Raw genomic sequence first — 56005 nt, 5'->3', positions numbered from 1 at the left:
GATCCCGCCCTCGGTCGTGTTGGTCATCTATGCGCAACTGACCGAGGCGAACATCGCCAAGCTGTTCCTGGCTGCCTTCGTGCCGGGGCTGCTGGCGGCGGCCAGCTATATGGCGGTGATCGCGCTTTATGTGCGCCGCCATCCCCACGCGGCGGGGATCGTGGCGCGGGTCGGCTGGGGCGAGCGGCTGCGGCGCCTGGCCTTGGTCTGGCCGGTGCTGGCGGTGTTTCTGGCGGTGGTCGGCGGCATCTATGGCGGCCTGTTCACCCCGACCGAGGGCGCCGCTATCGGCGCCGCCGGCACCGGCCTGATCGCCGCGCTGAGCGGCGGCCTGCGCGGCGGCGCGCTGCCCCGCGCGCTGCTGGCGACGGCGCAATCGACGGCGATGGTGTTCTTCATCGTGCTGGGCGCGGGGTTGCTGAACGGCTTTCTTGCACTGGCGCAGGTGCCGCAAGCCCTGTCGCAGGCGGTCGTCGATCTGGGCCTGAGCCCCTGGATGGTGATGGTGGCGATCCTCGTGCTTTACCTGATCCTTGGCTGCGTGATGGACAGCCTGTCGATGATCCTTTTGACAGTGCCGATCTTCTGGCCGGTGGTGCAGGGCCTCGATTTCGGCCTGACGCCGGACCAACTGGCGATCTGGTTCGGCATCCTCGTGCTGATCGCGGTCGAGGTCGGGCTGATCACCCCGCCGGTGGGGATGAACCTGTTCGTCATCAACGCGATGGACCGCGCCACCCCGGCCCCCGCCGTGTTCCGCGCCGTCACCTGGTTCGTCGCCGCCGACATCCTGCGCATCGCCCTACTGCTGGCCGTCCCCGCCATCACGCTGTTTGCGATCTGAGCCGAAACCGGGCAGCATGGGGCCAGACGTCACCATAGCAAAGGGGGCACGCACCATGGCCAGCATCACCCGCGATTTTGAAGGTCAGACCGTCATCACCACGTTTGAAATGTCGCCCGGCACCGCCGCCGACCTGCTTGAGGCGCTGCAAGACGCCTGGGAACAGGTCATCAGCAAGCAACCCGGTTTCATCGCCGGGGCGCTGCATATGAACGATGCCCAGACCCGGATCGCCAGCTATTCGCAATGGCGTGACCGGCGCGATTATCAGGCGATGCTGCGCACCCCCGAGATGCGCGAAAGGAACCGCCACATCCACGCGCTTGCCAAGTCGTTCGAGCCGGTCATGTATGAGGTCGCGGCGACCTATTAGGCCCGCCCTGGCGTTTCGCAGGCGCAGCATTTCCCCCGTGCATTCCGGCGCGGGCCATGCGAACCTGCGACAAACGGGGCCACAAGGAAAAGCTGCCATGGCCGGACGGATTATCACCATTGCCCAGCAAAAGGGCGGGTCGGGCAAGACCACCCTGGCCGTCAATCTGGCCATCGCACTGCGCCGGGCCGGGCATTCGGTCGCGCTGCTGGACACCGATCCGCAGGGCAGCCTGGGGCGGTGGTTCATGACCCGCCGCCAGGCGCGAGGCGACGATGCGGCCTTGGGCTTTTCCACCTCATCAGCCTGGGGCGTGGAATATGAATGCGAAAAGCTGGCGCGCGACGCCGATGTGGTGATCGTCGACACCCCGCCCAAGGCCGACAGCGACCTGCGACCGGCGCTGCGGGCCGCCGATCTGGTGCTGGTGCCGGTTGCCAGCAGCCATGTCGATCTGTGGGCGACAGAGGGCGTGCTGGATCTGGCCCGGCGCGAAGGCCGCGCCTGTCTGATCGTCCTGAACCGCACGCGTCCCGGCACCCGGCTGGGCGCCGAGGTCGAACAGGCCGCCGCCGGTCTGGGTGTCGATCTGGCCGAGGGCCGCCTGGGAAACCGCGTCGCCTATGCCGAGACCTTGGGCCAGGGCGATGGCGTGGCCGAGGCCGGGCGCAGCCCCGCCGCCCATGAGATCGCCACCCTGGCCGCCGAAATCGCAGCCCGGCTGGACCTCGACCCCGCCAAGGCTTGACCTGTGCCGCTGCCCGGCTAGGGTGCCGCCACAACCCAAAGACCCCAAGAGGTATGTCATGACACAGCCGCAACGGCTTCATCTGGTGTTCGGTGGCGAGCTGGTCTCGACCGCTTCGACCGAGTTCCGCGACCCTTCGGCGATCCATGTCGTCGGCGTCTATCCCGATTACGCCAGTGCCCATCGCGCCTGGAAGGCCGAGGCGCAGCGCACCGTCGACAGCGCCCAGACCCGCTATTTCATTGCCCATATCCATCGCCTGATGGACGAAAACCGCGAGGCCAGCCCGACTGCCGAACTGGGGGTCTGACTGGCCAACCGGCGGAAACAGGCCGAAAAGGGGCGGGGCGCGGTCGATAACAAAATTGTGTCGACCCATGCAACCAATGCCGGTCAGCGGCGTTGATGGGGTATCAAAAGACATTCCACCTGCCAATGGAGAGACCCATGAAAGCCCCCGCCCTGATCGCCCTGGTGACCGCCCCCTTCCTGCTGGCCGCCTGTGAGACCGTGACCACCACCACCGTCGCCGCGCCCGACGGCAGCGTCGTGGCCACCGCGCCCGCCGCCGATGGCTCGACCGTTGTCGCCGTTCAGCCGGGTGCGACCAATGTCGCCGACACCTGCAACGCCGCGCGCTATCAGGATCTGGTCGGCCAGAAATCGCCCGCCGTCAGCGTTCCCGCCGGCACCGAGTTCCGCCACTACCGCACCGGTCAGGCCACGACCCAGGATTTCAACGGCAGCCGCGTGAACTTTGAATACGACCGCTCGGGCAAGCTGGTCAGCGTGACCTGCGGCTGATCCAAAGGCCTTGCCACCACGGAACAGGGCGCCCCTTGGGGCGCCCTTTTTCGTGGCCTAGCGCTTGCGCCGCTTGTTGCCGCCGCGTTGCCCCGCGCGCCCGGCGGTCGATCGCCCCGAGGATTTCACCGCCGCCTCTGCCGCTTCATCGATCGCGGATTGCCGGGCCAGCGGGTCATCCGCCACGGCCAGCTCGACCGCCTCCAGCCGCTTGACCTCATCGCGCAGGCGGGCGGCTTCCTCGAACTCAAGGTTCTCGGCGGCCTTGCGCATCTGCACCCGCAACGCGTCCAGATGCGCGGCCAGGTTCGACCCCACCATCGGCTTGTCGACCTTGGTGGTGATGCGCGACTGATCGGTATCGCCCTGCCAGAGGCCGGCCAGCACGTCATCGACATTCTTGCGCACCGTCTGGGGCGTGATGCCATGCGCCTCGTTATAGGCGATCTGCTTGGCGCGGCGGCGTTCGGTTTCGGCAAGCGCGCGTTCCATGCTGCCGGTGATGCGGTCGGCATACATGATGACCCGGCCATCGGCATTGCGCGCGGCCCGGCCAATGGTCTGGATAAGGCTTGTTTCCGACCGCAGGAAGCCCTCCTTGTCGGCGTCGAGGATCGCCACCAGCCCGCATTCGGGAATGTCCAACCCCTCGCGCAAGAGGTTGATGCCGATCAGCACATCAAACGCCCCCAGTCGCAAATCGCGCAGGATTTCAATGCGTTCGATCGTGTCGATGTCGCTGTGCATGTATCGCACGCGGATGCCCTGTTCGTGCAGATATTCGGTCAGATCCTCGGCCATGCGCTTGGTCAGCGTGGTGACCAGCGTGCGCAACCCCGCGGCAGCGACCCGACGGACCTCATCCAGCAGGTCATCGACCTGCATCTCGACGGCTCGGATCTCGACCTTGGGGTCCAAGAGGCCGGTGGGGCGGATCACCTGTTCGGTAAAGACGCCGCCGGTCTGGTCCAGTTCCCAATCCGCGGGGGTGGCGCTGACGAACACCGATTGCGGGCGCATCGCGTCCCATTCCTCGAACTTCAGCGGGCGGTTGTCCATGCAGGAGGGCAGGCGGAACCCATGTTCGGCCAGGGTGAACTTGCGCCGAAAGTCGCCGCGATACATGCCGCCGATCTGCGGCACGCTGACATGGGATTCATCCGCGAAAACAATGGCATTGTCGGGGATGAACTCGAACAGGGTGGGCGGCGGCTCGCCCGGCGCGCGGCCGGTCAGATAGCGGGAATAGTTCTCGATCCCGTTGCAAACGCCGGTCGCCTCAAGCATTTCCAGGTCGAAATTGGTGCGCTGTTCCAGCCGCTGCGCCTCCAGCAGTTTGCCTTCGTCGTTCAACTGCTTCAGCCGCGCGGCCAGTTCGGCGCGAATGCCCTTGGTCGCCTGTTGCAGCGTCGGGCGCGGGGTGACGTAGTGGCTGTTGGCATAGATGCGGATCTGCTTGAAGCTGTCGGTCTTGGCGCCGGTCAGCGGGTCGAACTCATCAATCGATTCAAGCTCTTCGCCGAAAAAGGAAAAGCGCCAGGCGCGATCCTCAAGGTGGGCGGGCCACAGTTCCACCACATCGCCGCGCACCCGGAACGCGCCGCGCTGAAAGGCAGTGTCCAGGCGCTTGTATTGCTGGGCGACCAATTCGCCCAGGAACTTGCGCTGATCGACGATCTGGCCAACCGCCATGTCCTGCGTCATGGCGCTGTAGGTCTCGACCGAGCCGATGCCGTAGATGCAACTGACCGAGGCGACGATGATCACATCATCGCGTTCCAGCAACGCCCGGGTGGCCGAGTGGCGCATCCGGTCGATGGCCTCGTTGATCTGGGATTCCTTCTCGATATAGGTGTCGGTGCGGGCGACATAGGCTTCGGGCTGGTAATAGTCGTAATAGCTGACGAAATATTCCACCGCATTGTCGGGAAAGAAGCCCTTGAACTCGCCATACAATTGCGCGGCCAAGGTCTTGTTCGGGGCCAGGATGATGGCCGGGCGCTGCGTCGCCTCGATCACCTTGGCCATGGTAAAGGTCTTGCCGGTGCCGGTCGCGCCCAGCAGCACCTGATCACGCTCACCCGCCTGCACACCTGCGGTCAGTTCGGCAATCGCCGTGGGCTGGTCGCCCGCCGCCGTAAAGGGCGTGTGCATGACGAACCGCCGCCCGCCCTCAAGCTTTTCGCGCTTGGGCAGGTGATACAGCGGCATCGGGGCATTGGTGTTGTTATGGGCCATCGTTTCACCTTTGTTCCGCGATAATGTGGACCCCGCGACCCCCTTGCACAAGGGGCCTGTTCCGACGATAACGGGGCCGTTCACGAAAGGGGTTCGTCATGCGCGCACGTCTGTATCAACCCGCCCGCAACGCCATGCAGTCCGGCACCGCCAAGACCGGGGCCTGGATGCTTGAGTTCGAACCTGCCGCGCCGCGCGCCATTGACCCGCTGATGGGCTGGACATCATCATCCGACATGAACGCCCAGATCCGCCTGCGTTTCGACAGCCGCAAGGCCGCCGAGGATTACGCCCGCGAAAAAGGGATCGAGCTGACGGTGGTCGCGCCCGCGCAAAAGCGCAAGCCGATCATCCGCCCCCGCGGCTATGGCGAGAATTTCGCCACCGAACGCCGCGCCCCCTGGACGCACTGAGGCCGGCTGAAAGGCTGCCCAAAGAATTGGCACTGTCGGTGACAAAAGTTGCCGTGTGGGCGTGTCTGGCGTGCCGGTGCCTGACCGCGCGCGCCTGCGGGAAAGACTGCGGGACCGACTGTGGCCAGCCCCCGAAAGGATCGCCATGACCGCCATCATCACCCGCGAAAGTCCGCTGACCGACGATCTGGCGCTGCTGTTTCAGCGCCATCACGACCATTGCCACGCCGATACGCCGCCCGAATCCATTCACATGATGGACCGCGCCGATCTGGCCGTGCCGGAAATCGCGTTCTTCGTCGCGCGTGATGATGAGGGTCAGCCGCTGGCGATGGGCGCTGTCAAGGTGATCGAGCCGGGCCATGGCGAGCTGAAGTCGATGCATGTGCTGGCCGAGGCGCGCGGCCTTGGCCTGGCCCGGCAGATGCTGGATCACCTGATCGCCCAGGGCCGCGCCATGGGCCTGACGCGCCTCAGCCTTGAGACCGGCGCGCAGGCCAGCTTCACCCCGGCGCGCGCGCTTTATGCGGCGGCCGGCTTTGCCGAATGCGGGCCGTTTCTGGGCTATCGGGCAGACCCGATGAGCGTGTTCATGACGCTGGATTTCACCATGCCGTCAAACGGTGTGAACTAAGTCATTAAGTTACAACCACAATCTTCACGTCTTTGCGATTTAAGTAAGGTTAAAGCTTGTAAGAATCGCTCGCCCATGGCATAAGCCCGACCTTTCTTGGGTCTGAATTGACCTTTTGCTCAGACAGCGATGGGGCTCGCCCCGTCTGAAAGGATTGTTATGGCGACGGAAGATTTCAACTGGGTCGGTGCGGGTGGTGTGACCGCAACGGGGCAAACCCTATCGACCAATGTGCCCTCATCTGGGCTAAGCTATACGCAAAATACCGGTAACTACACGGTGACGACCAAGATCGTCGACACCGCAGGCGGCACCGACATGACGACGCTCGCCACCGATAACAACCCCTATCAACCAGAGAATTACGGCGGCTATTTCAACGCGGGGCAAGGGTTCAGCACAACCAGTGCGCTGAAGATGAGTTCGGCCAGTGGCACCGGATCGGTCGGCACGCTTGAGACAAGCTTTGACGGAAAGACCGGCTTCACCGACACCGTCGAGAACGTGAAGTTTGCCATCAGCAACCTGGACCGTGGCCTGTTTCGCGATTCCGTCAGGATCACAGCCTATAATGGCACACAGGCCGTGCCGGTCACGCTGACGATCCTTGATGGGGGCAGGTCCACCATAACCAACGGTGTCACCCTCTCGAACGGCAGCGCCACCGCCACCACCCAGGGCCAATCGCTGACGGGCACCTCGGTGACGGCGACGGCCAATAACATTTCTAACAACATCGCCACCAACAATAACGATCATCAGATCCTGGTGTCGATCGCCGGGCCGATCACTGGCTTCAAGGTCGAGTTCATTCGTGATTCATCCACCAGTGGCAACACCGGAACGTCGTATATCTATATGTCCGACATCGTGTTCGGCACCGTTGCCGAACCGGCCCCCTGCTTCGCCCGTGGCACGATGATCCTGACCGATCGTGGCCCCGTCGCGATCGAGGATCTGGTCGAGGGCGACATGGTGATGACCCGCGACAATGGCGCGCAACCGATCCGCTGGATCGGCACCAGCAGCATCAACCTGACCCGCCGCCCGCATCTGGCGCCGATCCGCATCCGCGCCGGAGCCTTGGGCGCGGGGCAGCCGACCGCCGACCTGCTGGTCAGCCCGCAGCACCGCATCCTGGTGCAATCGGCCATTGCGCAGCGGCTGTTCGGCGCGCCCGAGGTACTGGTCGCGGCCAAGCAGTTGCTGCAAGTCGACGGTATCGACATTGCCACCGACCTGGCCGAAGTCGACTATTTCCACATGCTTTTCGACGCGCATGAGGTGGTCACGTCGAACGGGGCGGCCTCGGAAAGCCTGTTCACCGGGCCAGAGGCGCTGAAGGCGGTGGGTGCCGCCGCGCGGGCGGAAATCCTTGCGATCTTCCCCGAACTGGCCCGCCGCGACTATCAGCCGGTGGGCGCGCGCATCCTGGCCTCGGGGCGGATGGGCCGCAAGCTGGCGGTGCGCCACGCGCAAAACGGCAAGCCGCTGGTTCAGTGACCACGGCCACAGGGCACGGATCGGGGCGCCTTCGGGTGCCCCTTTCTTCTTGGCGCAAATATCCTCGCCGAAGGCATCCATCCGCACCACAGGCGTTGCGCTGCGGCCTTGCACACCGCCGCCCGCTGTCGCATGAACGCGCCACGGCCCCTTAGCTCAGCTGGATAGAGCACTCGCCTTCTAAGCGAATGGTCACAGGTTCGAATCCTGTAGGGGCCGCCATCTTTGGCCGGTTGGGCGTCAGGCCTTCTTGGCAATCTGTCCCGATCCTGCGCCTTCGTGCCTGCCGTTCATCATGGGCCGACAGGTCGTAAAGCCGCGATTGCTGCCTTTTTAATGTTCATGTATTGTTCCTGTGGGAATGCATGAGGGAAGGGGCTGGATGATACAAGGTAGTTGCTGTTGTGGTGCCGTGAAGTTCGAATTGCTGGCTGCGCCAGCCATGATGGGAACATGCCATTGTTCCCGCTGCAGGAAGGCCGGGGCCAGCACGATCGTCTTTGTCAAGCGCGATGACCTGAGATGGCTCTGTGGCAAGGAAAATGTGGCGACGTACAAGCCGGGCGCCCCTTATAAATATGAGCGTTGCTTCTGTCGGATCTGCGGTTCGTCATTGGGTGAAATCCTGTCCGAAGAGGACAGCTTCCCGATTGCAGCGAATGCGCTGGATGCGGGCCTTGGCCTGAAAAACCAGTTTCATGAGTTTACGTCTGAAAAGCCCGGCTGGTATGAGATTTGCGATGAGGCCCCGCAGTCGGAAGGCGGCCCCGCTTCATGAAACGCTGACCGCCTGTCCGCAGGCTTCTGGCACAGCCAAGGGACCAGCCTTGTCTGTCGATCAGCACCGCCGTTAGGATCAGTCAAGCAAAAAGGCCGGGGATTTCCCCGGCCTTTTGTCGACAATGCCGCTTGGCAGTCAGCCTTATTCCTGCGAGCCCATGAAGGACAGCAGGAATTGGAACATGTTCAGGAAGTTCAGATACAGCGACAGCGCGCCCATGATGGCACCCTTCGCCAGGAACTCGCTGTCGGAATTGGCCAGGTCCAGATAGGTCTGCTTGATGCGCTGCGTGTCAAAGGCGGTCAGACCGGCAAAGATCAGCACGCCGATGGCCGAGATGGCAAAGTGCATCGCGCCCGACTTCAGGAAGATGTTCACGATCGAGGCGACGATCAGGCCGATCAGGCCCATCATCAGGAAGGTGCCCATGCCCGACAGGTCGCGCTTGGTGGTGTAGCCATAGATCGACAGGCCGGCAAAGGCGATGGCCGTCACCAGGAAGGTCTGCACGATCGAGAACGGCGTATAGACGGCAAAGATCCAGCTGATCGACACGCCCATCAGCGCGGCGAACAGGAAGAAGATGCCCTGCGCGGCCTGCGCCGACAGCCGGTTGATCGCCGCGCCGAAGGCAAAGACGATCAACAGCGGGGCGAACATGATGACCCATTTCAGCGGCGACAGATACAGGGTCTTGCCGAACTCGGTCAGGTAACGCCCGGCGCCGATCTGCCACGGCGTCGGATCCGCCGACAGCGCGAGGTTCGACATCAGCCAGGCCAAGCCCGCGGTGATCAGCATCCCCACGCTCATCAGCGCATAGACGCGGTTCATGTAGACGCGCAGCCCCTGGTCGATGGCGGCGCTGTGGGCGCCGGCATGGCTGCGGTTCAATGTGTTGTAATCGGCCATCAATGCCTCCGTTGATCGTCGGGGCCATGTGCCCCGGTCCCTTGGACGGGGATTGACGCCCCCTTGGGGTCGAATATCGGCGCGGGGGCCGGAGGATTCAAGGAAAAGCGACCTCAAATTGTCGTATTTTCTGCATCGCAGCGTGGGTTTGGCGCGGCTTAGGCGTCCATGTCGATGACGATCTTGCCTGTGCCGCGCCCGGCCCGCAGCGTCTCCAGCGCCTGCGGCAGGTCGTCAAAGCCGAAACGCGTGCCGATATGGGGGCGCAATTGGCCCGCCGCCGCCCAGTCCAGCACGGTGGTCAGACTGGCGCGCAGCAGAGCGGGGTCGAGCGAGCGGTAGCCGCCCCAGTAAAGGCCGTGAATAGTCAGGTTCTTCACAAGCGCATGGTTCAGCTTCAGATCGGGCGGCGCACCGGCGGCAAAGCCGATCAGCAGGAACTGCCCGCCGGGGCGCAGCGCGCCAAAGGCCGCAGCGCCCGGCGCGCCGCCGACCGCATCATAGACCACATCGACACCGCCCAGATCGCGCAGGCGCTGGCGCAGGTCGGGGTCGGTGCTGTCGATCGCCTCATGCGCGCCGGCCGCGCGTGCAATGGCCAGCTTGTCCGTGCCGCGCGCGCAGGCGATGACGCGGGCACCCAGCCGCGCGCCGATCTCGACCGCGGTCAGGCCGACGCCGCCCGCCGCACCCAGCACCGCCAGCACCTGACCGGCTCGCAGGCCCGCGCGATGCGCCAGGGCCAGGTGGCTGGTGCCATGGGCGATGGGCAGCGCGGCACCGGTGGCGAAATCCAGCGCTTCGGGCAGCGGCCAGCAGGCGTCTGCGTCAAACACTCCGGCCTCGGCAAGGGCGCCTTGCCCGGCAAAGACCGCCACCCGGTCGCCCACCGACAGGCTGGTCACGCCGGGCCCGGTGGCGGTGACAAGGCCCGCCGCCTCCATCCCTGGCACATAGGGGCGGGGCGGGGTGTCCTGATACTGGCCGCGCAGCATCAGAAGATCGGCAAAATTCAACGCCGCCGCCCGGATCGCAACGCCGACCTGGCCCGGACCGGGTTGCGGGCGGGGCAGGGTGACGGGCTGCGGCGCTTCGGCACCGTCCTGAACCTGCCAGGCGCGCATCATCGGGGCGGGGTCGGTCATGTCATACCTCAATCGTTGGCGCATGTTAGCGCAGCCATTCGGCCTTGCCCATGGCCGGAACGCCGTCATCCGCCGATGGCAGGGCGCGGGTGATTCGTCTCTCCTCGATCAACTTTGGCGGGAAAACCTCCCTCCCGGGATAGAACGCGGGTGAACAGCGCCGTTCAAAACAACCAAAGCCCTGAACCGACCTGTCTTTTTGGGCAGGTTCACCGGTGTCGCATGACATTCCTGATGTAAGTTTCAACCCATAGGCTAACTTTGTGTCATTCACCATGATGGGGGTTGAAGGTGACACATCCCGTTGATGTCCATGTCGGCAAGCGTATTCGCCACCGCCGCTGGATGATTGGAATGACGCAACAGCAATTGGCTGATCTGGTCGGTATCAAGTTTCAACAGATCCAGAAATACGAGACCGGGATGAACCGGGTCTCTGCCTCGCGGCTGTGGGATATTGCCCAGGCGACCGAGGTGCCGGTGCAGTTCTTCTTTGACGGTCTGGACGGGGCGCAAGCCGCGCCGCAGCCGGTCGAAGGCGATCTGGCCGCCGACAAAGAGGCCCTGCAACTGATCCGATCCTATTACGCCATCCCCGAGGCACAGCGCCGCCGCCTGTTCGACCTGGCGCGCGTGCTGTCGGACGTGGCCTGAAGGGTAACGGTTTTCGACATGCATTTGACACAATCCCGGCGCGCCGCCGGGGTTTTGTCATTTCTGGCCCCGCAGTACCGGGCCGCTGTTGACGCAGCACCGGCGGCGGTTTAGCGCGGTCTGGCGGGATCGCTCGATCCCGTGCCACGTCCTGCCCAGGTGCCCGCCATGTCGTCCAATGCCCCCGATGCGGCCCTGCTGGCCGATCTGATCGCCACCGCCCATGCCTGCGCGGATGCCGCGCGCCCCGAAACGCTGCGCTTCTTTCGCCAGCCGGGCCTTGCGGCGGACAACAAGGACACTGCCCGCTTTGACCCGGTGACCGAGGGCGACCGCGCGGCCGAGCGCGCCATGCGCGCCGTGCTGGCCGCGCGCCGCCCCGATGATGCGATCCTGGGCGAGGAATACGGCACCACCCCCGGCACGACCGGCCTGACATGGGTGCTGGACCCGATCGACGGCACCCGCAGCTATCTGTCGGGCAGCCCGGTCTGGGGGGTGCTGATCGCCGCCTGTCAGGGCGACCGGCCTTTGGTCGGCGTGATCGACCAGCCCCATATCGGTGAACGCTTCATCGGCGCGCCGGGCCTGGCCGAGGTTCACGGCCCGCGCGGGCGCACGCCGCTTGCCAGCCGCGCCACCGACCGGCTGGATCAGGCGATCCTGTTCACCACCTTCCCCGAGATCGGCACCGAGGCCGAGGCCCGTGCCTTTCGCCGGGTCGCGGGGCAGGTGCGGCTGGTGCGCTATGGGATGGATTGCTATGCCTATGCGCTGCTGGCGGCGGGCCAGATCGATCTGGTGATCGAGGCCGGGCTGCACCGCTATGACGTGGCCGCGCCGATTGCGGTGATCGAGGCTGCGGGCGGCATCGTCACCGACTGGCGCGGCGGGCGCGCCGATCTGGGCGGGCAGGTGCTGGCCGCCGCCAATCCCGCGATCCATGCCGCCGCACTGGCGGCGCTGAACGCGGCGGGCTAAGCCGGACGAAAGACCAAGGGGGTTCCGATGCGCGAAGACCAGATCGCAGCCGACCAGGTGGATGACGATGATGATGACGAATATGGTGTCGACCCCGAACTGATCGCCGAGCTGAAGCCTGCCGTCGAGGCGCGCGACGCGGCCCGGATCGAGGCGCTGCTGGACCCGCTGCACCCCGCCGACATTGCCGACGTGCTGGAACAGCTTGCCCCCGGCGTCCGTCGCGAACTGCTGGCCCTGTGGTCGGGCGAAATCGACGGCGAGATACTGACCGAGATCGACGAATCGATCCGCGAGGAAGTCATCGAGGCGCTGCCCCCCGAGGTTCTGGCCGAGGCCGTGCGCGAGCTGGACAGCGATGATGTCGTCGACCTGATCGAGGATCTGGAGGAGGACCAGCAAGAGGCGATCCTGGGCGCGCTGGAGGAATCCGACCGCGCCGCCGTCGAACAGTCGCTGTCCTATCCCGAATATTCCGCCGGCCGCCTGATGCAGCGCGAGGTGGTGACCGCCCCCGAACACTGGACCGTGGGCGAGGCCATCGACCACCTGCGCCGCGCCGAGGAACTGCCCGACCAGTTCTATCACGTCATCCTGGTCGACCCGCGTCATCGCCCGGTCGGCTATGTGACGCTGGGCCGGCTGCTGTCGGCACCGCGCGCGACCGCCCTGCGCGCCATCACCGAGGACAGTTTCCGCACCATCCCGATCGACCAGGAGGAATCCGATGTCGCCTATGCCTTCAACCAGTATCACCTGATTTCCGCGCCGGTGGTGGATGACAACGACCGTCTGGTCGGCGTCATCACCATCGACGACGCGATGTCGGTGCTGGATGACGAACACGAGGAAGACATCCTGCGTCTGGCCGGTGTGGGCGAGGAATCCAGCATTGCCGACAGCGTGATTGACACCGCCCGCCAGCGGGTGCCGTGGCTGGGCATCAACATCCTGACCGCGCTGATGGCGGCATCCGTCATCGCGCTGTTCGAGGATTCGATCGCCAAGGTGGTGGCGCTGGCGGTGCTGATGCCGATTGTCGCTTCGATGGGCGGCAATGCGGGCACCCAGACGCTGACCGTGGTGGTGCGCGGTCTGGCGACGAAAAGCCTGACCTCGGCCAACACCTTGCGCATCATCCGACGCGAGATGACGGTGGGGCTGCTGAACGGCGGGCTGTTTGCGGTCATGCTGGGGCTGGTGACATGGCTGTGGTTCGGGGATGTCGAGCTGTCGCTGGTGATCGGCGCGGCGATGGTGGTGAACCTGTTTGTCGCGGCGCTTGGCGGCATTCTGGTGCCATTGACGCTGGACAAGCTGGGGGCCGACCCGGCGCTGGCCTCGCCCATCTTCGTCACGACGCTGACCGATGTGATCGGCTTCTTCGCCTTTCTGGGGCTGGCGACGGTGTTCCTGCTGTGAAGGACGCGCTTCGCAAGGCGATGGCGGCGCGCCGCGCGGCGGTCGTGGATGGCGATGCACAGGCCCGCGCGCAGGCGCATCTGAACGGCGTGCTGGCGGCCCACCACGGCGCGGTGCTGGCCGGTTACATGCCGATGCGGTCGGAAATCGACCCCTTGCCCGCCATGGCCGCGTATCACGCGGCGGGCGGCACGGTGGGCGTGCCGGTGATCCTGGCCCGCGCCACGCCGCTGGTCTTTCATCGCTGGACGCCCGATGCGGCGATGATCCCCGGCACCTTCGGCGCGCAGGTGCCGCAGGCGGGCGTGCCGGTTCAGCCTCAGGTGCTGATCGTGCCGCTTTTGGCCTTTGACGCGCGCGGTTTCCGGCTGGGCTATGGTGGCGGCTTTTACGACCGCACGCTGGCGGGTCTGCGGGCGCGCGGCCCGGTCACCGCCATCGGCTTTGCCTGGGGCGCGCAACAGGTCGACCAAGTGCCGACTGAGCCGACCGACGAGGTGCTGGACCTGATCGTGACCGAGGCCGGGATCATCCGTCCCAACCCATGACCTGACCGGGGTGTGGCCAAGCGCGCCCTGCCGCGCTAGGCTGGCCGCGACTGCCTGCGGGCATGACCCAACACTGGAAAGACGGACCTGACCATGACCTCACCCATTGCCCTTCGTTTTGCCGATACCGATCTGGACGCGCTGGCCGGCCTGCCGGGGCGGGTTGCGCTGCTGATCGACGCCGCCGCGAAAAAGCCGCTGAAGGCCCCGGCGGCGCGGCTTCTGGACAAGGCGACGGGCGGCGCGATCAGCCGGGCCGCGGCGGGCAAGGCCTGGGACAAGCTGGCGGCGGGCGACGCGCTGTCGCTGGCCTTTCCGGCGGGGATGGCCGCCGATGCGCTGTCGCTGGTCAAGTTGCCCGCCGACGCGCCGCAGGCCACGCTGCGAAAGGCCGGTGCCGGTCTGGGCCGCGCCATCCCCGAGGACGGGCTGACGGTGCTGGCGGGCGATCATCCCGGTGCTGCGGAACTGGCCTTTGGTCTGGCGCTGCGCGCCTATGACTTCCGCGATCACAAGACCGGCGAGAACCCGGCCGCCGGCCCGGTCACGCTGATGGCCGACAAGCCCGAGGCCCTGGCCTCGGCCGCTGCCGATCACGCGGCGCTGGCGGAAGGCATCTTTTTCACCCGCGATCTGGTGAACGAACCGGCCAACGTGCTGACCACCGACGACTTCGCCGCGCGTCTGGCCGCCATGCAGGAACTGGGCCTTGAGGTCGAGATACTTGAGGAAGCCGATCTGGAACGGCTGGGGATGCGCGCGCTGCTGGGCGTGGGGCAGGGGTCGGAAAGCCCCTCCAAGGTTGTCGTGATGCAGTGGAACGGCGGCAAGAAAAAGGATGCGCCGCTGGCCCTGATCGGCAAGGGCGTTGTGTTCGACACGGGCGGTATCTCGATCAAGCCCGCTGCGGGCATGGAGGAGATGACCATGGACATGGGCGGCGCCGCCGTGGTCGCGGGCGTCATGCGCACGCTGGCGCTGCGCAAGGCCCGCGCCAATGTCGTCGGTCTGGTGGGCCTGGTCGAGAACATGCCCGACGGCCGCGCACAGCGCCCCGGCGACATCGTGCGATCGATGAAGGGCGACACGATCGAGATCATCAACACCGATGCCGAGGGGCGTTTGGTGCTGGCTGATGTGCTGTGGTATGCGCAGGACCGCTTCCAGCCTGCCGCGATGATCGACCTGGCGACGCTGACCGGCGCGATCATCATCGCGCTTGGTCACGACAATGCCGGCGTGTTCTCGAACGACGACGGCCTGGCCGATCAGATCCTGTCCGCCGCCGCGACCGAGGACGAAGGCGCCTGGCGGCTGCCGATGGGTCCGTCCTATGACGACCAGTTGAAATCGCGGCTGGCCGACATGAAAAACACCGGCACCCGCGCCGGTGGCTCGATCACCGCGGCGCAGTTCCTGAAGCGGTTCGTCAAGGACGGCACGCCCTGGGCACATATCGACATCGCCGGTGTGGCGATGCCGCCTGCGGAAACCACGCTGGCCCCCAAGGGCGCGACCGGCTGGGGGGTGATGACGCTGAACCGGCTGATCGAGGATGGCTATGCCGATGCCGCTGGCAAAGGTCAGGCGCGCAAGGGCAAGGCGAAGGGCAAGGTCAACCCGAATGCCAAAGGCGGCAAGGGCAAGGCCGCCCGCGCCGTGCGCGCCGACGACGCGCCGGTGAAGGGCTATCCGACCGATCTGCATGACGCCGGTGACGGCAGCACCGCGCCGCGTGGCCACAAGCTGTAAGCGCCGATGGCCGATGCGCTGTTCTACCACCTGACCGGCTCGACGCTGGAGGGGCTGCTGCCGGTGCTGATCGGCAAATGCCGCGCGGCGGGCTGGCGGGTGGTGGTGCGGGGCCGCGATGCCGAACGCATGGATTGGCTGGATCAGAAGCTGTGGCTGACCGGCGATGACGGGGATTTCCCCGCGCATGGCCTGTCAGGCGGGCCGCATGATGCCGATCAGCCGGTGCTGCTGACCTGTGACGACGCCGTGCCGAATGGCGCGCAGGCGCTGATCGCGGTTGACGGGGCCACGGTCGCGCCCGCCGAACTGGCCGGGCTGGCGCGCGCGCTGATCCTGTTCGACGGCGGCGATCAGGCCGCCGTCCAGCACGCCCGCGATCAGTGGAAAACCCTGGTCGCGGCGGGCATTGCCGCGCAATACTGGGCCGAGGATGCTGGTCGCTGGTCCAAACGCGCCGAAAGCGGTGCGGCTGAACAGGCTTGACTCTGCCGCGCCGATCCTTGATATGACGCGGACCCGGCGGGCCATGCGGCTTTCGCCGGTCCATTGTTTTGAAATCGTCCCCCACGGGACGCGCTGTCCGAGGCGGGGAAACCCACCAACACCGCAAGGGGCCACAGGGCGCGGCAACGAAAAAGGAACGACCCATGTTCGCGGTCCTCAAGACGGGCGGCAAGCAATACAAGGTGCAGGCGGGTGACGTGCTGCGCGTTGAAAAGCTGTCGGCCATTGCTGGCGAAAAAGTCCAGTTCAACGACATTCTGTTTGTCGGCGGCGACAAGCCGGTGTTCGGCGCGCCCTTCGTGGCCGGTGCCGGCGTGCAGGCCGAAGTCATCGACACGATCAAGGCCGACAAGGTCATCACCTACCACAAGCGCCGCCGCAAGCATTCGTCGCAGCGCACCCGTGGTCACCGTCAGACCCTGACCCTGATCCGCATCACCGACGTGCTGGGCACCGGTGCCGACAAGTCGGGCGTGAAAGCCGCCGTTGGCGCGCGCACCCGTGTCGAGGCCGAACCGGCCGCCGAAGCCAAGCCGAAGCGCGCCCGCAAGGCCGCTGAAACGGCTGAATCGAAGGAGTAATCCCCCATGGCACACAAGAAAGCAGGCGGTAGCTCTCGCAACGGTCGCGATTCCGCGGGCCGTCGTCTGGGCGTCAAGCTGTTCGGTGGGCAGGATGCCGCGCCGGGCAACATCATCGTGCGTCAGCGCGGCACCCAGTGGTGGCCGGGCGAAGGCGTCGGCATGGGTCGTGACCATACGATCTTTGCCGTGACCGAAGGCAAGGTCACCTTCCGAAAGGGCCTCAAGGGCCGCACCTTCATTTCGGTGCTACCCGCCGCACCCGCCGCCGAATAACTGTATCTTCACAGTTCACGGATAAGGGGATCGGCGGAAACGCCGGTCCCCTTCGCCATTTCCGTCACGGGAATCGGGGACCGGCAGCAAGGCCGCGGCGCGTCGGAGGATCGCGCCAAAGGCCAGAACAATGACGCCGAACGCCCGTCCCGTGACGCCGCGTTTCAAGGGAGGAACGCCCATGATGGAAGACCTGATCGACGCCCCGGCGGCCGCGCGCCAGCCGATCATCGCCGCCGACCGCTTTGTGCTGCGCCCGCTGCGCGCCTCGGACGCCGGGATGATCGCCTTTTACGCCGCCGATCCGCGCATCGCCAAAGGCACCCGCGCCATTCCCCATCCGCTGCCCCCCGGCGCGACCGAGGCTTTCGTGCAGCGCGCGCTGTCGGCGGATCGTGACGAAGACGTCTGGGTGATCGACGGATCGGCGCATGATCTGGATGAGGTGATGGGCCTTGTTTCGCTGACCCGGCTGGCGGATGGCCAGTCCGAGGTCGGCTTTTGGGTCGGCCCGGCTTTCTGGAACACCGGCATCGCCAGCCAGGCGGTCGCGGCGCTGGTCGCGGCCAATCCGCATCGCGCCAAAAGCCTGTGTGCCGAGGTGTTTCAGGACAATCCCGGTTCGGCGCGGGTCTTGACCAATGCGGGATTTACCTATCTGGGTGATGCAGAAAGCTGGTCGGTGGCCCGCGACGCGCGGGTGCCGACCTGGACCTATCTGCGCAAGAACTAGGACAGGATCGGCATGGGGCGCACCAATCTTCAGACCGAACGGCTGAGCCTGCGCCCCGTCGCCCCCGAGGATGAGGCCGCGGTGCTGGCAGCCTTGGCCGACATCCAGGTGGTGCGGTGGCTGGCCGTCGTGCCCTTTCCCTATCGACCCGAACATTTCCGCGACTGGCAGCCGACCGCGCGTCCGGGTGAGACCTGGGCGGTCGACACGCCCGGCGGGCTGATCGGCGTGGTCGGACTAAGCCTGATCGAGGACGAGGCCGAGGGGAAGGCGGTCGATGCCGCGGCCATTCCTGCAATGGCTGACAGCATAGCAGAGGGGGACGCGCCAGGCGAAAGCGCGGTTGTCCAGCCCTCCGCCGAGGGGGGGCGCGTCGAGCGTCTGCCTGCCGACAGTCCGGCCGGCGCCAGTCTGGTCGGCGACAGTCTGGCCGCAACGCCCGTGCCCGCAACGCCTGTGTCCGCCGACAGCCTGCCCGGCGATGCCGCCTTGACCGGCCCCGCGCGCGCCAGTGATCCGCAGGTGAACCACACCGCGCCGCCGCCCCTGGCCGTGGCCCTTGGGTTGCTGCCCGCCGAGGCCCCGACCTTTAAGGATGCCGACGCGCCCGTCGCGCAAGCCGCCGACGCGCCCGCCTCCGACGCCAGCGACGACGCCCCCGATCCCCTTCAGGCCCCGCGACCGCCGATGCGGCTGGAACTGGGCTATTGGTTCGCGCGCTCTGCCTGGGGCCGGGGCTACGGCACCGAGGCCGTGGGCGCCGTCGTGGCCGATCACTTCGCAGACCCGCAGGCCGCGCCGATCACTGCGCATGTGCATGACGGCAATATCCGGTCGGAATCGGTGCTGCGCCGCATCGGCTTTCAGGCCATCGGCCCGCGCCGCTATTACGCCGAGGCCCTGAAGCGCGAGGTGGACGCGACCACCCTGCGCATCACCCGGTCCGACTGGCTGGCCGCGAACCCGCTGCGGATCGGCACTGAACGGCTGGTGCTGGACCCGCTGTCCGCCGCCGATGCGCCCGCCTTGCGGCGGCTGCTGACCTATCCGGCGGTCGGTCGCAATCTGTTCCTGTTCCCCGCTGACTGGTCCGAGGCCGCCGCGCGGCAGTTCATTGCCGACTGGGCCTGGCAGGGCCAGCCGCCCTATCGGCTGGCGATCCGGCTGCGCGACGCGCAGGGCGGGCTGGCGCTGATCGGCATGATCGGCATCGGCGCGGGCGAGGCGCCCGAGGTCTTTTATGCCATCGACCCGGTGCATGGCCGCAGCGGCCTGATGACCGAGGCCCTTGCCGCCTTTCTGGATCACGTCATCCGCCGCCACGCGCCGCCCGCGCTGACGGCGCGGGTGTTCACCGATAATGGCACATCGGCGCGGCTGCTGGAACGCGCGGGCTTTCAGCGCCAGCCGGATACGGGCATGGCCCATTCCGCTGCGCGGGGCGAGGCCGCCCCGGTCTGGACCTATCGGCTGGATCTGGGCGCGAATCCGGCCGGGGCCTGACCCCTACCACCGGCCCGAGGCACCGCCGCCGCGCGACGATCCGCCGCCGAAACTGCCGCCGCCGCCGCCCCCGCGTCCGCCGCCAAAGCCGCTGCGCGTGGGCCGATCCATGCCCCACGGCCCGCGCGAAGGGGGTGCAGGCGGGGCGGGGTCAGGTCCGAACCAGCCGCATTGGCCGCAGCGCGCCATGTGGCGGGTGGCGATCTGGCCGGTCGCGTCGGCCTCGTTCAGGGTGACGGCTTCCAGCTTGGTCGCACCGCAATTGGGGCAGGCGCGCGACCGCGCGCCTTGATGCCGCCGCCAGACGTTCCAGCCAAACAGGCTGGCGATGACGCCAAAGAACCCGGCCGGGATCAGCGCCGACCAGTCGAAGCCACGGCTGCGGCCGCCCGGCACCGCCGCGCCCGGCTGTCCGGCGCGGGGCAGGGCAATGCGGTCGATCATCGCGTTCACCGTGTCGGTGATCGCCCGGCCGGGGTCCGCGCCGATCTGCGGCAGCAGGGTGCGGCTGATGATGTCCTGCGCGGTCAGGTTCGCCTCATCGTTGTAGCCCGCGCCCAGCTCGATCCGGGCGAAGCGTTCGGCGGGCAGGACCAGCAACAGGATGCCATCATTCGACCGCGCCTGACCGATGCCCCAGTCGTTGAACAGCGCGGTCGCATAGCCCTCGGGCGAGGTTTTCACGTCGCGCACCGGCTGGGTCACCACCGCCACCTGAATGCCGGTCTCGCGGTCCAGCGCGGTGATGCGCTCGCCCAGCGACAGCAGTTGCGCATCCGACAAGAGCCGCGCCTGATCCAGCACCCCCGGCCCGGTCAGCGCCCGGCCCACCTCTTGCGCCAGCCCGGCGATGGCCCAAAGCCCGGCGATCAGCGTGATCAGCGCGCCCGCAATCCGCCCCCGCATCTCAGCGGTCCAGCAATTCGGGACCGCCCGCGATCAGCGGGTCGATCTTGCCGATCACCTTGGCATCCTTGCCGCGATAATCGACGGCGTGCAGCAGCGTCTGGATCGCCGCGATCCGCGCCCGGCGCTTGTCGTCGGACCGGATCACCGTCCAGGGCGCGCCCGGCAGATGGCTGCGCGCCAGCGTGTCGCCGATCGCCTGGGTGTAATCATCCCATTTCTTCAGCCCCTCGACGTCGATCCAGGACAGCTTCCACTGTTTCAGCGGATCCTGTTCGCGGGCCAGGAACCGGCGCAACTGTTCCGCCCGCCCGACCGAGAGCCACAGCTTGACCAGGATCACCCCGTCATCGACCAGCGTCTGTTCAAAGCCGGGAAGCTGGCGGAAGAACTGTTCGCGCTGCGCATCGCTGGAAAAGCCGAACACCTTTTCGACAACGCCCCGGTTATACCAGGACCGGTCGAACAGCGCGACTTCGCCCGCCGCGGGCAGCCAGTCGACATAGCGTTGGAAATACCATTGGGTTGCCTCGCGTTCGGTCGGTTTGGGCAAGGCGACGATATAGGCCGAACGCGGGTTCAGGTTTTCGCGCATCACCTCGATCGTGCCGCCCTTGCCGGCGGCGTCGCGCCCCTCGAACAGCACGACGATGCGCTTGCCGGTATCGATCACATCGCGCAGCATCTTGACCAGTTCGATCTGAAGCGCGTCCATATGCGGGCCGTAGTCATCCTTGGGCAGTTCGCTGCGATAGGGAAAGCCGGGGTCCAGGATGTCGTTCTTGCCCGCATCCCTGATCGCCTTGCGGATCGAGGCCGGGGCGCCGTTCTTCAGAAAGGCGGTGATGTCGCCGACAAAGGGAATGGCGCCCTGCTTTTTATCCTTGCTCATCGCGTGTCTCCGCTTGGCCGATGCGGGCCAGGTCAAAGGGGGTGGTCTGGTAGATTTCGTTGATCCAGTTGCCATACAGAAGATGGGCGTGGCTTTTCCAGCGGTTCGCGGGCGGACGCGCCGGGTCGTCATCGGGATAGTAATTCGCCGGAACCCTGATCGGCTTGCCCGCCGCCACGTCGCGGTCATATTCGCCCTTCAGCGAGCCGCTGTCATATTCAAAATGGTTGAACACATACAGCGCCCGGTGGCCGGCATCCTGCACAAGGCACGGCCCGGTGTCATCGCTGGCCAGCAGCGTGCGCAGGCCGGGGCGAGCGTCGATATCGGCCTGGCGGACCTCGGTCCAGCGGCTGACGGGCACCAAGAGGTCATCGGAAAAGCCGCGCAGATAGGGGCTGGCCGGGGCGAGGTTGTGATGGCGAAAGCAGCCGAAAGCCTTGTCATCCAGCGCGTGCTTGGGCAGGCCGTGGAAATGCCAGGCCATCGCCATGCCGCCCCAGCAGACGCCGAAGGTCGAATGGACATGGCTTTGCGTCCAGTCGAACACCTGGGTCAGCTCATCCCAATAGGTGACCTCGGCAAAGGGCAGATGCTCGATCGGGGCGCCGGTGACGATCAGCCCGTCAAAGCGTTCACCGCTGGCCGCGACCTCGGAAAACGGGCGGTAGAAGCTGCCGATATGTTCGGCGGGCGTGTTGCGGCTTTCGTGATCCGACATGCGGATCAGCTGAAAGTCGATCTGCAAGGGCGTCGCCCCGATCAGCCGCGCGAACTGGGTTTCGGTGACGATCTTTTTCGGCATCAGGTTCAGCAGGCCGATGCGCAGCGGGCGGATGTCCTGCATCGCGGCACGCCCCGGCGTCATCACCATCACCCCCTCGCGCGAGAGCAGGTCAAAGGCGGGCAGCGTTTCAGGCAGGGTGATCGGCATCAGCGTTTCCCTTCGATGGCGCGGGCGATCAGGTCGATGACATCCTCGGGGCTGCGCACCCGTGCCACGTCATCGGCGGCCACCTTGACGCCCCAGTTGCGCGCCATCGCCGCATAGCGTGGCTGGCGATGTGCAAGCGCGCGGGCATAGGTCCAGCGCACGAAATCATCGGGATCGACCTGCTGTTCGGTCAGCCCGCGCTGCACCCGGTAATCGACCCAGGCGCGTTCCAGAAAGGCGGGCTGGTAATACATCGGCTTTGGCGCGCGATCAAAGCGGCGCACCAGTTCGGCGGTGTGATCGTCCGACCCCTCGATCCAGACCAGCAAGAGGTCGCGCGCCAGGGCCGTCATCACCGGATCGGCGGGATCGTCCGGGTCCACCACCTCGCAGATGGAGCCGCCGCTGTCGCAGACGAAATGCGGGATGCCATAGATGTCATGGGCGCGGGCGATGAAATGGCGCGTGTCCAGCAGGGCCGCGATCTCGGCGGCGCGGTGCTGGTTCTGGCGCTCCATATAGTCGTCGAAGGCCAGACCGCCCCGCGACAGGCTGCCCGGCTTGCCCAGATAGGTCGAGAGCGGCGCAAGATTGTGGAAGGTGATGTTGCTGGCGATATAGACCGCATCCTGCATCAGCAATTCGCGCAGGAACGGCACGCGCATCGCCTCGCGCTTGAAATTGTCGGCGATATGTTCGCCCATGTAGCGGGTGCCGATCCGGTAATCGACGCTGTAGTGAAACCAGCCCTGCGCCGGGGGCGCGCTGTCGCGCAGCAGGGTGGCGATATGGGTCTTGCCCAGGCCCGACATGCCAAAGAACAGGATGCGCCGGTTGTCGGCGCGCAGCCAGCTTTCGGCGGTGGGATAGATCATGGCAGGCCCTTTCTGTCGCCTCCCGGTTCTAGACCCGGCGCGCGCACAAAAAAAGGCCCCGCGCGGAGGCGGGGCCTTTTCGATGTGGGGCAGATGGATCAGAACGTCCAGCCAACCTTCAGGCCAACCGCGACCGCATCGTTCTTGGTCATGTTGGCGCGGGCGGCGTTGGCGGTTTCCGCATCGGCATCGCCGATGTTCAGATAGCGCGCGCCCAGCGTGACCTTCATGTTGTCCTGGGTATAGACCGCGGCAACGCCAATGCCCTTGTAGCCATCGGTCGGGGCCAGCGGGCTGACCAGCTTGCTGTCGCCCTTGGGTTCATAGCTGACAAAGACCGAGCCGGACCAGTTTTCGTTGAACTTGCGGCCCACGCCCAGGGTATAGGTCCAGCTATCCTTCAGATCGACCAGACCGCCACCGGTCAGCGCCTTGAAGCCCGCCGGATCGACCTTGAAGGCCGACCAGTCGGCCCAGCGGATCGAGCCGAACACCAGCGTGTCAGCCGCAACGCCGGTCTGGAAGTCCAGGTTGACGGCCTGCGGGGTCTCGACCTCGGTGCTGCCCAGCTTCGCCGATTTCCCCTGCGAGGCCAGCACCAGTGCCATCGGCACGCCGTTCAGCGTCTCGGTGGTGTTGAAGTCGTGCTTGGTCTTAGAGAAATAGGTCAGCGCCACGCGCGCCGCGATTTCCGGCTTTTCCCAGGCCACGCCCAGGATATAGCCCAGGCTGGTGTTGGTATCCATGCTGGCGTTGTAGCCGCTGACGCCGCCATAGGCGCGGCCCTTGAGCGTCACATCGGCCGACGAGCGCGAGACCCGCAGACCGCCATGCACCGACCAGGCATCATCGATCTTGTAGCGCACGAGGCCGGTCAGGCCCTGCGACTTGACCTTGACGTTGGTGCCGCCCAGGGCCACCGACAGCGCGGGGTCATAGGTGACATCGGCGCCATAGGCGTGGTCATAGATCACCGCGAAGGACAGTTTTTCGTCGATGTCACGCTTGTAGGCAAAGCCCGGCAGGCTGTGGTCGGACGCGACCGAGCCGGTGGGCCGACCGCCGAAGATCGCCACATCGCGGCCATCGACCGACGGCATGATCCGGCCATAGGACAGTTCGACGTAATTGCCCTGTTCAAACAGCACGCCGATGGACTGGCCCGAACGGTCCAGTCCACCCGCAAGTGCCGGGGTCGACAGGATGGCCAGCGCGCTGGCACCCATCATGATCTTTTTCATGGTTTCCTCCCTGGGGAAAAGCATTCCTCACGGGCAGGTTAGCACCGGCACGACATCGGTCAATCAAAGGTGAAGCGTGACGTAACGTCGCCCCGCAGCGGGGCGGGAACTGTCTTGATTGTGCAACATCACCGGCACGGCCGCAGCGGGGCTGCGGCCATCGGGCGTCTTTGCGCCGGGTGGGCGGCTGTGGCACAAGGGGATGACGCAGATGCCGAAGGCCGCCATGACCCAGATGAACCCGCATAACCATCGCCCCGCACCTGGACCTGCCCGTGCACCGCTGCCGAAATGGAAGCTGCCCAAGCCCGTCAATGCGGGGCTGTGGGCGCGCACCCCGCCGGCGTTGTTTCCGGCGCTGATGGGGGTGATCGGGCTGGCCCTGGCCTGGCGGCGGGGGATCGCGGCGTTCTCGCTGCCGCAGGGGCTGGCTGACCTGCTGGCAGGGGCGGTGGCGCTGCTGGCGGCTTTCGCGCTGCTGACGATCACCGTCAAGATCGCGCGCCGCCCCGCTGTGGTGGCCGAGGATCTGCGCATCCTGCCGGGCCGCGCGGGTCTGGCGGCGGCGGTGCTGTCGGCCTGGCTGCTGGTGGCGCTGATCGCGCCGGTCGCCCCGGTGCTGGCGCGCGGGCTGTGGGTCGCCGTCGGGCTGGCGCATCTGGCCCTGATCGGTGCCTTCCTGGTCGCGCTGCGCGCCGGGCCGCCGGAACAGCGCGGTGTGACGCCCGCCTGGCACCTGATGCTGTCCGGCCCGGTCCTGGGGGCGCTGGCGGCGCTGGCGGTCGGCTGGCCGGAGGTGGCGGCGGCGATCTTTTGGCCGGTGCTGGCGGTTGCCGTGGCGATCTGGGCCGCCTCGGGCTGGCAATTCGCGCACGAGGCACCGCCCGCACCGCTGCGCCCGCTGCTGGCGGTGCATCTGGCGCCGCTGGCAGTGTTCGGCACCGTGGCGCAGGGGCTGGGGATGACCGGGCTGGCGCTGACACTCGCCACGCTGGCGGGGGTGTTGCTGGCGGTGCTGGTGGCGGCGTCCCGCTGGCTGCTGGCGGCGGGCTTCACGCCGTTCTGGGGCGCGCTGACCTTTCCGCTGGTGGCCACGGCAAGCCTGTGGCTGGCGGTCGGCTGGCGTCTGGCGGGCGGGCTTTTGCTGGTGGCCGCCACGCTGATCGTGGTGCCGATCGCCTTTCAGGTCTTCAAGATGTGGGCCTCGGGTCAATTGGCGATCAAGACCAACGCTGCCGTGGCCTGACCGGCTTGCCTTTCCGGCCTATCCGTGAAACAGGGAACCGCCAAACGACACCTGCCCAGGAGCGCCCGATGCAGATTCGTGAGGCCCTTACCTTTGATGACGTCCTGCTGGTTCCGGCGGCATCCTCGGTCCTGCCATCCGATGCCGATGTCACCACCCATGTGACCAAATCCATCCGCATGAACATCCCGCTGCTGTCCAGCGCGATGGACACCGTGACCGAGGGGCGCATGGCCATCGCCATGGCCCAGGCCGGCGGGATCGGCGTGATCCATCGCAACCTGGATATCGAGGCGCAGGCCGCCGAGGTGCGCCGCGTCAAGCGCTTTGAATCGGGCATCGTCTATAATCCGATCACCCTGACCGCCGATCAGACCCTGGCGGATGCCAAGGCGTTGCAGGATCGCTATAACGTTACCGGCTTTCCGGTGGTCGATGAGGCCGGCCGCGTCGTCGGCATCGTCACCAACCGCGACATGCGCTTTGCCAGCGACGACAAGACCCCGGTGCGGGTGATGATGACGGCCAACAACCTGGCCATCCTTCAGGAACCAGCTGATCTGGACGCCGCCAAAAGCCTGATGAAGGCGCGGCGCATCGAAAAGCTTTTGGTGACCGACGGGCAGGGCAAGCTGACCGGCCTGCTGACGCTGAAGGACACCGAAAAGGCGGTGCTGAACCCCCTGGCCTGCAAGGATGAGATGGGGCGGCTGAGGGTTGCGGCGGCCTCGACCGTGGGGGATGCCGGGTTTGAGCGCAGCGCCGCGCTGATCGAGGCGGGCTGCGATCTGATCGTCATCGACACCGCGCACGGCCATTCAGAGGGCGTCGCGCGCGCCGTCGAACGGGTGAAGGCGCTGTCGAACGCGGTGCAGGTCGTTGCCGGCAACGTCGCCACCGCCGAGGCCACGCGCGCCCTGATCGGCGCAGGGGCGGATGCGGTCAAGGTTGGGATCGGTCCCGGCTCGATCTGCACCACGCGTATCGTGGCGGGCGTCGGCGTGCCGCAACTGACCGCGATCATGGACAGCGCCTCGGCGGGGGGCGACGTGCCGGTGATCGCCGATGGCGGCATCAAGTATTCGGGCGATTTCGCCAAGGCGATTGCCGCCGGGGCGTCCTGCGCGATGGTCGGCAGCGCGATTGCCGGGACCGACGAAAGCCCGGGCGAGGTGATCCTGTATCAGGGCCGCCAGTTCAAGGCCTACCGCGGCATGGGCAGCCTTGGCGCCATGGCGCGCGGCAGTGCCGACCGCTATTTCCAGAAGGATGCCGCCAGCGACAAGCTGGTGCCCGAAGGGATCGAGGGGCAGGTCAGCTACAAGGGCCCGGCGGCGGCGGTGATCCACCAGCTTGTCGGTGGCCTGCGCGCCGCCATGGGCTATACCGGCAACCGCAGCGTGGCCGAGATGCGCAAGAACTGCCAGTTCGTCCGCATCACCGGGGCCGGGCTGAAGGAAAGCCATGTCCATGACGTGCAGATCACCCGCGAAAGCCCGAATTATCGCGTAATGTGATGAGGTTGCGGGGTGATTTTCAGTCAGCGTCTCAGGTTGCGCCGTGACCCCCGCGGCGCGCCTTCAGGCCGCGATCGAGGTGCTGGATGCCTTTGTCGCGGGCGATGCGGCTGAACGCGCGCTGACCAACTGGGCGCGCGGGCACCGTTTTGCCGGCTCGGGCGACCGCGCCGCGATCCGCGATCTGGTCTATCACGCGCTGCGCCGCCTGCGGTCGCTGGCGGTGCGCGGCGGCGCCCACGATGGGCGCGGGCTGATGCTGGGCTGGTGCCATGAGCAGGGGATCGACCCGGCCAGCCTGTTCGGTGCCGACCGCCACGCGCCAGCCCCCCTTGCGGCGGGTGAGGGAGTGGCACGCCAGCCCTCGCCGGATGATCTGCTGGACCTGCCGGATTGGCTTATCACCCGCCTGCGCGCCGATCTGGGCGTTGATCTGCCGCGTGTCGCCACAGCCCTGCGCGACCGCGCGCCGGTCTTCCTGCGCGCCAATCCCCTGCGCGGTGATCCGGCGGCGGCGATAGATGCCCTGGCGGCTGACGGGGTTGAGGCGGTCTTCAGTCCTGATGTGAAGAATGCCCTGCAAGTTGTTTCCGGGGAAAGGAAAATCTCATCTGGCCATGCCTATCTTGAGGGCCTGGTCGAGGTTCAGGATCTGTCATCCCAGGCAGCCGTCATGGCGCTGCCCGATGTCGCGGGCTTGCGCGTTCTGGATTACTGCGCGGGCGGCGGTGGCAAGGCGCTTGCCCTGGCTGCGCGGGGCGCGCAGGTCCACGCCCATGACATCAGCGCCGCCCGCCTGGCCCCGCTGCGTGACCGCGCGCACCGTGCCGGGGCCGATGTCGCGCTGATCGCGCCGGGCCAGGTCAGCGGTCAGTTCGATCTGGTCGTGGTCGATGTGCCATGTTCGGGCGCCGGAACCTGGCGCCGCACGCCCGAGGCGAAATGGCGCCTGACCCCCGATCGTCTGGCCGAACTGGTGGCGACCCAGGCGGAAGTGCTGCGCCAGGCCGCCGGTCACGTCGCGCCGGGCGGGCAGTTGGCCTATCTGACATGCTCGCTTCTTGCTGATGAAAACGAAAGCCAAATCAGCGTGTTGCAAAGCGATCCTCAGTGGCGGACTGAAGACGTGCGGCGATGGTTGCCGCAGATCGGTGGCGGCGATGGGTTTTTCCTGGCGCGGGCCACACGTCTGGGTTGACTAGCGCACGTTAACCTTTCCTTAAGATCTGCTGTGCAACAAGATCCTCGAACGGGGTTTGATTGTGACGCAGACGGCGATTCTGGTGATCCTGGTGATGGCGGCGGCGGTTGCGGCGCTGTGGCTGACGCTGCATCGGCGGCATCTTGACCTGCATCGGGCGATGGCCGCCGATGCAGTGCCCAGTTTCGTGACAGATCGTCATGGCGGGCGTGGCCTGCCCAACCGCGCCGCGCAGCAGGCACTGCCGGGGGTGGTCTCGGCGGATGATGCACTTGTTGCGTTGCTGGGGCGCAGCTTTGCCGATCCGCGCCTTGTCGTGCGCCGCCTGATCGCCCTGGCACGTGTTGCAGGCACCGCCAGTGAGGATGTGGTGACCGCGCGCAGCCATCAGCGCGTGACAGTGCAGGCGATCCCCTGGCGGCGGCTGGTCTGGCGGGTGCTGGACCTGACCGCGCCCGAGCCCGATCTGGATGGTCCCGGTGCCGAGGCCGTCCCGCGTGTGACGGTCGATCCCCAAGGGCGGGTGCGGTCGCAGAATGGCGCGATGACCGCGTTGATTGGTGGCCCGGTCGTGCAGTTGGCGCGGCTGATCGGTGATCGCCCGCCGCGCCACGCCAGTGACGTGCAGATTGCCACCGCGCGCGGGCGCGAGATGCGCACCATCGTCATCCGCGCCTTGCCCGACGATCTGCGCGAAATCTATCTGTTCGCGCCGCCCGCATCCGCGCCGCCTGCCGACCCCACCTCATTCGAGGCGCTGCCGGTGGCGCTGCTGCGGCTGTCGGCCGAAGGGCGGATCGTGCTGGCCAACCGCGCCGCGCGCGCCCTTCTGGGCCCGTTCCCCGCCGACGCGGCGCTTGTCGAGGTGCTTGAGGGGCTGGGCCGCCCGGTCGTCGACTGGATCGCCGAGGCTTTGCGCGGCGTCGCCGAAAGCCGCCCAGAGGTGCTGCGCGCCCGCCGCAGCGACCGGGAAATCTATCTTCAGGTCTCGCTCAGCCGCGTGACCCAGGCGGGCCAGTCAGGGCTGGTGGCGGTGCTGTCTGACGCCACTGCCCTCAAGACCCTCGAAGCGCAGTTCGTGCAAAGCCAGAAGATGCAGGCCATCGGCCAGCTGGCCGGTGGCGTGGCGCATGATTTCAACAACCTTCTGACCGCGATCAGTGGCCATTGCGACCTGCTGATGCTGCGCCGCGATCCTGCCGACAGCGATTATGCCGATCTTGACCAGATCCGCCAGAACGCCAACCGCGCCGCCAGCCTGGTGGGGCAATTGCTGGCGTTTTCGCGCAAACAGACGCTGAAGCTGCGGGTGATGGATCTGCGCGACACGCTGTCGGATCTGACTCATCTGCTGAACCGCCTTGTCGGTGAGCGGGTGCAACTGACGCTGGCCCATGACGCCGACCTTCCGCCGATCCGCGCCGACAAGCGACAATTCGAACAGGTCATCATGAACCTGGTGGTGAACGCGCGCGACGCGATGCCCGCCGGTGGCACGATCCGTGTCGAGACCGAACGCCTGGCGTTGGACGCGGCGATGATGCGCGACCGCGCCACCGTGCCCGAGGGCTGCTATGTCGTCGTTCGCGTGATCGACGCCGGCACCGGCATTCCCCCCGACCGGATCGGCAAGATCTTCGACCCGTTCTATACCACCAAACGCACGGGCGAGGGGACGGGCCTCGGACTTTCAACCGCCTATGGGATCATGAAACAGACCGGCGGCTTCATTTTCGCCGACAGCACGCCGGGCCAAGGCTCGGTCTTCAGCCTGTATTTCCCCGCCCATGCCGGACCGGTGGAGGATGAGGTCGAGGCCGACCCGGCCCCTGTCACCCTGCGCTCGGCGACCAAGGGCACCGCGACGGTCCTTCTGGTCGAGGATGAGGCCCCGGTGCGCGCCTTTGCCAGCCGCGCGCTGCGGCTGAAGAACCTGACCGTCTATGAGGCCGAGAACGCCGAAGAGGCGATGCGCGTTCTGGAGGATCCCGACCTGGCGATCGACGTCTTTGTGACCGATGTCATCATGCCTGGAATGGACGGCCCCAGTTGGGTGCGCGAGGCGTTGAAAACCCGCCCCGGCACGCGGGTGATCTTTGTTTCGGGCTATGCCGAGGACATTTTCGAGGATGGCCGCCCCGAGGTGCCGGGATCGGTCTTCTTGCCGAAACCGTTTTCCCTGCGCGAATTGACCGACACGGTGCTGGGCCAGCTTGTCTAGCCGGCCGCCGCATAAAGCGCGGCGTCAGCCGCCAGGTGCTGACGCAGCCGCGCCTCGGATGCCGGTGACAGCGCGACATCGACCGCGGGCGGCACGTTCACGCGCGGCAATGTCACGATGCAATCCAATCGATCCTCAAGGAAGTGAACGAAGCGGTCCATGTCCTCATATCGAAACAGGTGATCGACCATCAGCCCGCCGCGATCGTCGCATAGAAAGTCGCTCTGCCGCCCCAGATCGGCATGCGGGGCGGGGCTGTCGGCCAGGTAATCCTGCACGAAGGTCTCGAAACTCTTGCCGCTCATCAGGTGCTGCGGATCGTCGCGGTCATCGCGCAGCCGAAACCGATACCAGCTTTGCACCCACGACAGCGGCTCGCGGATCAGCGCGACGGTGGTAAAGGCGCCACCCGCGCGACCGCATAGCAGCGGCGCCAGGTGGGCGTGAAAATCCCGCGCGGGCAGGTGCTTCATCGCGGCAGGGCGGGACATGTTGAAGGCGGCCAGCGGCTCGAGCGCTGATTCAACCGCCGTCGACCCGGCCTTTGGCGTCGCCAAAAACACCAGCCTTTGATCCCAGAACACCAGCATCGCCCACCTTTCCCGCGCCGCGCGAAATCCGGCGCGCGTCAACCAAATCTTAAGACCTTCGACCTAAACCGGAGACAGGGCCGAGTCGAGACAAAGCCCCCGCGCCGAAACCGGGCAAACTGGGCCTTGCCTCATGGATCGGCACAAAGTAGGAATGGGAACAAGACAAGAACATTTGCCGGTCACCGGGGGAGTTCGATTGCCCACCGGTGGGGGCTGTGGAATAAGGGCAGGGCAATGGCAGTCACCTCTAGCACGGCGAACCTTTTCGATATGACCGATAAACGCAACGCAGACCGGCAGAAGGCGCTTGATTCGGCGCTGGCCCAGATCGAACGGCAGTTCGGCAAGGGTTCGATCATGAAACTGGGCGCCGACAGCCCGGCGATGGAGATTGAGGCGACCTCGACCGGGTCGCTGGGTCTCGACATCGCCCTTGGCATCGGCGGCCTGCCCAAGGGCCGGATCGTCGAGATTTATGGCCCTGAAAGCAGCGGCAAGACCACGCTGACGCTGCATGTCGTCGCGGAAGAACAGAAAAAGGGCGGCGTATGTGCCTTTGTCGACGCCGAACACGCGCTGGACCCGCTTTATGCGAAAAAGCTGGGCGTCGACCTGGATGAGCTTTTGATCAGCCAGCCCGATACCGGCGAACAGGCGCTGGAGATCGTTGACACGCTGGTGCGGTCGGGCGCGGTCAGCCTGATCGTGGTCGATTCGGTTGCGGCCCTGACTCCGAAGGCCGAGATCGAGGGCGACATGGGCGATGCCACGGTTGGCGCGCAGGCCCGGCTGATGAGCCAGGCGATGCGCAAGCTGACCGCCAGCATCGGGCGCAGCAACTGCATGGTGATCTTCATCAACCAGATCCGCATGAAAATTGGCGTCATGTTCGGCAACCCCGAGACCACTTCGGGCGGGAACGCGCTGAAGTTCTATGCCTCGGTGCGTCTGGATATTCGCCGCACCGGCTCGATCAAGGATCGTGATGAGGTCGTGGGCAACACGACACGCGTGAAGGTGGTCAAGAACAAGGTGGCACCGCCCTTCAAGCAGGTCGAATTCGACATCATGTATGGCGAGGGAATTTCCAAGGTTGGCGAGCTGATCGATCTGGGCGTCAAGGCCGGGGTCGTGGAAAAATCCGGTGCCTGGTATTCCTATGGCGACGAGCGCATCGGCCAGGGTCGCGAGAACGCCAAGCAATATCTGCGCGACAATCCTGCCGCTGCAACCTCGATCGAGGACAAGATCCGCGCCAGTCACGGGCTGGATTTCGGGGCCAGCCCCGACGACGATTCGGTCGTGGATGAGTGAGCGGGCGACCGACCTGACCGGTAATGTGAAGATGCCGGTCAGTCGCGCCGAGCTGGATGCAGGGCTGGCACATGTCATGGCGGCGCCCAAGGATGGCGCCGCAATCGAGATGCTGTGCCTGCGACCTGCGCGCGGGGCGCGGCGTTTTGTCGACAGCCTGCGTCTGACCCGCGCCTTTGGGATCGATGGCGATCGATGGCCGAAGACCCCTTGGCTGCGGCTGCCGGATGGGCGCCCGCATCCGGCGATTCAGGTCTCTATCCTGCAACGGCGGGTGCTGGATCTGGTGTGGCGCGACCGCGACAATGTTCCCCACCCGGGCGACAGCTTCATTGTCGACATGGACCTGTCAGAGGCAAATCTGCCGGTTGGGCAGCACCTTGCTCTGGGCACGGCCGTCCTGGAGGTGTCGGACGTTTTCAACGATGGCTGCGTCAAGTGGAAGACTCGCTATGGCATCGCGGCGAAGGATTGGATCACCGCGCCCGGCCATCCACAGCTACGTTTGCGCGGGGTGCTGTGTTCGATCGTCCGGGACGGCCTCATTCAGGAGGAGGACCGTTTGGTCAAGATAAGGGCGGGTTTCTGAGATACAAGCATGTTCTTGATGACAAGCGGGAGGGGACGCTGACGGCGCGCGGGATCGGCGTAGCTGCGTCGGGTAAGCGCCCCACCGCGACGCGAGACGCAGGTATGGCGTTCGCCGAGGCCTGTCGCGTCGCCTTGACGATCAGCACACCCGGACCGGTGCGCGCTCCATGGCGGTGATCGGCGTCGGGCGAAATGGTTTTGCGCCTGCGCCGGGAATCGGCGGCCTGCTTTGTTGGATTCGGTGGGGCGTTCCGGCGTGGTGATTTGGCATCGCATTCTTCCAGGCTGAGCTTTTCGAGGTCGACAAATCTTTGCACAGACCGGATGGCCCGGACTGGGCAAGGGCGGGCCGCCTATTTCCTTTTCAGCGCCGATGGTGAGGCACTGCCCGCGCGGTGTCGGCTGGGCGCAGAGGTGTGGTTGACCCTGACGGCTCGGTTGTCCGGTGCCAAGGGCGGGCCGACTCTGTCCTTTGCAGCGCCGATGGTGAGGCATTGCCCGCGCGTTGTGAGCTGGACGTATAGGCGCGGCTGACCCCCACGGCTCGGTGGTCCGGTGCCAATGGCGGGCCGCCCCTGTCCTTCGCAGCGCCGACGGTGAGGCATTGTCCGTGCGTTGTCGGCTGGGCGCAGAGGTGTGGTTAACCCTGACGGGGCGGTGGTCCGGAGCCAAGGGCGGGCCGCCCCTGTCCTTTGCAGCGCCGATGGTGAGGCATTGCCCGTGCGTTGTCGGCCGGGCGCAGAGGTGTGGTTGACCCTGACGGCTCGGTTATCCGGTGCCAAGGGCGGGCCGCCCCTGTCCTTCGCAGCGCCGATGGTGAGGCATTGCCCGTGCGTTGTCGGCTGGACGCAAAGGCGTGGTTGACCCTGACGGCTCGGTTGTCCGGTGCCCAGGGCCTCGGCTGTTGGGGGGGCTGGCTGCGGGTCTATCTGCTCGATGCAAGGTGTCGGCCATCCAGATATCAACGGGGCAAGGCGCTTTGAGGTCGCGATCCGGCACATGTCACCGCGCTATCTTCTGATATGGTCCGTCGCTCATCGGCGCGCTGCCGTTTCGTCGCGCGCCGCGATCCCACCTGTTCAGCGCCGGCGTCTGGCCGATCGGGGCGGTGATGAATCTTGTCGGCCTTGCGGCCCCGTTTTGCAGAGGTATTCGGAGGGTGTGAGGCCGCTGAGTGTGTCCGGTCGACAGGCGACGTTGCAGGCTGCCATGACATTTGCGTACTGTGTGCGCGGCTGTCGTCCTGAAAAAGCCTGACCGTGGCGTCCTTGATTGTCCGATTCAGCGCCATGACCCGACTGGTCCCGGGATACCCTTTGACTTGCTCGTTTTCCGATCCGCCGAACCCTATGGGTTGTCGGCTTGTTCAGGGGATGCTCGATCGCGTTGGTCCAGAAAATCATGTCGAAATGCTTTGGTTGAAGGTCGATCCTGTTCAGGTCGCCAGCCTGTTCCGCGAACTGGATGACATGATCGGTGATAACCGTGTGGACCGGATATGGCACGGCCGCGAGGATGCGCTGTAAAAATCCCCACGCGGTCTTCCTGTGAACCTTGTTGACGGGCCGAGGGACGGCGAACCTGGATGTCCGGTCGATTCAGACGAACGGGCAAGGCTTGCCCACAACCCTCTGCACCTCGGCAATATCGATGTGCAGGGTGCCGGTCCGGTAGTATTTACTTCCGGCGCCTCGGCTTCTCAGCTTCTATGTCCGGCCGGTGGCGAAAAGCCATAGCGCCGCGCGCATCGATGTCGTGCCGATCGTATCAAGTGAGGGTCGAGGCATTCGTCAGGCAGCACCAGTGGGCGTCTGGAAACGACGACTGCGCCCCTTTTTCCATTGGGCAGCACCACCGATCGGGTTCATGGGCCGTGGCTTTCACGTCTACGACCAACGCCCGCGTCCGCCATCCCGCCAGCGTCTTGGGGCTAACCCCCGTTTGCGGATCAGCTACGCGAGCGAGGCCCGCAATCGCTGGATTGCGGGGCTGGTGGCGTGCGAGGTCGCGGCGCTTCCGTGGCAAACTTGTTTGGCCGTGCCGCCGCGCATTCCTATGAGAAGATCGCACCATCAAATCGTGGGATCAAACACCTCTGCCCAGTCCGGTGCCCAAGGCCAGCTTTGCGTAATCGGCTGCCGGTGCCCGCGCGCGGACCGCTCCGCATCCTGCAACGGTGGATGGGCGCAGATGCCGACATCCTGCCCGGCAAGATCGGCAGTTCCGGTCGCCCGACCGAGGTGAAGGCCGCAACCCAGGGATTTGTGGGTGAAACTGCGCCCCGTCGTCCCGGGGTGAGGCGGCGCGATGGGCGTCGGGGCAGCCCTTGTCACATGGTCGGTCCGCGCGACCGCATGTGGGCGCGCCGCCCGGCCAAGGGCGGGTAGATCGGGAACATTCGTGGGCCGCCAACGCCGCACCCACTGGGCGCGGCATCCTGCGGCGGTGGATTGGCGCTGGTGCCGCACCCTGTGGGACATGATCCGCAGTCCGCTTGCCGAAACGGGCGCAATTTCGGGACGGTTCGCGGCCTCCCGCTGCCCATCCCGCGCCCTGACGGCACTCCATTGCGCGTCGGTGGATGGCCGCAAATGCTGCATCCTGCGGCAGGATCGGCAGTTCGGCGCGCCCGACGATGATGAACTGCGCAGCCGCACAACCTGCTGTCAACCGGACACCTGCACGCCACAGGGTGACGCGGCGCCATCGACGCCGGGCCATGCCGCGCCCCCTGCGGCAGTCCCATCAGACATAGCGCGCCCAGGCCCCGCGGCTTCGGGACGCGCGGCGGCCTTTGCCGGACCCTGCACCCCAATATTGCCGTGGAAGGGCCGTGGAAAATCCTTTAGACACGCGACAAACCGCGATTTTCCGCGCCCACCTTCAGGCAAGGGTTCTGTTCGCCGATGGCAAGCCTCAACGATATCCGCTCGACCTTCCTCGATTTCTTCCAGCGCAACGGCCATACGGTTGTCGACTCCAGCCCGCTGGTGCCGCGCAACGACCCGACGCTGATGTTCACGAACTCGGGCATGGTGCAGTTCAAGAACGCCTTCACCGGCGTCGAAAAGCGCGATTACGTCCGCGCCACCACCGCGCAGAAATGCGTGCGCGCGGGCGGCAAGCACAACGACCTGGACAATGTGGGCTATACCGCGCGCCACCATACCTTCTTTGAAATGCTGGGCAATTTCAGCTTTGGCGACTATTTTAAGGAAGGCGCGATCCCCTTTGCTTGGGAACTGCTGACCCGCGATTTCGGCATCCCGAAAGACAAGCTGCTGGTCACCGTCTACCATACCGACGATGAGGCGGCGGATATCTGGAAAAAGGTCGCGGGGCTGTCGGATGACCGCATCATCCGCATCCCGACCAGCGACAACTTCTGGCAGATGGGGCCGACCGGTCCCTGCGGCCCCTGCACCGAGATCTTCTTTGACCACGGCGATCACATCTGGGGCGGCCCGCCCGGCAGCAAGGATGAGGACGGCGACCGGTTCATCGAGATCTGGAACCTGGTGTTCATGCAGAATGAACAATTCGCGGATGGCAGCATGCGCGCGCTCGACATGCAGTCGATCGACACCGGCATGGGGCTGGAACGGATCGGCGCGCTGTTGCAAGGCAAGCACGACAATTACGACACCGATCTGATGCGGGCGCTGATCGAGGCCTCGGCCCATGCCACCAGTTCCGATCCCGATGGGCCGGGCAAGGTGCACCACCGGGTGATCGCCGACCATTTGCGCTCGACCAGTTTCCTGATCGCCGATGGGGTCATGCCCTCGAACGAGGGGCGCGGCTATGTGCTGCGCCGGATCATGCGCCGCGCCATGCGGCATGCGCATATGTTGGGCGCGACCGATCCGGTGATGCACAAGCTGGTGCCGGCCCTGGTGCGGCAGATGGGGGCGGCTTACCCCGAATTGACCCGCGCCCAGGCGCTGATCGAGGAAAGCCTGCGCGCCGAGGAGACCCGCTTCCGCACCACGCTGGACCGTGGTCTGCGGCTGCTGGATGACGAACTGGCTGATTTGCCCGAGGGTGCGGCGCTGCCCGGCGCGGCGGCCTTCAAGCTGTATGACACCTATGGTTTCCCGCTGGACCTGACGCAGGATGCGCTGCGCGAAAAGGGCCGCAGCGTCGATACCGCCGGTTTTGACGCCGCCATGGCCGAACAAAAGGCCAAGGCGCGCGCCGCCTGGGCCGGCTCGGGCGAGGCGCAGGATGCGACGATCTGGTTTGAGCTGGCCGAAAAGCACGGCACCAGCGAGTTCCTGGGCTATGACACCGAAACCGCCGAGGGGCAGATCCTGGCCCTGGTGCGCGACGGCGCCGAACAGGCCAGCGTGACCGGCGGCGCGGTGCAGATCGTCACCAACCAGACGCCGTTCTATGCCGAATCCGGTGGTCAGGTGGGCGATGCGGGCACGATCCGCACCGAAACCGGCCTTGCGCATGTCACCGATACGCGCAAGGCGGGCGGCGTCGTTTACCATGTCGCCACCGTGACCGAGGGCACGATCAGCGCCGGTCAGGCCGCGAAGCTTGAGGTGACGCACGCCCGCCGTCAGGCGATCCGCGCCAACCACTCGGCAACCCACCTTCTGAACGAGGCGCTGCGCCGCCATCTGGGCGATCACGTCGCGCAGCGCGGCAGCCTGAATGCCGATGACCGGCTGCGGTTCGACTTTGCCCATGGCAAGGCGCTGTCGCCCGCCGAACTTCTGGCGGTCGAGACCGAGGTGAACGACTTCATCCGCCAGAACGGCACGGTCGAAACCCGCCTGATGACCCCCGATGACGCCCGCGCGATGGGCGCGCAGGCGCTGTTTGGCGAGAAATACGGGGATGAGGTGCGCGTCGTCTCGATGGGTCGCGCGGCCAATTCCGGCAAGGGCAGCGACGGGGCGACCTATTCGCTGGAACTGTGCGGCGGCACCCATGTCGCGCGTCTGGGCGATATCGGCGCCTTTGCCATTCTGGGCGATGCGGCCTCGGCGGCGGGCATCCGGCGGATCGAGGCGCTGACCGGGCAGGCCGCGCTGGACCATCTGCGGCGTCAGTCCGACACGCTGGCCGAGATCGCGGGCCTGCTGAAGGCGCAGGCGGGCGATGTCGTCGCCCGCGTCAAGGCACTGGCCGATGACCGCAAGGCGCTGAGCAATGAGGTGGCCCAGCTGAAGCGGCAACTGGCGATGGCGGGTGGCGGCACGGATGAAAAGCCGCGCGATATCAATGGGATCGCCTTCCTCGCCAAGCGTGTCGATGGCGTGTCGGGCAAGGAGCTGGCGGGCCTTCTGGATGATCTGCGCAACCGTCTGGGTTCGGGCGCGGTGCTGGTTCTGGCCGAGGCCGAGGGCAAGGCCACTGTCGGTGCGACGCTGACGGCGGACGTGGCAGGTCGGCTGAACGCGGTCGAGATGGTGCAGGCGGCGACCACCGCGCTCGGCGGCAAGGGCGGTGGTGGCCGCCCCGACCGGGCACAGGGCGGCGCGCCCTCGCTGGCCGATGCGGATGCGGCGATTGCCGCCGTGGCCGCGCTGATCGAAGGCGCGGCGTGAGCGCGCTTTGGATATCACATGTGCGGGTCAGCGATGCCGAGGCCTTCGGGCGTTACGCAAAGCTGGCCGGCCCCGCGATCGCCGATCACGGCGGCGTCTTTCTGGCGCGCGGCACCCCCCACCTGACGCTGGAAGGGCCGGGGGCCGATCGCCATGTCGTGATCCGCTTCCCCAGCCTCGCGGCGGCCGAGGCCTGCTATCGCTCGCCCGCCTATCAGGCCGCACTGGCCCATGCCGTTAGCGCGTCCGACCGCCATCTGGTGATTGTCGAGGAAAACCCGGCCACCTGAAAAACCCGTGAGACGTCGCCAAAATTGGTGACGTCTTAACTTTTTTGTCCTATGCGTCAGAAAAGCGTCACGAAAAGGCGCGCAACGGAAATGGGGCAGGGCATGTGCCGCTGGGCCGCCTATATCGGGGCACCGATCTATCTGGAAGATATTGTCAGCCGCCCGGGGCATTCGCTGGTGCGCCAAAGCCAATGCGCCACGCAATGCCACACCGCGACCAATGCCGATGGCTTCGGCCTGGCCTGGTATGGCGACCGACCCGAGCCCGGCCTTTACCGTGACGTGATGCCCGCCTGGTCGGACCCTAACCTGCGCAGCCTGACCGCGCAGGTGAAATCCGGGCTGTTTCTGGCGCATGTGCGCGCCTCGACCGGCACTGCGACCAGCCGCAACAATTGCCATCCCTTCGTCGTCGGTCGCTGGGCCTTCATGCACAACGGCCAGATCGGCGGCTATGAAAACTTCCGCCGCGACGCGGAAATGCTGATCCCCGACGCGTTGTATCCGCATCGCAAGGGCGCCACCGACAGCGAGGCGCTGTTCCTGGTTGCTTTGGGCGAGGGGCTTGAGGATGACCCGCTGGGCGCCATGGCCCGCGCCACCGCCCGGTTCGAGGCGCTGTCGCGCGCCAAGGGCTGCGCCCCGCATGTGCGCCTGACCTGCGCCTTTTCCGATGGCCAGCGGCTGTATGCGATCCGCTATGCGACCGACGATCTGGCACCGACGCTGTATCACCGCTGGTCGGTCAATCGCGGCGGCCATGCCGTCGTCTCTGAGCCGCTGGAACAGGATGAAGCCGATTGGGTCGAGGTTCCCCGTGCCAGCTTCTGCCGGTTCGAGGCCGGTCAGGTCCAGATCAACGACTTCGCCCCGAAGCTGCCCGCGATGGCGGCCTGAGGGAGTCGGATCGTATTTCCCCGCCTTACGGAAGCTGGATGTGTTGGCCCCCGACGTTGGTCGGTAGATTGATAGCAGGTGCCCGGTTGCAACCGCTTGCCGCCGGTGAGGCGGGGCCGCAGCGCGACATCTGTGCTGCACCGCGGACATGTGCCGCGCAGTCTTCTCTGCAAAGCTCAGGTGTGAGGGGGCTGTTCGCAACGCGCATGTCGGCGATGCGCATCGGCCCTCAAAGCTCGACACCCCGGACCGAAGACCGCGACCTGCGACGGCGAGACATGGCCGCAACCCGCCAGTGCGATGGCGCAACACCGTGATGGTAAGATGTGCCGACCCCAACGTTGCCGCACCTCAAGAGCGCGGTTGTGGCGGCCCCGCTGGACCGCAGCGCCGTCGATCCGCCATCGGCATCGGGTCATGCGGCGGCTGTGTCAGCGACAGGCTGGCCCACCGCGCAGCCCACCCTGCCGCAGGTTGAGACTGTTTCAGTTGCACGCGCAGCGGTTCGCGCCCCTCGGAACGCCCCCCCCAACGACCGCGACATCGCCACGCGGCGACAACTCGACCGCGCGGTTCTTCCGGCGCTCTGCTGGCCCACCGCGCAGTCCACCCTGCCGCGGCGAAAGGCGGGTAAAGCCTCTCGCGCAGCAGGTCGACCGTTTTGAACGCCCCTGGGCTGACCCAGCCAATTCCCCACCACACGACCTTGTTGCGCCCCCCTTTTTGCGCCGTTCCGCTAGCACGTCGCGCGGTTGGCCCTGCCAATGCCTTGCCTTGCACGACAGGCTTGGGCGGGGCAGGGGAGCAGCAGCCAAGCCCGCTGCGGCACAGGCGGCCTCTCCACCGTCGCGGCAGGCTGACCCACCTGACGACCTAAACACTCACCGCCCGAACCTCGCTCAGCCGCCCCGCCCGTGGCTTGCTGCCACCTCAGCCGCCGCAACCCAATCAGCCGCGACACGCAGGTCGGCTTGCAGTTCGGCCTGCATCCGCGCGGCGGCCTCGGTATCGGGCTGGCGCAGGATGGCGGATGGGTGCCAGGTCAGCAGCACCGCGCCGCCGTCCAGCGCGGTCTCGATCCGGCCGCGGCGCGCGCCGATCTGGCCCGCGCGGTCGGTCAACGCGCGCGCGGCGCTATTGCCAAGCGCCAGCGTCAGGCGCGGCGCGATCAGGCGGCGCTCAGCGTCCAGCCACCAGCGGCAATGCTCGATCTCGGACCTTGTGGGGGTCTGGTGCAGGCGCTGCTTGCCCCGCGGCACGTGCTTGAAATGCTTGACGGCATTGGTCAGCCAAAGGTCCGTGCGGTCGATCCCGGCGGCCGCCAAAGCGCGGTCGAACACCTGCCCGGCAGGGCCGACGAAGGGCTGGCCAATCCGATCCTCATGATCGCCGGGCTGTTCGCCCACCACCATCAGCCGCGCCGCCGGATCGCCCGCCCCGCAGACCGCCTGAGTGGTGCCCGCGCAGCAGCCGCAGGCCCGACAGGCGGCAATCTGCGCGGCGAGGCCGGGCAGCGTCTGGGCCGGGGCGGGGCGGGTATCAGCGCGCGGGCGGGCGGGCAGGTCGGCGCTGTCGGCCATGGCGCGCAGCCGCGCCTCGGCCCCGGCGATCAGGTCGGGGATCGCGGCGGCCTCGGGCATGTTGGCCCAGAACCGTTGCGGCATATGGCTGCGCATCACCCCGGGATTGACGCGGGCGGGGTTGAAGATGTGGCTGAAATAGGTCGTCCACAGTTCGGCCGTCGCGTCCTGCGGCAGGGAAGGGCGCGCGCCGCCGGGACCGAAGCTCAGCCGGCCGTCGCGGAAATCGGCGCGCGCGTCCGGGGTCAGGATCGTCCAGTCCATATCGGTAAAGCGGTTGCGAAAGAACGGCGTGGCGGGCTCCAGCACGAAATGGTCCGGCTCATACCAGGCGGCAAAGGCACGACGGGGGCTGTCGCCTTCGACCTCATGAAAGCGCAGAAAGGCGTGCATGTGGTGAATGTCGCGCCGCACCGCCTGCGCCATGACGCGCAACCGCCGCAGGCCCGGATCGGCGCTGTCAGCCATCAGCCGGGGCTGGCCTTGCAGCCGCCACAGCATCGCATAAAGCAGGCCAAAGCGCGCCGGGTCGCGGTGACAGGCGACAAGTCGGGCCAGATCGACAAAGGCCGCCGGAACGCGCACCTCGGCCATCGGGGCCGCGGGCGGGGCCTGGTCGAACAGGCCTGGCGCTGCATCGCCCGACCGCCAATCGACATCGCCGGGCGCCACACCCCGCGCCAGCAGATCGCGCGCCGCGTCGCGCCAGGGCTGAAACCCGGCGGATGCCGCCAGATGAACCGCGATCACAGCAGCACCAGTTGCTCGGGTGGTGGGGCGAAGCGGGCGCGCAGATCGGCGCTGTCGGTCAGCCCGCCGGGCGACCAGCCCGCGCAGGTGACAAAGGGCCGCGCCTGTTTCATCCGCGCGCCAATCCGCACCAGATCGTCGTAGCCGATCCGCCGCGCCCGGCGCGCCGACAGGATGTGGTCGACGGTGCGCACCCCGAAGCCCGGCACCCGCAGCAGCATCTCGCGCCCCGCGCGGTTCACATCGACCGGGAACAGCCCGCGATGCGCCAGGGCCCAGGCCAGTTTCGGGTCGATTGCCAGATCCAGCAGGCCCTGCTCCGGCACGATCTCATCGACGCCGAAGCCGTAGAACCGCATCAGCCAATCGGCCTGATACAGGCGATGTTCGCGCATCAAGGGCGGCTTGATCGCGGGCAGAAGGGCCGAGGCCTGCGGGATCGGCGAAAAGGCCGAGTAATAGACCCGCTTCAACCCGAAGCCGCCATAAAGGCCCGATGCCGTGCGCAGGATCGCCCCGTCGCTGGCCCCATCCGCGCCGACGATCATCTGCGTCGACTGCCCGGCGGGGGCAAAGCGCGGCGGGCGCTTGCCAGTATGGCTGCGATCGGCGGGGCCTTCGCGGCGGGTCTTCACCTGACCCATGGCGGCGCGGATCGTGGCGGGCTTCTTTTCCGGCGCGAGCCGCGCCAGCGAGGCTTCGACGGGCAGTTCGACATTGATCGACAGCCGATCCGCCCACAGCCCCGCCTGATCGATCAGATCGGGGGCGGCATCCGGGATGGTTTTCAGATGGATATAGCCGCGAAAGCCGTGATCCTGACGCAGGCTGCGCGCGATGCGCACCATGTCGGCCATCGTGTCGTCAGGATTGCGGATCACGCCCGAGGACAGGAACAACCCCTCGATATAGTTGCGCCGGTAAAACTCCAGCACCAGCGTCACCACCTCATCGACGCTGAAGCGGGCGCGCGGCGTGTTCGAGGTCACGCGGTTCACGCAATAGGCGCAATCATAGATGCAGTGATTGGTCATCAGGATCTTCAGCAGGCTGATGCAGCGCCCGTCCGGGGTGAAGGCATGGCAGATGCCCGCCCCCGTCGTCGACCCGATCCCGCCGCCGCGCGCATCGCGCCGCTGCCCCCCGCTTGAGGCGCAAGAGGCATCGTATTTCGCCGCATCGGCGAGAATCGCAAGCTTGTCCTGAAGGGTCATCCGTGCCATGACCCCAATCTATGTTCTTCTAATGTTCCGTTCCAGCTTCTTTCTTGCCCACATACGCAAATCCGCCGATCACACCGGCGCGGGGCCGGGGAAGTGGCAGGCGACCTGGTGGCTGGCGCCCTCGAGCAGCGGCACCTCGGTCGCGCACAGGGGTTGCGCGCGCGGGCACCGGGTGCGGAACACGCAGCCCGATGGTGGCGACATGGGCGATGGCAGATCGCCATCCAGCCGGATCACCGCCTTGGCGCGTTCGATCGCCGGGTCGGGGATCGGCACCGCCGACAGCAGCGCCTGGGTATAGGGGTGGCTGGGCGCGTCATACAGATCAACCTTGTCGGCGATCTCCATCGTGCGGCCCAGATACAGCACCATCACCCGGTCGCTGATATGTTTCACCACTGACAGGTCATGGGCGATGAAGATCAGCGCCATCCCCATCTCTTTCTGAAGGCCTATCAGAAGGTTGATGATCTGCGCCTGGATCGAGACATCCAGCGCGCTGACCGGTTCGTCGCAGATGATCAGCCGCGGCCGCACGATCAGCGCGCGGGCAATGCCGATCCGCTGGTTCTGCCCGCCCGAGAACTCATGCGGATAGCGGTTGATCATGTTCGGCAAGAGGCCGACCTTGGCCATCATCTCCTGCACGCGGGCCTTGACCTCGGCGCGCGGGGTCTTGGGGTAGTGGGTCAGCAGCGGTTCAGCGATGATCTGGCCCACGGTCATGCGCGGGTTCAGGCTGGCCAGCGGGTCTTGAAACACCATCTGGATGTCGCGGCGATAGCGCAGCATCTGGCGCGGGGTCAGCGACAACAGATCGGTTCCGTCCTCCCACACCGCCTTGCCGGTGGCGGGGACCATCTGGATGATGGCGCGCGCCAGCGTCGATTTGCCCGACCCGGATTCGCCCACGATCCCCAGCGTCTGGCCGGGCATCAGGGTAAAGTTCGCGCCGGTTACGGCATGCAGCAGGCGGCGCGGCGTCCAGGGCAGGTCGCCCTCGCGGCGGATGTCGAAGGTCACGCGCAGGTCGCGCACCTCAAGCAGCGGGCGGGTCATGCGGCACCTTTGGTCAGGTTCAGGAAGTCATCGACCGGCAGATGGCAGGCACGGCGGCGGGCGGGGGGGATGTCGTCCAGCGGCGGCATCACGGTTTCGCAGACCGGGATGCGCAGGGCGCAGCGCGGCGCGAACGGGCAGCCGGCGGGCGGGCGCGTCATGTCGGGCGGGCTGCCGGGAATGGCGGACAGATCCTCGCCCATCTGGTCGACGCGCGGGATCGCGGCGAGCAGGCCGTGGGTATAGGGGTGCAGCGGCTGGCCGAAGATCGGATCGACCGGCGCCTGTTCCATGATCCGCCCGCCATAAAGCACGGTGACATGTTCGCACGACCCCGCGACCACGCCCAGATCATGCGTGATCAGGATCATGGCCATGCCGAAGTCGCGTTGCAGATCGGCCAACAGCTCCATGATCTGCGCCTGCACGGTCACGTCCAGCGCGGTCGTGGGTTCGTCCGCGATCACAAGTTCGGGCCGGCACAGCAGCGACATGGCGATCATCACCCGCTGCCGCATCCCGCCCGAAAACTCATGCGGGTAAAGGCTGACGCGGGCTTTCGCATCGGGGATCTTGACCGCATCCAGCATCCGCGCGCTTTCCGCCACCGCGGCGCGCCGTGACATGCCCTTGTGCAGCACCAGCACCTCGGCCATCTGGTCGCTGACCCGCATATAAGGGTTCAGGCTGGTCATCGGATCCTGAAAGATCATCGCGATCTTTTGCGCGCGGATGCGGTTCATGACCGAGGGCTTGGCGTTCAGGATGTTCTGCCCGTCGAACCGCACCGCCCCCGAAGCCACGCCGTTGCGCGCCAGAAGCCCCATGATCGCAAGCGCGATCTGCGTCTTGCCCGAGCCGGATTCGCCCACCAGCCCCATGGTCTGCCCGCGATCCAGCGTGAAGCTGACGTCGTTGACCGCCTTGACCTGCCCATCCCCGGTCTGAAAGCGCACGTTCAGACGGTCGATTTCCAACAATGCCATGTCAGCGATCCTTCGGGTCCAGCGCGTCACGCAGCCCGTCACCGACAAAGAAAAAGGCAAACAGCGTGATGCAGAAGAAAAACAGCGGGAAGGCCAGTTGCCACCAGGTGCCGTAACGCATGGTGCGCGCGCCCTCGGCGATCAGCGCCCCCCATGAGGTCAGCGGCTCTTGCACGCCAAGGCCAAGGAAGCTGATGAAGCTTTCGGTCAGGATCATCGACGGCACCAGAAGCGTCGCATAGACCGCGACCACGCCCAGAAGGTTCGGCACGATGTGGCGGCGGATGATGGTCAGCGTCGGCACACCGGTGGCCTGCGCGGCCTCGATGAACTCGCGGTTTTTCAGGGTCAGGGTCTGGCCGCGCACGATCCGCGACATGTCCAGCCAGGAGATCAGCCCGATGCCCAGAAACAGCATCCCCATGGACCGGCCGAACATCACCAGCAGCAGGATCAGCACGAACATGTAGGGGATCGACATCAGGATATCGACGGCGCGCATCATCAGGTTGTCGGTGCGCCCGCCCACGAAGCCCGCGAAGGCGCCGTAGAAGGTGCCGACGATCACCGCGATGGCGGTGCCGATCAGCCCCACGGCCAGCGAGATCTGGGTGCCCTGCACGGTGCGCTGATAGATGTCGCGGCCCAGATCGTCGGTGCCGAAATAATGGCCATTGGCAAATGAGGGGCGGCCCAGTTCCGCCACCTGGCCCATGACGCTGAAATCCAGTTCCTCATTCGACCAGGGCGACAGATAGCTGCCGAACACCGCGAACAGCGCGACAAGGATCAGGATCACCAGCCCGACGACCGCCGCCTTGTTCTTCAGGAAACGCTTGCGCGCATCCGCCCACAGCGAGCGGCCCTTGACCTCTTCCGAGATCGCCAGCCCGCCGATACCCGACCCCGAGGGGGAAACATCGCTCATGGCTCAATACCGGATCTTGGGGTCGATCCAGGCATACAGGATATCGACCAGCAGGTTGAACAGGATGGTCAGCGCGCCGACCAGGATGGTGATGCCCATCATCACCGCATAGTCGCGGTTCAGGGCGCTGTCGACGAAGGCCTTGCCGATGCCGCCGGTCGAGAAATACATGTCCACCACGACAGAGCCGGTGATCATCATCACGAAGACCGGGCCAAGATAGCTGATGACCGGCAGCAGCGCGGGCTTCAGCGCATGGCGCAGGATGACCTTGTGTTCGGGCAGACCCTTGGCGCGGGCGGTGCGGATGTGGTTGGCGTTCAGCACCTCCAGCATCGACGACCGGGTGATGCGCGCGATGGATGCCATGTAATGCGTCGACAGCGCGATCACCGGCATGACCCAGAACTTTGCGTCGATGAAGGACCAGCCGCCGCCCGGCAGCCAGCCCAGCCACAGCGAGAAGATCACCACCAGGATCGGCGCCATCACGAAGTTCGGCAGCACCTGCGCGCCGATGGAAATGCCGACGGCCAGGTAATCCAGCCAGGAATTGTGCCGGATCGCCGCCGCGATGCCCAGGCTGACGCCGACCAGCACCGCCACCACGAATGAGATCAGGCCGTAGGTCAGCGTTACCGGAAAGCCGGCCGCGATCAGCTGATTCACGCTGCGGTCGGGATAGACGAAGCTGGGGCCAAAGTCGAAATGCGCGACGATCCCCCACAGATAGTTCAGGATCTGCCGCCACAGGGGCTGATCCAGCCCGTATTTCGCGTTCAGATTGTCGATCACCTGCTGCGGGATCTGGCGTTCGGCGGTGAACGGACCGCCCGGTGCCAGATGCATCAGGATGAAGGAAAAGACGATCAGCAAAAGCAGGGTGGGGATCGCCACCGCCAGCCGTCGCAGAATGTAACCGAACATGGGTGTCGTCCCGGTGCCGAAAAGGGTCAGGTCATTTGACCGAAAACCGGGGGGCAGCGCAACCGCCCCCCGGTCATTTGGCGCGTCGGCCCAGTCATGGCCGCCACGTCACATCATCGGGCGCCTTACTGGGCGACGCGATACAGGTCTTTCGCGTACCAGTTGTTCATCACGCTTTCGGTCGACACACCCTTGACGTCCGGCTTGATGATCTGCGCCTTGGCATAGAAATAGGTCGGCACCAAAGCCATGTCGCCGATCAGGATTTCCTCCGCCTTCTTGTAGATGGCGCCGGTGTCCTCGGCGGTGCGCGCCTCGTCCAGCAGCTTGTCGTAATCGGCATTGGCCCATTTGCCGTTGTTCATGCCGGTCGAGCGGAAATAGTCCAGGAAGGTCGAGGGTTCGTTGTAATCGCCGCACCAGGCATAGCGGGCGACCTCGAAGTCCTGGTTCTGCATACGGTCGGTATGCACCTTCCATTCATAGTTGGCCAGCTCGGCATCGACGCCGATCGCCTTCCAGAACTGCTGCACCGCGACGGCCAGTTTCTTGTGGTTTTCCGAAGTGTTATACTGGATCGTCAGTTTCAGCGGCTTGCCGTCCGGACCATAGCCCGCCTCGGCCAGCAGTGCCTTGGCCTTTTCCACGCGCTCGGCCTGCGACCAGTTCGCCATCTCGATCTCGGGCGCCTGGAAGCCCTCGATGGCCCAATGGGTCCACCAATAGGCCGGCTTCTGGCCGCCCTGGATGATGCGGTCCACGATGATGTCGCGGTCGACGGCATAGGCCAGGGCCTGACGCACGCGAATGTCCTTCAGCGCCTCGGGGCCTTTGTCCGACAGGTTGAACAGATAGGAATACGAGCACGCATCCGGGGTCGAGATCGCCTGATCGGGCATTTCGGCCTGAAGGCGGGGGAACTGACCGGCGGGCAGGCTGTCGACCCAATCCAGTTCACCGGCCTGATAGCGGGTCAGGGCGATGTTCTCATCATTGACCGTGACGAAACGAACCTGGGTCAGCACGGTGTTGGCCGCGTCCCAATAGTTGTCGTTCTTCTTGATCGTCAGATCGACCCCAAGGTTGTGGCTGTCCAGCACATAGGCGCCGTTCGACACCAGCTTGCCCGGCTGGGTCCAGTTGTCACCCTCGGCCTGCACGACCTTCATCGGCACCGGGAAGGTCGAGGTATGGCCCAGCGTCTTCAGGAAATACGGGGTCGGGCCGGTCAGCGTGACCTCAAGCGTCTTGTCGTCGATGGCCTTGACGCCCAGTTCCTCGGGCTTCTTCTCACCGGCGACGATTTCCTTGGCGTTCACCAGGTTCATCAGTTCGATATACCAGGCGTATTCGCTGGCGGTCGCCGGGTCGGCCAGACGCTGCCAGGCATAGACGAAATCGCCCGCGGTGACGGGATCGCCATTCGACCATTTGGCATCGCGCAGATGGAAGGTGTAGGTCAGCTTGTCGTCGCTGACATCCCAGCTTTCGGCGGCGCCCGGCACCATCGCGCCCTTGGCGTCTTCGTTCAGCAGGCCTTCAAACACCTGACGCAGAACGTCGGAACCCGAACGGTCGGTGTTCTTCTGCGGGTCCATGGTCTTGATGGCGTCCAGGATCCAGAAGTTCAGCTCTTGCTTGTCGGCCAGCTTGGTGCCCTCGGGGACGGTCGCGGCGACGGCCGGAACCGCCAGCGTCAGCGCCAGTGCGGTGGTCAGGAAAAGTTTGGTCATCGGTATCCTCCTTGTGGCCGGTGCCACGCGCGGAACGCGGGGCCGGAATGGGCGCAGCCTATCGCTTTTGTCGGTCACGGCAAGTGGATCGTCGGGCGCCCGGTCAAAATGACAGGTTGACCCGGCAGATCGTCCAATCCGTCCCATCTCGCGCCAGTTCGGTCAGCGAGGGGGCGTCGATGCGAAAGGCCAGCCCTGCCGCCGGGCTGTCCAGCGCCTGCGCCAGTGCCGCGCGGATCACCCCGGCATGGGCGATGATGATCGTGTCGGTCTGGATCGCGGCCAGGAGCGGCCAGACACGGGCGCAGAGATCCGCGAAACTTTCGCCCCCCGGCGGGCGGTGGCGGGCCAGATCGTCGGGGGGCAGCGGCCCCAGATCGGGCAGACGGTCGGGGGGCAGCCCCTCCCACGCGCCGAAATCCTGTTCCCACAGCCGCGCGTCGGTGGCCTTGGCCGCCAACCCCAGGGCCGCCGCCGTCTGCCGCGCGCGCAAGGCCGGGCTGCACAGCACCGCCGCCCCCTGCGGCAGCGCGCGCCCCAGCCGCGCCAACCCCGGCCCATCAGACAGATCGGCGGGCCGGTCGGTGCGTCCGCACAGCACCGGCCCGCCCGCATCATGCAGGATCGGCGCGTGGCGGATCAGGGTCAGGCGTGTCATGCGGGCTTTCCTCTGCCCCCGGTTCTGTGCTTTCTGTCCCGCGACAGCAAGGGGGGCATATGGCGATCATCCTGTTCACCGGTGGGGCGCGGTCAGGCAAAAGCCGCCTGGCCGAGGCGCGGCTGGCTGCCTTGCCCGGCCAGCCCTGCTATATCGCCACCGCCCAAGCCTGGGACGATGAGATGGCGGACCGCATCGCCGCCCATCGCGCCGCCCGCCCGGATTGGCGCACGATCGAGGAGCCGCTGGACCTGCCCGCTGCCCTTGCCACCGCCGATGGCCCGGTGCTGATCGACTGCCTGACGCTGTGGCTGTCGAACCTGATGGCGGCGGGGCGTGATGTGGCGGCGGCGACCGAGGCGCTGAAGGCGTCGCTGGTGGCCGCGCCGGTGCCGGTGATCCTGGTCACCAATGAGGTCGGATCGGGTATCGTGCCCGACAACGCCCTTGCCCGCGTCTTCCGCGACGCGCAGGGGCGGCTGAACCAAGGCATCGGCGACATCGCCGATGAGGTCTGGCTGGTCGTCGCCGGGCAGGGACTGCAAATCAAGGGACAACGGACATGAGCGATTTTCGCCTGAACGACACCGCGCATTTGGCGCAACTGGCGCGCGCCCTGCCGGTGGCCGATGCCGCCGCCAAGGCCGCCGCCCGCGCGCGTCAGGACAGCCTGACCAAGCCGCAGGGCGCCCTGGGTCGGCTTGAGGATCTGGCGGAGTTCATGGCCGGCTGGCGGCGCAATCCGCGCCCGCGCATCGACCGCGCCCAGGCCATCGTCTTTGCCGGCAATCACGGGATCTGCGCGCAGGGCGTCAACCCCTATCCGCCCGAGGTGACGGCCCAGATGGTCGCCAATTTCACCGCCGGGGGTGCCGCGATCAACCAGTTGGCGCGGGTTGCGGGGGCCGATCTGTCGGTCGTGGCGCTGGACCTGGACCAGCCGACCGCCGACTTCACCCAAGGCCCGGCGATGACGCATGAACAAGTGCTGGCCGCGATCAACCGCGGTGCGGCGGCGGTCGATCCGCTGGCCGATGTGCTGATCCTGGGGGAAATGGGCATCGGCAATTCGACCGTCGCGGCGGCACTGGCGGCGGCGGCCTTTGGCGGCACCGGCGCCGATTGGGTCGGCCCCGGCACCGGCGCAGGCGCCGAGATGCGGGCAAGGAAGGCCACCGTGGTCGATCAGGGGCTGGCAAAGCACGCCCCGAAAACCACCGGTGCCGCGCTTGCGGCCTTTGGCGGGCGCGAGCAGGCGGCGATCTGCGGCGCGGTGCTGGCGGCGCGGGCGGCGGGCATTCCGGTCATCCTGGACGGCTTCATCTGCACCGCCGCCGCCGGGGTGCTGGCGATGGATGACGCCCGCCTCCTGGACCACTGCCTGATCGGCCATGCGAGTGCCGAACCCGGTCATGCCCGCCTGATCGCGGCGCTTAACCGCGCGCCGATCCTGTCGCTGGACATGCGGCTGGGCGAAGGATCGGGCGCGGCGGTGGCGCTGATGGTGCTGCGCGCGGCACTGGAATGCCACAACGGCATGGCCTCCTTCGCCGAGGCCGGGGTCTCGGGCGGATGATGCGCCCCCTCGCCGAGGTGCAGGCGGCGCTGATGCTGCTGACCCGGCTGCCGGTCGGGCGGGTCGCGGATCCCTTTCCGGCGATGCGCGATACGGTCTGGGCCTTTCCGCTGGTCGGCCTCGTCACCGGCGGCGCGATGGCGGGGGCGATGGCTGCGGGGCTGGCACTGGGCTGGCCCGCTGCCATCGCCGCGCTGATCGCGCTGACGCTGGGTCCGATCCTGACCGGTGCGCTGCATGAAGATGGCCTGGCCGATTGCGCCGATGCCATGGGCGGGCAGGGGCGCGACCGGCGGCTGGCGATCCTGAAGGACAGCCGCATCGGCAGTTTCGGGGCCTTGGCACTGATCCTTTCGGTCGGCCTGCGGGTGCAGGGCTACGCCGCGCTTGGCACGCTGGCCCCGCTGGCGATGCTGGCGCTTGCGGTGGCCAGCCGTGCGCCGATGGCGGTGCTGCTGGCGCTGCTGCCGCCTGCGCGCGCCGATGGGCTGGGGGCCGCCGCCGCGCGCCCCACGCCCCTGCGCGTGATCGTGGCGGCGACGATCGGCGCGGTGGGCGCGATCTGCATCGGCGGGCCGGTGACGTTGGTCGCGATCGCCCTTGCCACGCTGGCCGTCGCCTGGGCCGCGCGCCGCACCCTGGGCGGGCAGACGGGCGATGTGCTGGGGGCCTGCCAGCAAGTCTGTGAAATCGCGGGCCTGCTGGCACTTCTGGCGATAAACCCTGCCTAACCCCTGCAACCGGCGCGCGATTTTTTGCAGGCCCGACAGGTTCGCACCATTGACCTTTCGTCACCTTCCGGCGATTGACGCCTTTCGGGGTTGCGCCCATACAATGCGTAACCCGCCGTGCGCGACCGGCCCCGCTGCCGCGTGCGGCCATAACAATGGGGGAGGAAAGGCATGGGGGGACTATTGACCCTCTCATCCGGGATCGACCGGATGAATGAATGGATCGGCAAGGCGGTGTCCTGGCTGATCCTGGTGGCGGTTCTGGTGTCGGCGGGTAATGCCGTGGTGCGCAAGGTCTTTTCGACCTCATCGAACGCCTGGCTTGAACTGCAATGGTATCTGTTCGGCGCGGCCTTTCTGCTGGCTGCGGCCTATACGCTGAAGCAGAACGAACATATCCGCATCGACATCCTGTATGGCGTCTGGACACGGCGTCGCCAGCACTGGATCGACCTGATCGGGCATCTTCTGTTCCTGATGCCGTTCGTCATCCTGATGCTGTATTACTTCGTGCCCTGGGTGCAGACCTCGTTTCGCATCAAGGAGGTGTCCTCGAACGCGGGCGGGCTGATCATCTGGCCGGCCAAAGCGCTGCTACTGGTCGGCTTTTTCCTGCTGTTCCTGCAAGGCATTTCCGAAATCATCAAGAAGATCGCGGTGATGCGCGGCCTGATCGAAGATCCGAACCCGTTCCACGGCCATCAGGCGCCGCTGGATGACGCCCCCCTGCTGGATGGCGTGGACGATCCCTTTGCCGATGCAAACCCGTCGAAAGGGGACCGCGCATGATGGAACTTATCGCGCAGAACATGGCGCCGATCATGTTCGCCTCGCTGATCCTGTTTCTGCTGTTCGGCTATCCGGTGGCCTTTGCCCTGGCCGCCAACGGCCTGTTGTTCTTCGTCATCGGGGTCGAGCTGGCGCCCTTGTCGAATGGCACGATCAACCTGTCCTGGCCGCTGCTTCAGGCGATGCCGGACCGGCTGTGGGGGGTCTTGAGTAACGAGACATTACTTGCCATCCCCTTCTTCACCTTCATGGGCATCGTGCTGGAACGGTCCGGCATGGCCGAGGATCTGCTGGACACGATCGGCCAGTTGTTCGGCCCGGTGCGCGGCGGTCTGGCCTATGCGGTCATCATCGTCGGCGCGCTGTTGGCGGCGACCACCGGCGTGGTGGCGGCCAGCGTGATCGCCATGGGGCTGATCTCGCTGCCGATCATGCTGCGCTATGGCTATGATCGCGCGACGGCCTCGGGGGTGATCGCGGCCTCGGGGACGTTGGCGCAGATCATCCCGCCGTCGCTGGTGCTGATCGTGCTGGCCGACCAGTTGGGCCGTTCGGTGGGCGACATGTACAAGGGGGCGCTGATCCCCGGCCTGGTGCTGACCGGGCTTTACATGCTGTATGTGTTCATCATCACCATCGTCCGCCCCAAGGCGCTGCCCGCGCTGCCGCTTGAGGCGCGCAGGCTTGGCTCGGGCGTCACCTCGCTGCTGGTGGCCCTGGCGATCGGTGTGGCGATCACCTATGGCGCGCATCACTATCTGTACCAGACCCAGGGCAGCAATGCCGACATCCTGGGCGCGGCGGTCGGCGTGATGGTAATCTATGTGCTGGCGCTGCTGGACAAGGGGTTGAAAACCAACGTCATGTCGCGCCTCGCGCAAGAGGTGATCATCGTCCTGATCCCGCCGCTCGCGCTGATCTTCCTGGTGCTGGGCACGATCTTCCTTGGCGTCGCCACCCCGACCGAGGGCGGCGCGATGGGTGCCGTCGGCGCGCTGATCCTGGCGGCGCTGAAGCGGCGGTTGTCGCTGGAGGTGGTCACTCAGGCGCTTGCCGCGACCACAAGGCTGTCGGCCTTCGTGATGTTCATCCTGATCGGTGCACGGGTGTTCTCGCTGACCTTTTACGGCGTGAATGGGCATCTGTGGGTCGAACATCTGCTGATCAGCCTGCCCGGCGGCGAGATGGGCTTCCTGATCGCGGTGTCGGTGCTGGTGTTCCTGCTGGCCTTCTTCCTGGACTTCTTTGAACTGGCCTTCATCATCGTGCCGCTGCTGGCGCCTGCCGCCGAGCGTCTGGGCATCGACCTGATCTGGTTCGGGGTGATCCTCGGGGTGAACATGCAGACCAGCTTCATGCACCCGCCCTTCGGCTTTGCGCTGTTCTATCTGCGTTCGGTCGCGCCGAAGCTGCCCTACAAGGACAAGGTGACGGGCAAGATGATGGACCCTGTGAAGACGTCGCAGATCTATTGGGGGGCGACGCCATTCGTGGTCATCCAGATCATCATGATCGGCATCGTGATCGCCTTCCCTGGCATGGTCATGCACTACAAGGGCAAGCCGGTCGATATGTCGAACGTCAAGATCGAGATCCCCGGCGGCCCCTCGCTGGGTGGGTCGGGCGGGCTTAGTCTGGGTGGCGGACTGAGCCTGGGCGGACCGCCGTCGATGGGTGGTCCGACCGGGATGGGTGGCATGTCGGGAATGTCCGGCACCGCGGCCCCCGCGGCACCGGGCGGCTTGGGCCTGGGCGGCGGCCTGCCGCCGGGCCTGAGCGCCCCGGCACCTGCACCGGCACCTGCCCCCTCGAACTGAGGCAAGGCGATGACGAAAGGCCCCGGCGATACGCCGGGGCCTTTTGCTATGCAGGGTCGCCCATGAAAAAGGCCCCGGCGTCACCGGGGCCTGTCGTGGTCGCGGTCGGCCTACAGCGTGCCGTTGCGCTGCTGGATCATCATGAACGTGTCGAAATTGTATTCCGACAGCTGCGCCCAGACATAGGCATCGTCGCGGAACGCCTTCTGGCTGTCGAAGATCTTCTTGAAGGCGGGGTTGCTGGCGTTGATTTCGGCATAGACCTCATTCGCGGCCTTGTAGCAGGCGTTCAACACGGCCTCGTTGAAGGGGCGAAGCTGGGTGCCATTGGCGATCAGCGTCTTCAGCGCGCCGGGGTTCTTGTAGTCATAGGCGGCCAGCATGTCGGCATTGGCGGCCTGACAGGCGGCCTGCAGCGCGACCTTGTAGGCCTCGGGCAGGCCCTCATAGGCGGCCTTGTTGAACATCGCATGCAGGCACGCCCCACCTTCCCACCAGCCGGGATAATAGTAGTAGGGCGCGACCTTGTAGAAGCCCAGCTTTTCGTCGTCATAGGGGCCGACCCATTCGGTCGCGTCGATGGTGCCCTTTTCCAGCGCCGGATAGATGTCGCCACCGGCGATCTGCTGCGGGATCACGCCCAGCTTTTCCATGACCTTGCCGCCGAAGCCGCCGATCCGCATCTTGACGCCTTGCAGATCCTCGGGGGTGTTGACCTCCTTGCGGAACCAGCCGCCCATCTGCGCGCCAGTATTGCCGCAGGGCAGGGCGACGAGGTTCTGGGTGGCGAAGAACTCATTCATCAGGTCGTTGCCGCCGCCGTAATAGAACCAGCCGTTCTGCTGGCGGGCGTTCAGCATGAACGGCGTCGCGGTGGCCAGGGCCCAGGTCGGATCCTTGCCCCAGTTGTAATAGGCGGCGGTGTGGCAGGCCTCGACCGTGCCGGTGCCGGCGGCGTCGGCGGCTTGCAGGCCGGGGACGATCTCGCCCGCCGCAAAGACCTGGATGGTGAAGGCGCCATCGGTCATCTTGCTGACGTAATGGGCCATCGTCTCGGCGGCGCCGAAGATCGTGTCCAGCGATTTCGGGAACGAACTGGTCATGCGCCAGGCGATTTTCGGCTTGTCCTGCGCCAGTGCCGGTGCGGCCAGCGTGGCCCCCGCGGCGGCCGCCGCGCCGCCCAGGGCGCCGCGGGTCAGGAATGAACGACGATCCATTGGATTTCCTCCCCAGGGGGCTGTTTTTCCACAGCTTTCCCCTTGTGTTGATACAAACGGCCAAGGCCGTGAGGCTGACACTATCCGAACCAATGCAACTGTCCAGCCCCTCCTTTGGGGGGCGGTCTGGCTGTGCCGCAGGTTCCGCATCCGGGCGGTCGCGGAACCTTTGCGGGCGGCGGCGGGTTGTCTTGTCGAACCATTGATTCTGACTGACCGAAAGGACATCCGATGGCCAGCGAGACTGCAAATGCAACCAAGGACCGGGCGACCTTCTGGGATCGTCTGGATGATGTGAATGCCGGGATGCTGGGGTTGGACGAGGGCGCCGCCCTGGTGCCGATGTCGCATCAGATCGCCACCGAATCCGATCGGCTGTATTTCATCACCGCCGAGG

52 protein-coding genes and 1 tRNA gene (2 of these 53 cut by a window edge) are annotated in these 56005 nt (G+C 66.2%); 35 read left to right on the top strand and 18 right to left on the bottom strand.

All coding sequences use genetic code 11. The annotated features are described in order from the left end of the window. The 5 genes from ACEYYA_RS09250 to ACEYYA_RS09230 form a co-directional block, all read left to right on the top strand. Nucleotides 1-844 carry the 3' portion of a TRAP transporter large permease gene (locus tag ACEYYA_RS09250; protein ID WP_374799882.1) on the top strand. The gene continues 467 nt to the left of window position 1, outside the view, so only the last 844 of its 1311 coding nucleotides appear in the window; its start codon lies beyond the left edge, outside the window; the stop codon is at nucleotides 842-844. Nucleotides 845-899: 55 nt separating this feature from the next. Continuing rightward, nucleotides 900-1217 (top strand): antibiotic biosynthesis monooxygenase family protein, encoded by a 318-nt coding sequence (locus tag ACEYYA_RS09245; protein ID WP_374799880.1) that lies wholly within the window; start codon nucleotides 900-902, stop codon nucleotides 1215-1217. Between the two features lie 97 nt (nucleotides 1218-1314). Further along, nucleotides 1315-1965, top strand: coding sequence for a ParA family partition ATPase (gene parA / locus ACEYYA_RS09240; RefSeq protein ID WP_374799878.1), 651 nt, complete (start codon nucleotides 1315-1317; stop codon nucleotides 1963-1965). 58 nt (nucleotides 1966-2023) lie between these two features. Further along, nucleotides 2024-2275 carry a DUF4170 domain-containing protein gene (locus ACEYYA_RS09235; RefSeq protein WP_374799876.1) on the top strand — a complete coding sequence of 84 codons (252 nt, stop codon included), beginning with the start codon at nucleotides 2024-2026 and terminating at the stop codon, nucleotides 2273-2275. A 137-nt stretch (nucleotides 2276-2412) separates the two neighbouring features. Beyond that, entirely contained in the window at nucleotides 2413-2769 is a 357-nt protein-coding gene (locus ACEYYA_RS09230) for an I78 family peptidase inhibitor (protein WP_374799874.1), read from the top strand. Nucleotides 2770-2826: 57 nt separating this feature from the next. Here ACEYYA_RS09230 and uvrB read toward each other — a convergent pair whose 3' ends face one another. Further along, nucleotides 2827-5007 carry an excinuclease ABC subunit UvrB gene (gene uvrB, locus ACEYYA_RS09225; RefSeq protein ID WP_374799872.1) on the bottom strand — a complete coding sequence of 727 codons (2181 nt, stop codon included), beginning with the start codon at nucleotides 5005-5007 and terminating at the stop codon, nucleotides 2827-2829. Nucleotides 5008-5105: 98 nt separating this feature from the next. Between uvrB and ACEYYA_RS09220 the strand changes: the two genes are divergently transcribed. The 5 genes from ACEYYA_RS09220 (at nucleotide 5106) to ACEYYA_RS09200 (ending at nucleotide 8335) form a co-directional block, all read left to right on the top strand. Continuing rightward, complete coding sequence (locus ACEYYA_RS09220; protein ID WP_374799870.1) at nucleotides 5106-5420, top strand: ETC complex I subunit; 315 nt, start codon at nucleotides 5106-5108, stop codon at nucleotides 5418-5420. A 145-nt stretch (nucleotides 5421-5565) separates the two neighbouring features. Beyond that, entirely contained in the window at nucleotides 5566-6054 is a 489-nt protein-coding gene (locus ACEYYA_RS09215) for a GNAT family N-acetyltransferase (RefSeq protein WP_374799868.1), read from the top strand. 159 nt (nucleotides 6055-6213) lie between these two features. Beyond that, nucleotides 6214-7557 (top strand): Hint domain-containing protein, encoded by a 1344-nt coding sequence (locus tag ACEYYA_RS09210; RefSeq protein ID WP_374799866.1) that lies wholly within the window; start codon nucleotides 6214-6216, stop codon nucleotides 7555-7557. 145 nt (nucleotides 7558-7702) lie between these two features. After that, nucleotides 7703-7779: transfer RNA gene (locus ACEYYA_RS09205), tRNA-Arg, on the top strand. Between the two features lie 139 nt (nucleotides 7780-7918). Continuing rightward, on the top strand, nucleotides 7919-8335 hold the full coding sequence (locus ACEYYA_RS09200) for a GFA family protein (protein WP_459349876.1): 417 nt from the start codon (nucleotides 7919-7921) through the stop codon (nucleotides 8333-8335). Between the two features lie 144 nt (nucleotides 8336-8479). On the opposite strand, the gene ACEYYA_RS09195 is transcribed toward ACEYYA_RS09200, so the two are convergent. Continuing rightward, a complete protein-coding gene (locus ACEYYA_RS09195; protein ID WP_374799862.1) occupies nucleotides 8480-9250 on the bottom strand; it encodes a Bax inhibitor-1/YccA family protein in 771 nt (256 codons plus the stop codon). Nucleotides 9251-9408: 158 nt separating this feature from the next. Further along, entirely contained in the window at nucleotides 9409-10395 is a 987-nt protein-coding gene (locus ACEYYA_RS09190; RefSeq protein WP_374799860.1) for an NADPH:quinone oxidoreductase family protein, read from the bottom strand. A 291-nt stretch (nucleotides 10396-10686) separates the two neighbouring features. Between ACEYYA_RS09190 and ACEYYA_RS09185 the strand changes: the two genes are divergently transcribed. The 10 genes from ACEYYA_RS09185 (at nucleotide 10687) to ACEYYA_RS09140 (ending at nucleotide 19352) form a co-directional block, all read left to right on the top strand. Next, nucleotides 10687-11049: a helix-turn-helix domain-containing protein gene (locus tag ACEYYA_RS09185; RefSeq protein WP_374799858.1), complete on the top strand. Its 363-nt coding sequence runs from the start codon at nucleotides 10687-10689 to the stop codon at nucleotides 11047-11049. 168 nt (nucleotides 11050-11217) lie between these two features. After that, the gene (locus ACEYYA_RS09180) at nucleotides 11218-12030 is read left to right on the top strand and encodes an inositol monophosphatase family protein (protein ID WP_374799856.1); all 813 of its coding nucleotides are present in this window, start codon (nucleotides 11218-11220) and stop codon (nucleotides 12028-12030) included. Nucleotides 12031-12057: 27 nt separating this feature from the next. Further along, nucleotides 12058-13452 (top strand): magnesium transporter, encoded by a 1395-nt coding sequence (mgtE, locus tag ACEYYA_RS09175; RefSeq protein WP_374799854.1) that lies wholly within the window; start codon nucleotides 12058-12060, stop codon nucleotides 13450-13452. Continuing rightward, nucleotides 13449-14000, top strand: coding sequence for a 5-formyltetrahydrofolate cyclo-ligase (locus ACEYYA_RS09170; RefSeq protein WP_374799852.1), 552 nt, complete (start codon nucleotides 13449-13451; stop codon nucleotides 13998-14000). Before mgtE ends, ACEYYA_RS09170 begins: the two co-directional genes overlap by 4 nt. A gap of 93 nt (nucleotides 14001-14093) precedes the next feature. Next, a complete protein-coding gene (locus tag ACEYYA_RS09165; RefSeq protein ID WP_374799850.1) occupies nucleotides 14094-15752 on the top strand; it encodes a leucyl aminopeptidase in 1659 nt (552 codons plus the stop codon). A 6-nt stretch (nucleotides 15753-15758) separates the two neighbouring features. Further along, complete coding sequence (locus tag ACEYYA_RS09160) at nucleotides 15759-16238, top strand: DNA polymerase III subunit chi (RefSeq protein WP_374799848.1); 480 nt, start codon at nucleotides 15759-15761, stop codon at nucleotides 16236-16238. Between the two features lie 164 nt (nucleotides 16239-16402). After that, a complete protein-coding gene (rplU, locus tag ACEYYA_RS09155; protein WP_374799846.1) occupies nucleotides 16403-16840 on the top strand; it encodes a 50S ribosomal protein L21 in 438 nt (145 codons plus the stop codon). Between the two features lie 6 nt (nucleotides 16841-16846). After that, nucleotides 16847-17116: a 50S ribosomal protein L27 gene (gene rpmA / locus ACEYYA_RS09150; RefSeq protein WP_374799844.1), complete on the top strand. Its 270-nt coding sequence runs from the start codon at nucleotides 16847-16849 to the stop codon at nucleotides 17114-17116. A gap of 184 nt (nucleotides 17117-17300) precedes the next feature. Next, nucleotides 17301-17849 carry a GNAT family N-acetyltransferase gene (locus ACEYYA_RS09145; RefSeq protein ID WP_374800023.1) on the top strand — a complete coding sequence of 183 codons (549 nt, stop codon included), beginning with the start codon at nucleotides 17301-17303 and terminating at the stop codon, nucleotides 17847-17849. Between the two features lie 12 nt (nucleotides 17850-17861). Next, entirely contained in the window at nucleotides 17862-19352 is a 1491-nt protein-coding gene (locus tag ACEYYA_RS09140; RefSeq protein ID WP_374799842.1) for a GNAT family N-acetyltransferase, read from the top strand. Nucleotides 19353-19355: 3 nt separating this feature from the next. On the opposite strand, the gene ACEYYA_RS09135 is transcribed toward ACEYYA_RS09140, so the two are convergent. From ACEYYA_RS09135 to ACEYYA_RS09115, 5 genes are all read right to left on the bottom strand, one after another. After that, the gene (locus tag ACEYYA_RS09135) at nucleotides 19356-20258 is read right to left on the bottom strand and encodes a TPM domain-containing protein (protein WP_374799840.1); all 903 of its coding nucleotides are present in this window, start codon (nucleotides 20256-20258) and stop codon (nucleotides 19356-19358) included. A 1-nt stretch (nucleotide 20259) separates the two neighbouring features. Continuing rightward, nucleotides 20260-21150 carry a polyphosphate kinase 2 gene (gene ppk2, locus ACEYYA_RS09130; RefSeq protein ID WP_374799838.1) on the bottom strand — a complete coding sequence of 297 codons (891 nt, stop codon included), beginning with the start codon at nucleotides 21148-21150 and terminating at the stop codon, nucleotides 20260-20262. After that, complete coding sequence (locus ACEYYA_RS09125) at nucleotides 21137-22084, bottom strand: homoserine O-succinyltransferase (protein WP_374799836.1); 948 nt, start codon at nucleotides 22082-22084, stop codon at nucleotides 21137-21139. Before ACEYYA_RS09125 ends, ppk2 begins: the two co-directional genes overlap by 14 nt. Next, nucleotides 22084-22959, bottom strand: a complete 876-nt coding sequence (locus tag ACEYYA_RS09120) for an ATPase (protein WP_374799834.1) — start codon at nucleotides 22957-22959, stop codon at nucleotides 22084-22086. Before ACEYYA_RS09120 ends, ACEYYA_RS09125 begins: the two co-directional genes overlap by 1 nt. Before the next feature lie 98 nt (nucleotides 22960-23057). After that, on the bottom strand, nucleotides 23058-24200 hold the full coding sequence (locus ACEYYA_RS09115) for an OmpP1/FadL family transporter (RefSeq protein ID WP_374799832.1): 1143 nt from the start codon (nucleotides 24198-24200) through the stop codon (nucleotides 23058-23060). A gap of 118 nt (nucleotides 24201-24318) precedes the next feature. On the opposite strand from ACEYYA_RS09115, the gene ACEYYA_RS09110 reads away from it, so the two are divergent. From ACEYYA_RS09110 to ACEYYA_RS09095, 4 genes are all read left to right on the top strand, one after another. Next, complete coding sequence (locus ACEYYA_RS09110) at nucleotides 24319-25446, top strand: TDT family transporter (protein WP_374799830.1); 1128 nt, start codon at nucleotides 24319-24321, stop codon at nucleotides 25444-25446. 68 nt (nucleotides 25447-25514) lie between these two features. Beyond that, nucleotides 25515-26963 (top strand): IMP dehydrogenase, encoded by a 1449-nt coding sequence (guaB, locus tag ACEYYA_RS09105; RefSeq protein ID WP_374799828.1) that lies wholly within the window; start codon nucleotides 25515-25517, stop codon nucleotides 26961-26963. A gap of 43 nt (nucleotides 26964-27006) precedes the next feature. Then, on the top strand, nucleotides 27007-28161 hold the full coding sequence (locus ACEYYA_RS09100; protein WP_374799826.1) for an RsmB/NOP family class I SAM-dependent RNA methyltransferase: 1155 nt from the start codon (nucleotides 27007-27009) through the stop codon (nucleotides 28159-28161). A gap of 97 nt (nucleotides 28162-28258) precedes the next feature. Continuing rightward, on the top strand, nucleotides 28259-30385 hold the full coding sequence (locus ACEYYA_RS09095) for an ATP-binding response regulator (protein ID WP_459253763.1): 2127 nt from the start codon (nucleotides 28259-28261) through the stop codon (nucleotides 30383-30385). Here the strand turns inward: ACEYYA_RS09095 and ACEYYA_RS09090 are convergent. After that, complete coding sequence (locus tag ACEYYA_RS09090; protein WP_374799822.1) at nucleotides 30382-30975, bottom strand: hypothetical protein; 594 nt, start codon at nucleotides 30973-30975, stop codon at nucleotides 30382-30384. The genes ACEYYA_RS09095 and ACEYYA_RS09090 overlap by 4 nt on opposite strands. Nucleotides 30976-31212: 237 nt before the next feature. Between ACEYYA_RS09090 and recA the strand changes: the two genes are divergently transcribed. The 5 genes from recA (at nucleotide 31213) to ACEYYA_RS09065 (ending at nucleotide 39634) form a co-directional block, all read left to right on the top strand. Next, on the top strand, nucleotides 31213-32292 hold the full coding sequence (recA, locus tag ACEYYA_RS09085) for a recombinase RecA (protein WP_374799820.1): 1080 nt from the start codon (nucleotides 31213-31215) through the stop codon (nucleotides 32290-32292). Then, nucleotides 32285-32881 carry a hypothetical protein gene (locus ACEYYA_RS09080; protein ID WP_374799818.1) on the top strand — a complete coding sequence of 199 codons (597 nt, stop codon included), beginning with the start codon at nucleotides 32285-32287 and terminating at the stop codon, nucleotides 32879-32881. The genes recA and ACEYYA_RS09080 overlap by 8 nt, the downstream gene beginning before the upstream one ends. A gap of 2908 nt (nucleotides 32882-35789) precedes the next feature. Further along, complete coding sequence (alaS, locus tag ACEYYA_RS09075) at nucleotides 35790-38447, top strand: alanine--tRNA ligase (protein WP_374799816.1); 2658 nt, start codon at nucleotides 35790-35792, stop codon at nucleotides 38445-38447. Beyond that, entirely contained in the window at nucleotides 38444-38737 is a 294-nt protein-coding gene (locus ACEYYA_RS09070; protein ID WP_374799814.1) for a DUF1330 domain-containing protein, read from the top strand. The genes alaS and ACEYYA_RS09070 overlap by 4 nt, the downstream gene beginning before the upstream one ends. 102 nt (nucleotides 38738-38839) lie before the next feature. Further along, nucleotides 38840-39634: a class II glutamine amidotransferase gene (locus ACEYYA_RS09065; protein ID WP_374799812.1), complete on the top strand. Its 795-nt coding sequence runs from the start codon at nucleotides 38840-38842 to the stop codon at nucleotides 39632-39634. Between the two features lie 899 nt (nucleotides 39635-40533). Here ACEYYA_RS09065 and ACEYYA_RS09060 read toward each other — a convergent pair. The 8 genes from ACEYYA_RS09060 to ACEYYA_RS09025 all read right to left on the bottom strand — a co-directional run bounded on the left by ACEYYA_RS09060 (nucleotide 40534) and on the right by ACEYYA_RS09025 (nucleotide 49478). Next, the gene (locus ACEYYA_RS09060) at nucleotides 40534-41964 is read right to left on the bottom strand and encodes a UdgX family uracil-DNA binding protein (protein WP_374799810.1); all 1431 of its coding nucleotides are present in this window, start codon (nucleotides 41962-41964) and stop codon (nucleotides 40534-40536) included. Beyond that, on the bottom strand, nucleotides 41961-43178 hold the full coding sequence (locus ACEYYA_RS09055; RefSeq protein WP_374800021.1) for a putative DNA modification/repair radical SAM protein: 1218 nt from the start codon (nucleotides 43176-43178) through the stop codon (nucleotides 41961-41963). The genes ACEYYA_RS09060 and ACEYYA_RS09055 overlap by 4 nt, the downstream gene beginning before the upstream one ends. A 78-nt stretch (nucleotides 43179-43256) precedes the next feature. Next, nucleotides 43257-44246 carry an oligopeptide/dipeptide ABC transporter ATP-binding protein gene (locus tag ACEYYA_RS09050; protein WP_374799808.1) on the bottom strand — a complete coding sequence of 330 codons (990 nt, stop codon included), beginning with the start codon at nucleotides 44244-44246 and terminating at the stop codon, nucleotides 43257-43259. Continuing rightward, on the bottom strand, nucleotides 44243-45232 hold the full coding sequence (locus ACEYYA_RS09045; RefSeq protein WP_374799806.1) for an ABC transporter ATP-binding protein: 990 nt from the start codon (nucleotides 45230-45232) through the stop codon (nucleotides 44243-44245). The genes ACEYYA_RS09050 and ACEYYA_RS09045 overlap by 4 nt, the downstream gene beginning before the upstream one ends. A 1-nt stretch (nucleotide 45233) precedes the next feature. Next, nucleotides 45234-46160 carry an ABC transporter permease subunit gene (locus ACEYYA_RS09040; RefSeq protein WP_374799804.1) on the bottom strand — a complete coding sequence of 309 codons (927 nt, stop codon included), beginning with the start codon at nucleotides 46158-46160 and terminating at the stop codon, nucleotides 45234-45236. Nucleotides 46161-46163: 3 nt separating this feature from the next. Then, complete coding sequence (oppB, locus tag ACEYYA_RS09035; protein WP_374799802.1) at nucleotides 46164-47087, bottom strand: oligopeptide ABC transporter permease OppB; 924 nt, start codon at nucleotides 47085-47087, stop codon at nucleotides 46164-46166. 125 nt (nucleotides 47088-47212) lie between these two features. Continuing rightward, nucleotides 47213-48820, bottom strand: a complete 1608-nt coding sequence (locus tag ACEYYA_RS09030; protein ID WP_374799800.1) for a peptide ABC transporter substrate-binding protein — start codon at nucleotides 48818-48820, stop codon at nucleotides 47213-47215. Between the two features lie 103 nt (nucleotides 48821-48923). Continuing rightward, nucleotides 48924-49478 carry a histidine phosphatase family protein gene (locus ACEYYA_RS09025; RefSeq protein WP_374799798.1) on the bottom strand — a complete coding sequence of 185 codons (555 nt, stop codon included), beginning with the start codon at nucleotides 49476-49478 and terminating at the stop codon, nucleotides 48924-48926. 59 nt (nucleotides 49479-49537) lie between these two features. On the opposite strand from ACEYYA_RS09025, the gene cobU reads away from it, so the two are divergent. The 5 genes from cobU (at nucleotide 49538) to ACEYYA_RS09000 (ending at nucleotide 54391) form a co-directional block, all read left to right on the top strand. Continuing rightward, on the top strand, nucleotides 49538-50044 hold the full coding sequence (cobU, locus tag ACEYYA_RS09020) for a bifunctional adenosylcobinamide kinase/adenosylcobinamide-phosphate guanylyltransferase (RefSeq protein WP_374799796.1): 507 nt from the start codon (nucleotides 49538-49540) through the stop codon (nucleotides 50042-50044). Then, a complete protein-coding gene (gene cobT, locus ACEYYA_RS09015) occupies nucleotides 50041-51054 on the top strand; it encodes a nicotinate-nucleotide--dimethylbenzimidazole phosphoribosyltransferase (protein ID WP_374799794.1) in 1014 nt (337 codons plus the stop codon). Before cobU ends, cobT begins: the two co-directional genes overlap by 4 nt. Then, nucleotides 51051-51785 carry an adenosylcobinamide-GDP ribazoletransferase gene (gene cobS / locus ACEYYA_RS09010; RefSeq protein WP_374799792.1) on the top strand — a complete coding sequence of 245 codons (735 nt, stop codon included), beginning with the start codon at nucleotides 51051-51053 and terminating at the stop codon, nucleotides 51783-51785. Before cobT ends, cobS begins: the two co-directional genes overlap by 4 nt. Before the next feature lie 171 nt (nucleotides 51786-51956). After that, a complete protein-coding gene (locus ACEYYA_RS09005) occupies nucleotides 51957-52574 on the top strand; it encodes a TRAP transporter small permease subunit (protein WP_374799790.1) in 618 nt (205 codons plus the stop codon). Beyond that, nucleotides 52571-54391, top strand: coding sequence for a TRAP transporter large permease (locus tag ACEYYA_RS09000; protein ID WP_374799788.1), 1821 nt, complete (start codon nucleotides 52571-52573; stop codon nucleotides 54389-54391). Before ACEYYA_RS09005 ends, ACEYYA_RS09000 begins: the two co-directional genes overlap by 4 nt. 110 nt (nucleotides 54392-54501) lie before the next feature. Here ACEYYA_RS09000 and ACEYYA_RS08995 read toward each other — a convergent pair whose 3' ends face one another. Further along, the gene (locus ACEYYA_RS08995) at nucleotides 54502-55608 is read right to left on the bottom strand and encodes a TRAP transporter substrate-binding protein (RefSeq protein ID WP_374799786.1); all 1107 of its coding nucleotides are present in this window, start codon (nucleotides 55606-55608) and stop codon (nucleotides 54502-54504) included. Between the two features lie 231 nt (nucleotides 55609-55839). Here ACEYYA_RS08995 and ACEYYA_RS08990 point away from each other — a divergent pair, with 231 nt between their 5' ends. Next, nucleotides 55840-56005: the 5' end (the start) of a pyridoxamine 5'-phosphate oxidase family protein gene (locus ACEYYA_RS08990; RefSeq protein ID WP_374799784.1), read on the top strand. It continues 332 nt past the right edge of the window; the window shows 166 of its 498 coding nt (coding positions 1-166); its start codon is at nucleotides 55840-55842; its stop codon lies beyond the right edge, outside the window.

This window comes from Paracoccus zhouxuedongae, from assembly GCF_041927815.1.
GTDB lineage: Bacteria > Pseudomonadota > Alphaproteobacteria > Rhodobacterales > Rhodobacteraceae > Paracoccus.
The sequence above is the reverse complement of the archived record's forward strand: the minus strand, read 5'-3'. Positions and strand labels throughout refer to the sequence as shown.

What these genes read in the sequence shown, in the direction of transcription:
- ACEYYA_RS09245 (WP_374799880.1), top strand. Translation starts at nt 900, where the DNA reads ATGGCCAGCATCACCCGCGATTTTGAAGGTCAGACCGTCATCACCACG.
- parA (WP_374799878.1), top strand. Translation starts at nt 1,315, where the DNA reads ATGGCCGGACGGATTATCACCATTGCCCAGCAAAAGGGCGGGTCGGGC.
- ACEYYA_RS09235 (WP_374799876.1), top strand. Translation starts at nt 2,024, where the DNA reads ATGACACAGCCGCAACGGCTTCATCTGGTGTTCGGTGGCGAGCTGGTC.
- ACEYYA_RS09230 (WP_374799874.1), top strand. Translation starts at nt 2,413, where the DNA reads ATGAAAGCCCCCGCCCTGATCGCCCTGGTGACCGCCCCCTTCCTGCTG.
- uvrB (WP_374799872.1), bottom strand. Translation starts at nt 5,007, where the DNA reads ATGGCCCATAACAACACCAATGCCCCGATGCCGCTGTATCACCTGCCC.
- ACEYYA_RS09220 (WP_374799870.1), top strand. Translation starts at nt 5,106, where the DNA reads ATGCGCGCACGTCTGTATCAACCCGCCCGCAACGCCATGCAGTCCGGC.
- ACEYYA_RS09215 (WP_374799868.1), top strand. Translation starts at nt 5,566, where the DNA reads ATGACCGCCATCATCACCCGCGAAAGTCCGCTGACCGACGATCTGGCG.
- ACEYYA_RS09210 (WP_374799866.1), top strand. Translation starts at nt 6,214, where the DNA reads ATGGCGACGGAAGATTTCAACTGGGTCGGTGCGGGTGGTGTGACCGCA.
- ACEYYA_RS09200 (WP_459349876.1), top strand. Translation starts at nt 7,919, where the DNA reads ATGCATGAGGGAAGGGGCTGGATGATACAAGGTAGTTGCTGTTGTGGT.
- ACEYYA_RS09195 (WP_374799862.1), bottom strand. Translation starts at nt 9,250, where the DNA reads ATGGCCGATTACAACACATTGAACCGCAGCCATGCCGGCGCCCACAGC.
- ACEYYA_RS09190 (WP_374799860.1), bottom strand. Translation starts at nt 10,395, where the DNA reads ATGACCGACCCCGCCCCGATGATGCGCGCCTGGCAGGTTCAGGACGGT.
- ACEYYA_RS09180 (WP_374799856.1), top strand. Translation starts at nt 11,218, where the DNA reads ATGTCGTCCAATGCCCCCGATGCGGCCCTGCTGGCCGATCTGATCGCC.
- mgtE (WP_374799854.1), top strand. Translation starts at nt 12,058, where the DNA reads ATGCGCGAAGACCAGATCGCAGCCGACCAGGTGGATGACGATGATGAT.
- ACEYYA_RS09165 (WP_374799850.1), top strand. Translation starts at nt 14,094, where the DNA reads ATGACCTCACCCATTGCCCTTCGTTTTGCCGATACCGATCTGGACGCG.
- ACEYYA_RS09160 (WP_374799848.1), top strand. Translation starts at nt 15,759, where the DNA reads ATGGCCGATGCGCTGTTCTACCACCTGACCGGCTCGACGCTGGAGGGG.
- rplU (WP_374799846.1), top strand. Translation starts at nt 16,403, where the DNA reads ATGTTCGCGGTCCTCAAGACGGGCGGCAAGCAATACAAGGTGCAGGCG.
- rpmA (WP_374799844.1), top strand. Translation starts at nt 16,847, where the DNA reads ATGGCACACAAGAAAGCAGGCGGTAGCTCTCGCAACGGTCGCGATTCC.
- ACEYYA_RS09145 (WP_374800023.1), top strand. Translation starts at nt 17,301, where the DNA reads ATGGAAGACCTGATCGACGCCCCGGCGGCCGCGCGCCAGCCGATCATC.
- ACEYYA_RS09140 (WP_374799842.1), top strand. Translation starts at nt 17,862, where the DNA reads ATGGGGCGCACCAATCTTCAGACCGAACGGCTGAGCCTGCGCCCCGTC.
- ACEYYA_RS09135 (WP_374799840.1), bottom strand. Translation starts at nt 20,258, where the DNA reads ATGCGGGGGCGGATTGCGGGCGCGCTGATCACGCTGATCGCCGGGCTT.
- ppk2 (WP_374799838.1), bottom strand. Translation starts at nt 21,150, where the DNA reads ATGAGCAAGGATAAAAAGCAGGGCGCCATTCCCTTTGTCGGCGACATC.
- ACEYYA_RS09125 (WP_374799836.1), bottom strand. Translation starts at nt 22,084, where the DNA reads ATGCCGATCACCCTGCCTGAAACGCTGCCCGCCTTTGACCTGCTCTCG.
- ACEYYA_RS09120 (WP_374799834.1), bottom strand. Translation starts at nt 22,959, where the DNA reads ATGATCTATCCCACCGCCGAAAGCTGGCTGCGCGCCGACAACCGGCGC.
- ACEYYA_RS09115 (WP_374799832.1), bottom strand. Translation starts at nt 24,200, where the DNA reads ATGAAAAAGATCATGATGGGTGCCAGCGCGCTGGCCATCCTGTCGACC.
- guaB (WP_374799828.1), top strand. Translation starts at nt 25,515, where the DNA reads ATGCAGATTCGTGAGGCCCTTACCTTTGATGACGTCCTGCTGGTTCCG.
- ACEYYA_RS09095 (WP_459253763.1), top strand. Translation starts at nt 28,259, where the DNA reads ATGGCGGCGGCGGTTGCGGCGCTGTGGCTGACGCTGCATCGGCGGCAT.
- ACEYYA_RS09090 (WP_374799822.1), bottom strand. Translation starts at nt 30,975, where the DNA reads ATGCTGGTGTTCTGGGATCAAAGGCTGGTGTTTTTGGCGACGCCAAAG.
- recA (WP_374799820.1), top strand. Translation starts at nt 31,213, where the DNA reads ATGGCAGTCACCTCTAGCACGGCGAACCTTTTCGATATGACCGATAAA.
- ACEYYA_RS09080 (WP_374799818.1), top strand. Translation starts at nt 32,285, where the DNA reads ATGAGTGAGCGGGCGACCGACCTGACCGGTAATGTGAAGATGCCGGTC.
- alaS (WP_374799816.1), top strand. Translation starts at nt 35,790, where the DNA reads ATGGCAAGCCTCAACGATATCCGCTCGACCTTCCTCGATTTCTTCCAG.
- ACEYYA_RS09065 (WP_374799812.1), top strand. Translation starts at nt 38,840, where the DNA reads ATGTGCCGCTGGGCCGCCTATATCGGGGCACCGATCTATCTGGAAGAT.
- ACEYYA_RS09055 (WP_374800021.1), bottom strand. Translation starts at nt 43,178, where the DNA reads ATGACCCTTCAGGACAAGCTTGCGATTCTCGCCGATGCGGCGAAATAC.
- ACEYYA_RS09050 (WP_374799808.1), bottom strand. Translation starts at nt 44,246, where the DNA reads ATGACCCGCCCGCTGCTTGAGGTGCGCGACCTGCGCGTGACCTTCGAC.
- ACEYYA_RS09045 (WP_374799806.1), bottom strand. Translation starts at nt 45,232, where the DNA reads ATGGCATTGTTGGAAATCGACCGTCTGAACGTGCGCTTTCAGACCGGG.
- ACEYYA_RS09040 (WP_374799804.1), bottom strand. Translation starts at nt 46,160, where the DNA reads ATGAGCGATGTTTCCCCCTCGGGGTCGGGTATCGGCGGGCTGGCGATC.
- oppB (WP_374799802.1), bottom strand. Translation starts at nt 47,087, where the DNA reads ATGTTCGGTTACATTCTGCGACGGCTGGCGGTGGCGATCCCCACCCTG.
- ACEYYA_RS09030 (WP_374799800.1), bottom strand. Translation starts at nt 48,820, where the DNA reads ATGACCAAACTTTTCCTGACCACCGCACTGGCGCTGACGCTGGCGGTT.
- ACEYYA_RS09025 (WP_374799798.1), bottom strand. Translation starts at nt 49,478, where the DNA reads ATGACACGCCTGACCCTGATCCGCCACGCGCCGATCCTGCATGATGCG.
- cobU (WP_374799796.1), top strand. Translation starts at nt 49,538, where the DNA reads ATGGCGATCATCCTGTTCACCGGTGGGGCGCGGTCAGGCAAAAGCCGC.
- cobT (WP_374799794.1), top strand. Translation starts at nt 50,041, where the DNA reads ATGAGCGATTTTCGCCTGAACGACACCGCGCATTTGGCGCAACTGGCG.
- cobS (WP_374799792.1), top strand. Translation starts at nt 51,051, where the DNA reads ATGATGCGCCCCCTCGCCGAGGTGCAGGCGGCGCTGATGCTGCTGACC.
- ACEYYA_RS09005 (WP_374799790.1), top strand. Translation starts at nt 51,957, where the DNA reads ATGGGGGGACTATTGACCCTCTCATCCGGGATCGACCGGATGAATGAA.
- ACEYYA_RS09000 (WP_374799788.1), top strand. Translation starts at nt 52,571, where the DNA reads ATGATGGAACTTATCGCGCAGAACATGGCGCCGATCATGTTCGCCTCG.
- ACEYYA_RS08995 (WP_374799786.1), bottom strand. Translation starts at nt 55,608, where the DNA reads ATGGATCGTCGTTCATTCCTGACCCGCGGCGCCCTGGGCGGCGCGGCG.